At 68.2% G+C, this 55,035-nt stretch carries 53 protein-coding genes and 1 tRNA gene (1 of these 54 running past the window's edge); 33 read left to right on the top strand and 21 right to left on the bottom strand.

Going from position 1 to position 55,035, the window contains the following annotated elements; all coding sequences use genetic code 11:
• The 9 genes from TPR58_RS13450 to hemW form a co-directional block, all read left to right on the top strand.
• Positions 1-820: the 3' portion of an aminotransferase class I/II-fold pyridoxal phosphate-dependent enzyme gene (locus tag TPR58_RS13450; RefSeq protein WP_346247193.1), read on the top strand. 161 nt of this gene lie to the left of the window's left edge; only the last 820 of its 981 coding nucleotides appear in the window; the start codon falls outside the window, past its left edge; the stop codon is at positions 818-820.
• Complete coding sequence (gene cbiB, locus TPR58_RS13445; protein WP_346247192.1) at positions 813-1,748, top strand: adenosylcobinamide-phosphate synthase CbiB; 936 nt, start codon at positions 813-815, stop codon at positions 1,746-1,748. The genes TPR58_RS13450 and cbiB overlap by 8 nt, the downstream gene beginning before the upstream one ends.
• Positions 1,736-3,205 carry a cobyric acid synthase gene (locus tag TPR58_RS13440; protein WP_346247191.1) on the top strand — a complete coding sequence of 490 codons (1,470 nt, stop codon included), beginning with the start codon at positions 1,736-1,738 and terminating at the stop codon, positions 3,203-3,205. Before cbiB ends, TPR58_RS13440 begins: the two co-directional genes overlap by 13 nt.
• Entirely contained in the window at positions 3,202-3,726 is a 525-nt protein-coding gene (cobU, locus tag TPR58_RS13435) for a bifunctional adenosylcobinamide kinase/adenosylcobinamide-phosphate guanylyltransferase (RefSeq protein ID WP_346247190.1), read from the top strand. The genes TPR58_RS13440 and cobU overlap by 4 nt, the downstream gene beginning before the upstream one ends.
• A gap of 123 nt (positions 3,727-3,849) precedes the next feature.
• A complete protein-coding gene (locus TPR58_RS13430) occupies positions 3,850-5,514 on the top strand; it encodes a hypothetical protein (protein WP_346247189.1) in 1,665 nt (554 codons plus the stop codon).
• 127 nt (positions 5,515-5,641) lie between these two features.
• Positions 5,642-5,715, top strand: a tRNA-Gly gene (locus TPR58_RS13425).
• 170 nt (positions 5,716-5,885) lie between these two features.
• The gene (locus tag TPR58_RS13420) at positions 5,886-6,074 is read left to right on the top strand and encodes a type II toxin-antitoxin system HicA family toxin (RefSeq protein WP_346247188.1); all 189 of its coding nucleotides are present in this window, start codon (positions 5,886-5,888) and stop codon (positions 6,072-6,074) included.
• A 28-nt stretch (positions 6,075-6,102) separates the two neighbouring features.
• Positions 6,103-6,489 (top strand): type II toxin-antitoxin system HicB family antitoxin, encoded by a 387-nt coding sequence (locus tag TPR58_RS13415; protein WP_346247187.1) that lies wholly within the window; start codon positions 6,103-6,105, stop codon positions 6,487-6,489.
• Between the two features lie 109 nt (positions 6,490-6,598).
• The gene (gene hemW, locus TPR58_RS13410) at positions 6,599-7,744 is read left to right on the top strand and encodes a radical SAM family heme chaperone HemW (protein ID WP_346247186.1); all 1,146 of its coding nucleotides are present in this window, start codon (positions 6,599-6,601) and stop codon (positions 7,742-7,744) included.
• A 38-nt stretch (positions 7,745-7,782) separates the two neighbouring features.
• Here the strand turns inward: hemW and TPR58_RS13405 are convergent, their stop codons facing one another.
• Positions 7,783-8,976 (bottom strand): penicillin-binding protein activator, encoded by a 1,194-nt coding sequence (locus TPR58_RS13405; protein WP_346247185.1) that lies wholly within the window; start codon positions 8,974-8,976, stop codon positions 7,783-7,785.
• A gap of 11 nt (positions 8,977-8,987) precedes the next feature.
• On the opposite strand from TPR58_RS13405, the gene rsmI reads away from it, so the two are divergent.
• The 4 genes from rsmI to TPR58_RS13385 are packed head-to-tail and all read left to right on the top strand — an operon-like array spanning position 8,988 to position 11,788.
• A complete protein-coding gene (gene rsmI, locus TPR58_RS13400; RefSeq protein WP_346247184.1) occupies positions 8,988-9,821 on the top strand; it encodes a 16S rRNA (cytidine(1402)-2'-O)-methyltransferase in 834 nt (277 codons plus the stop codon).
• The gene (locus tag TPR58_RS13395) at positions 9,818-10,186 is read left to right on the top strand and encodes a YraN family protein (protein WP_346247183.1); all 369 of its coding nucleotides are present in this window, start codon (positions 9,818-9,820) and stop codon (positions 10,184-10,186) included. The genes rsmI and TPR58_RS13395 overlap by 4 nt, the downstream gene beginning before the upstream one ends.
• Before the next feature lie 43 nt (positions 10,187-10,229).
• Positions 10,230-11,189: a glutathione synthase gene (gene gshB, locus TPR58_RS13390; RefSeq protein ID WP_346247182.1), complete on the top strand. Its 960-nt coding sequence runs from the start codon at positions 10,230-10,232 to the stop codon at positions 11,187-11,189.
• A gap of 8 nt (positions 11,190-11,197) precedes the next feature.
• Positions 11,198-11,788 carry a DedA family protein gene (locus tag TPR58_RS13385; RefSeq protein ID WP_346247181.1) on the top strand — a complete coding sequence of 197 codons (591 nt, stop codon included), beginning with the start codon at positions 11,198-11,200 and terminating at the stop codon, positions 11,786-11,788.
• On the opposite strand, the gene TPR58_RS13380 is transcribed toward TPR58_RS13385, so the two are convergent.
• From TPR58_RS13380 to fsa, 4 genes are read right to left on the bottom strand one after another with little or no spacing between them, the layout of a single operon-like run.
• Positions 11,785-12,252, bottom strand: a complete 468-nt coding sequence (locus TPR58_RS13380) for a GAF domain-containing protein (RefSeq protein ID WP_346247180.1) — start codon at positions 12,250-12,252, stop codon at positions 11,785-11,787. The two genes, TPR58_RS13385 and TPR58_RS13380, sit on opposite strands and share 4 nt — an antisense overlap.
• A 43-nt stretch (positions 12,253-12,295) precedes the next feature.
• Entirely contained in the window at positions 12,296-13,186 is an 891-nt protein-coding gene (locus tag TPR58_RS13375) for a tyrosine recombinase XerC (RefSeq protein ID WP_346247179.1), read from the bottom strand.
• Entirely contained in the window at positions 13,183-13,500 is a 318-nt protein-coding gene (locus TPR58_RS13370; RefSeq protein ID WP_346247178.1) for a hypothetical protein, read from the bottom strand. Before TPR58_RS13370 ends, TPR58_RS13375 begins: the two co-directional genes overlap by 4 nt.
• A gap of 4 nt (positions 13,501-13,504) precedes the next feature.
• Positions 13,505-14,158 (bottom strand): fructose-6-phosphate aldolase, encoded by a 654-nt coding sequence (fsa, locus tag TPR58_RS13365; RefSeq protein WP_346247177.1) that lies wholly within the window; start codon positions 14,156-14,158, stop codon positions 13,505-13,507.
• Between the two features lie 109 nt (positions 14,159-14,267).
• On the opposite strand from fsa, the gene TPR58_RS13360 reads away from it, so the two are divergent.
• Positions 14,268-14,924: a DUF2490 domain-containing protein gene (locus TPR58_RS13360; RefSeq protein WP_346247176.1), complete on the top strand. Its 657-nt coding sequence runs from the start codon at positions 14,268-14,270 to the stop codon at positions 14,922-14,924.
• A gap of 167 nt (positions 14,925-15,091) precedes the next feature.
• On the opposite strand, the gene TPR58_RS13355 is transcribed toward TPR58_RS13360, so the two are convergent.
• Positions 15,092-15,535, bottom strand: coding sequence for a hypothetical protein (locus tag TPR58_RS13355; protein ID WP_346247175.1), 444 nt, complete (start codon positions 15,533-15,535; stop codon positions 15,092-15,094).
• A gap of 75 nt (positions 15,536-15,610) precedes the next feature.
• Between TPR58_RS13355 and TPR58_RS13350 the strand changes: the two genes are divergently transcribed.
• The 5 genes from TPR58_RS13350 (at position 15,611) to TPR58_RS13330 (ending at position 24,273) form a co-directional block, all read left to right on the top strand.
• Positions 15,611-17,782, top strand: a complete 2,172-nt coding sequence (locus TPR58_RS13350) for a primosomal protein N' (RefSeq protein ID WP_346247174.1) — start codon at positions 15,611-15,613, stop codon at positions 17,780-17,782.
• A gap of 40 nt (positions 17,783-17,822) precedes the next feature.
• Positions 17,823-19,340: a tetratricopeptide repeat protein gene (locus TPR58_RS13345; protein ID WP_346247173.1), complete on the top strand. Its 1,518-nt coding sequence runs from the start codon at positions 17,823-17,825 to the stop codon at positions 19,338-19,340.
• A 99-nt stretch (positions 19,341-19,439) separates the two neighbouring features.
• Positions 19,440-20,981 (top strand): hypothetical protein, encoded by a 1,542-nt coding sequence (locus TPR58_RS13340; RefSeq protein ID WP_346247172.1) that lies wholly within the window; start codon positions 19,440-19,442, stop codon positions 20,979-20,981.
• Between the two features lie 59 nt (positions 20,982-21,040).
• Positions 21,041-22,603 (top strand): tetratricopeptide repeat protein, encoded by a 1,563-nt coding sequence (locus TPR58_RS13335; protein WP_346247171.1) that lies wholly within the window; start codon positions 21,041-21,043, stop codon positions 22,601-22,603.
• 107 nt (positions 22,604-22,710) lie between these two features.
• Entirely contained in the window at positions 22,711-24,273 is a 1,563-nt protein-coding gene (locus TPR58_RS13330) for a S1C family serine protease (protein WP_346247170.1), read from the top strand.
• Positions 24,274-24,291: 18 nt separating this feature from the next.
• Here TPR58_RS13330 and TPR58_RS13325 read toward each other — a convergent pair whose 3' ends face one another.
• From TPR58_RS13325 to TPR58_RS13315, 3 genes are all read right to left on the bottom strand, one after another.
• Positions 24,292-24,888, bottom strand: a complete 597-nt coding sequence (locus TPR58_RS13325; RefSeq protein ID WP_346247169.1) for an alpha/beta hydrolase — start codon at positions 24,886-24,888, stop codon at positions 24,292-24,294.
• A 105-nt stretch (positions 24,889-24,993) separates the two neighbouring features.
• Positions 24,994-26,121 (bottom strand): acyl-CoA dehydrogenase family protein, encoded by a 1,128-nt coding sequence (locus TPR58_RS13320; protein WP_346247168.1) that lies wholly within the window; start codon positions 26,119-26,121, stop codon positions 24,994-24,996.
• Positions 26,122-26,174: 53 nt separating this feature from the next.
• Entirely contained in the window at positions 26,175-27,554 is a 1,380-nt protein-coding gene (locus TPR58_RS13315) for a helix-turn-helix domain-containing protein (protein ID WP_346247167.1), read from the bottom strand.
• Between the two features lie 168 nt (positions 27,555-27,722).
• Between TPR58_RS13315 and aceA the strand changes: the two genes are divergently transcribed.
• Both aceA and TPR58_RS13305 read left to right on the top strand, forming a co-directional pair.
• Positions 27,723-29,006, top strand: a complete 1,284-nt coding sequence (gene aceA / locus TPR58_RS13310) for an isocitrate lyase (RefSeq protein ID WP_346247166.1) — start codon at positions 27,723-27,725, stop codon at positions 29,004-29,006.
• A 14-nt stretch (positions 29,007-29,020) separates the two neighbouring features.
• The gene (locus TPR58_RS13305) at positions 29,021-29,179 is read left to right on the top strand and encodes a hypothetical protein (protein WP_346247165.1); all 159 of its coding nucleotides are present in this window, start codon (positions 29,021-29,023) and stop codon (positions 29,177-29,179) included.
• Between the two features lie 62 nt (positions 29,180-29,241).
• Here TPR58_RS13305 and TPR58_RS13300 read toward each other — a convergent pair whose 3' ends face one another.
• A complete protein-coding gene (locus TPR58_RS13300) occupies positions 29,242-30,678 on the bottom strand; it encodes an MFS transporter (RefSeq protein ID WP_346247164.1) in 1,437 nt (478 codons plus the stop codon).
• 142 nt (positions 30,679-30,820) lie between these two features.
• Between TPR58_RS13300 and TPR58_RS13295 the strand changes: the two genes are divergently transcribed.
• From TPR58_RS13295 to TPR58_RS13285, 3 genes are all read left to right on the top strand, one after another.
• Positions 30,821-31,966 (top strand): acyl-CoA dehydrogenase family protein, encoded by a 1,146-nt coding sequence (locus TPR58_RS13295; protein WP_346247163.1) that lies wholly within the window; start codon positions 30,821-30,823, stop codon positions 31,964-31,966.
• 109 nt (positions 31,967-32,075) lie between these two features.
• Entirely contained in the window at positions 32,076-32,864 is a 789-nt protein-coding gene (locus TPR58_RS13290; RefSeq protein ID WP_346247162.1) for an SDR family oxidoreductase, read from the top strand.
• A 135-nt stretch (positions 32,865-32,999) separates the two neighbouring features.
• Positions 33,000-34,019, top strand: coding sequence for a hypothetical protein (locus TPR58_RS13285; RefSeq protein ID WP_346247161.1), 1,020 nt, complete (start codon positions 33,000-33,002; stop codon positions 34,017-34,019).
• A 6-nt stretch (positions 34,020-34,025) separates the two neighbouring features.
• On the opposite strand, the gene TPR58_RS13280 is transcribed toward TPR58_RS13285, so the two are convergent.
• Complete coding sequence (locus tag TPR58_RS13280) at positions 34,026-36,284, bottom strand: NADP-dependent malic enzyme (RefSeq protein ID WP_346247160.1); 2,259 nt, start codon at positions 36,282-36,284, stop codon at positions 34,026-34,028.
• Between the two features lie 246 nt (positions 36,285-36,530).
• Here TPR58_RS13280 and mutS point away from each other — a divergent pair, with 246 nt between their 5' ends.
• Both mutS and TPR58_RS13270 read left to right on the top strand, forming a co-directional pair.
• Complete coding sequence (gene mutS / locus TPR58_RS13275) at positions 36,531-39,110, top strand: DNA mismatch repair protein MutS (protein ID WP_346247244.1); 2,580 nt, start codon at positions 36,531-36,533, stop codon at positions 39,108-39,110.
• Positions 39,111-39,129: 19 nt separating this feature from the next.
• Entirely contained in the window at positions 39,130-40,017 is an 888-nt protein-coding gene (locus TPR58_RS13270; protein WP_346247159.1) for a Stf0 family sulfotransferase, read from the top strand.
• Here TPR58_RS13270 and TPR58_RS13265 read toward each other — a convergent pair.
• The 5 genes from TPR58_RS13265 to uvrB form a co-directional block, all read right to left on the bottom strand.
• Positions 40,014-40,391: a hypothetical protein gene (locus tag TPR58_RS13265; protein WP_346247158.1), complete on the bottom strand. Its 378-nt coding sequence runs from the start codon at positions 40,389-40,391 to the stop codon at positions 40,014-40,016. The two genes, TPR58_RS13270 and TPR58_RS13265, sit on opposite strands and share 4 nt — an antisense overlap.
• A gap of 480 nt (positions 40,392-40,871) precedes the next feature.
• On the bottom strand, positions 40,872-41,423 hold the full coding sequence (locus TPR58_RS13260) for a hypothetical protein (protein WP_346247157.1): 552 nt from the start codon (positions 41,421-41,423) through the stop codon (positions 40,872-40,874).
• Between the two features lie 78 nt (positions 41,424-41,501).
• Complete coding sequence (locus TPR58_RS13255; protein WP_346247156.1) at positions 41,502-41,927, bottom strand: hemerythrin domain-containing protein; 426 nt, start codon at positions 41,925-41,927, stop codon at positions 41,502-41,504.
• Positions 41,928-42,078: 151 nt separating this feature from the next.
• The gene (locus TPR58_RS13250; RefSeq protein WP_346247155.1) at positions 42,079-43,206 is read right to left on the bottom strand and encodes a glycoside hydrolase family 5 protein; all 1,128 of its coding nucleotides are present in this window, start codon (positions 43,204-43,206) and stop codon (positions 42,079-42,081) included.
• Positions 43,207-43,298: 92 nt separating this feature from the next.
• Positions 43,299-45,482, bottom strand: coding sequence for an excinuclease ABC subunit UvrB (gene uvrB / locus TPR58_RS13245; protein WP_346247154.1), 2,184 nt, complete (start codon positions 45,480-45,482; stop codon positions 43,299-43,301).
• Between the two features lie 237 nt (positions 45,483-45,719).
• Between uvrB and TPR58_RS13240 the strand changes: the two genes are divergently transcribed.
• The 4 genes from TPR58_RS13240 (at position 45,720) to TPR58_RS13225 (ending at position 48,003) form a co-directional block, all read left to right on the top strand.
• Positions 45,720-46,253 (top strand): DUF3617 domain-containing protein, encoded by a 534-nt coding sequence (locus TPR58_RS13240; RefSeq protein ID WP_346247153.1) that lies wholly within the window; start codon positions 45,720-45,722, stop codon positions 46,251-46,253.
• 120 nt (positions 46,254-46,373) lie between these two features.
• Complete coding sequence (locus tag TPR58_RS13235; RefSeq protein ID WP_346247152.1) at positions 46,374-47,033, top strand: DUF3617 domain-containing protein; 660 nt, start codon at positions 46,374-46,376, stop codon at positions 47,031-47,033.
• Positions 46,999-47,358 (top strand): DUF3617 domain-containing protein, encoded by a 360-nt coding sequence (locus TPR58_RS13230; protein ID WP_346247151.1) that lies wholly within the window; start codon positions 46,999-47,001, stop codon positions 47,356-47,358. The genes TPR58_RS13235 and TPR58_RS13230 overlap by 35 nt, the downstream gene beginning before the upstream one ends.
• 18 nt (positions 47,359-47,376) lie before the next feature.
• On the top strand, positions 47,377-48,003 hold the full coding sequence (locus tag TPR58_RS13225; protein WP_346247150.1) for a DUF3617 domain-containing protein: 627 nt from the start codon (positions 47,377-47,379) through the stop codon (positions 48,001-48,003).
• 70 nt (positions 48,004-48,073) lie between these two features.
• On the opposite strand, the gene xth is transcribed toward TPR58_RS13225, so the two are convergent.
• The 3 genes from xth to TPR58_RS13210 all read right to left on the bottom strand — a co-directional run bounded on the left by xth (position 48,074) and on the right by TPR58_RS13210 (position 50,930).
• Positions 48,074-48,844 (bottom strand): exodeoxyribonuclease III, encoded by a 771-nt coding sequence (gene xth, locus TPR58_RS13220; protein WP_346247149.1) that lies wholly within the window; start codon positions 48,842-48,844, stop codon positions 48,074-48,076.
• Between the two features lie 25 nt (positions 48,845-48,869).
• Positions 48,870-49,574, bottom strand: a complete 705-nt coding sequence (locus tag TPR58_RS13215; RefSeq protein WP_346247148.1) for a Crp/Fnr family transcriptional regulator — start codon at positions 49,572-49,574, stop codon at positions 48,870-48,872.
• A gap of 231 nt (positions 49,575-49,805) precedes the next feature.
• The gene (locus tag TPR58_RS13210; protein WP_346247147.1) at positions 49,806-50,930 is read right to left on the bottom strand and encodes a GNAT family N-acetyltransferase; all 1,125 of its coding nucleotides are present in this window, start codon (positions 50,928-50,930) and stop codon (positions 49,806-49,808) included.
• A gap of 117 nt (positions 50,931-51,047) precedes the next feature.
• On the opposite strand from TPR58_RS13210, the gene TPR58_RS13205 reads away from it, so the two are divergent.
• Both TPR58_RS13205 and TPR58_RS13200 read left to right on the top strand, forming a co-directional pair.
• Positions 51,048-51,518, top strand: a complete 471-nt coding sequence (locus tag TPR58_RS13205) for a DUF2721 domain-containing protein (RefSeq protein ID WP_346247243.1) — start codon at positions 51,048-51,050, stop codon at positions 51,516-51,518.
• Positions 51,515-51,946, top strand: a complete 432-nt coding sequence (locus TPR58_RS13200; protein ID WP_346247146.1) for a DUF4345 domain-containing protein — start codon at positions 51,515-51,517, stop codon at positions 51,944-51,946. The genes TPR58_RS13205 and TPR58_RS13200 overlap by 4 nt, the downstream gene beginning before the upstream one ends.
• Here the strand turns inward: TPR58_RS13200 and TPR58_RS13195 are convergent.
• A complete protein-coding gene (locus TPR58_RS13195) occupies positions 51,933-53,393 on the bottom strand; it encodes a carotenoid oxygenase family protein (RefSeq protein WP_346247145.1) in 1,461 nt (486 codons plus the stop codon). The two genes, TPR58_RS13200 and TPR58_RS13195, sit on opposite strands and share 14 nt — an antisense overlap.
• A gap of 10 nt (positions 53,394-53,403) precedes the next feature.
• Positions 53,404-53,859, bottom strand: coding sequence for a DUF2141 domain-containing protein (locus TPR58_RS13190; protein WP_346247144.1), 456 nt, complete (start codon positions 53,857-53,859; stop codon positions 53,404-53,406).
• Between the two features lie 91 nt (positions 53,860-53,950).
• Between TPR58_RS13190 and TPR58_RS13185 the strand changes: the two genes are divergently transcribed.
• Entirely contained in the window at positions 53,951-54,808 is an 858-nt protein-coding gene (locus tag TPR58_RS13185) for a LytTR family DNA-binding domain-containing protein (RefSeq protein WP_346247143.1), read from the top strand.
• The last annotated feature ends 227 nt before the right edge of the window (positions 54,809-55,035 follow it).

The following is a 55,035-nucleotide window of genomic DNA, read 5'->3' as shown; positions in this document are numbered from 1 at the left end:
AGACGCCCTCGCCGATCTGGAGGCGGCGGCAGCGGCGTATTTCGGTGTGGATCCCCGCCATGTCTGCGCGGTGCCGGGGACCGAAATCGGACTGCGCCTCGCCGGCAGCCTGGTCGGCGGCTCGGCGCGCTATGTCGCCCCTACCTATCGCACCCATGGCGAGATGGTCCCCGGCGCCCGGCCGATCGCGCCCGAGGCGCTGGCGGGCGAGTGCGGTACGCTGATCCTAGCCAACCCCAATAATCCCGATGGGTATATCCGGCCGCGCGATGCGCTCACTGCGCTGCTCGACGCGCGCGCGCCCGATGGCTGGCTGATGCTGGACGAAGCCTTTGCCGATACCGATCCGGCGCTGAGCCTGACGGACCAGATCGCCGACGATCGGCGGCTGCTGATCTTCCGCTCGTTCGGCAAGTTCTTCGGCCTTGCCGGGGTGCGGCTGGGCTTCGTGCTGGGCCCGGCGGCGATCCTCGAGCGGCTGCGCGGCGCGCTCGGCGCCTGGCCGGTGTCCGCCGCGGCGATCGCGATCGGGGCCGCCGCCTATCGCGACAGCGGATGGATCCAGGCGATGCGATGCCGCCTGCCCGCCGAGGCCGCGGCGCTCGACGCCGTGCTGGCGCGGCACGGGCATGTGGCGACCGGCGGATCGCCGCTGTTCCGCCTGATCGAGGTCGACGACGGCATCGCCCTGTTCGAACGGCTGGCGCGGCACGCGATCCTGACGCGCCCCTTTGCCGAGCAGCCGCGCTGGCTGCGCATCGGCCTGCCCGCCGATGGCGCGGCGCTCGACCGGCTCGACGCGGCCCTGGCCGATGGCTGAACCGATCGCGCTTGCTGCGATGGCGATCGACGCGGCGCTGGGCTGGCCCGGCCGGCTCTATCGCCGGATCGGCCATCCGGTCGGCGGGTTCGCTTGGCTGATCGCAGCCTGCGAGACGCGCTGGAACCGGCCCGAGCGAAGTGAGGCCGCACGCAAGCGGGCCGGTATCGCGACCGTCGGGGTGTTGCTTCTCACTGCCGGCGGTGGCGGATGGCTGCTCCAGTCGATGGTGCTTGCCGGTCTGGGCCGGTTCGGCTGGATCGCGGTGGCGGTGCTTGCCTGGCCGGCGCTGGCGCAGCGCAGCCTGTTCGACCATGTCCGCCCGGTGGCGCGGGCGCTGCACAAAGGCGATCTGGACAGTGCGCGCGAGGCGGTCGGCCGGATCGTCGGCCGCGATACCGATAGGCTCGACGAAGCCGGCGTGGCGCGCGCCGCGATCGAGAGCCTTGCCGAAAGCTTCTGCGACGGGGTGGTCGCGCCGCTCTTCTGGCTGTTGCTGCTCGGGCTGCCCGGCGTGTGGGCGTACAAGGCAATCAACACCGCCGACAGCATGATCGGCCACCGCGAGCCGCGCTGGCGCAGCTTCGGCTGGACGGCGGCGCGGACCGACGATGTGCTGAACCTGATCCCCGCGCGGCTGTCGGGCGTGCTGATCTGCCTGGTCGGCGGCGGATGGCGGACGATGGTGCGCGATGCGGGCAGGCACGCCTCGCCCAATGCCGGCTGGCCCGAGGCGGCGATGGCAGGCGCACTGGGGCTGCGCCTGGCCGGACCGATCGCCTATGACGGCGTCATGAAGGACAAGCCCTGGATCGGTGCCGGCCGGATGGGCTGCGACGGGCGCGATATCGACCGGGCGCTGCACCTGTACCTGCGCGCCTGCGCATTGCTGTGGCTCATCGCAGGGGGACTCGCATGGGCGCGCTGATGCTGCAGGGCACCGGGTCGGATGTCGGCAAGTCGGTGCTGGTCGCCGGGCTGTGCCGCGCCCTCGCCAATCGCGGGCTGAGCGTGCGGCCGTTCAAGCCGCAGAACATGTCGAACAACGCCGCGGTGACCGAGGATGGCGGCGAGATCGGCCGGGCACAGGCCCTCCAGGCGATCGCGTGCCGCGTGCCGCCGCACACCGACATGAACCCGGTGCTGCTGAAACCGCAGGCGGACCGCACCTCGCAGCTGATCGTGCATGGCAAGGTCCGCGGAACGCTGGGGTCGGGCAATTTCCGCGCGGCGCGCGGCGCGTTGCTGGACGAGGTTCTGGCCAGCTATCGCCGGTTGCGATCGGCATGCGACCTGGTCGTCGTGGAGGGCGCGGGATCGCCGGCCGAGATCAACCTGCGCGCGGGCGACATCGCCAATATGGGCTTTGCCCGCGCCGCCGGGGTGCCGGTGGTGCTGGTCGGCGATATCGATCGCGGCGGGGTGATCGCGGCGATCGTCGGCACGCGCGCGGTGATCGCCCCCGACGACGCGGCGATGATCCGCGGCTTCATCATCAACAAGTTTCGCGGCGATCCGGCGCTGTTCGAGGATGGCTATCGCGCGATCCAGGACCGGGCCGGGTGGCGCGGATATGGCGTGGTCCCCTGGCTGGCGGCGACCGTCCGCCTGCCGAGTGAGGATGCGGTGGTGCTCGACCGAAGCGCCCGCCCGCGAGGGGGGCGGCACATCGTCGCCTGCCCGATCCTGCCACGCATCTCGAACTTCGACGATCTCGATCCGCTGAAGCTCGAACCCGAGGTCGAGCTGGTGATGGTGCCGCCGGGCACGCCGATCCCGGGCGATGCCGCGCTGGTCGTGCTGCCGGGATCGAAGGCGACGATCGCCGACCTCGCCTTCCTGGGCGCGCAGGGCTGGGACATCGATATCCTGGCGCATCGCCGACGCGGGGGCATGATCCTGGGCCTGTGCGGCGGCTATCAGATGCTGGGTCGAAGCGTCGCCGACCCGCTGGGCATCGAGGGGCCACCGGGCACGGTCGAGGGGCTGGGCCTGCTCGATGTCGCGACGCGGCTGTCGCCCGCCAAGATGCTGCGCACCGCCAGCGGAACTGCGCTGGGCGCACCGGTGCACGGCTATGAGATGCATATGGGCGAGACCGACGGCCCCGACGCGGCGCAGCCCTTCGCTTTGCTGGACGAAACCGGCGCCGACGGGGCGATCAGCGCCGACGGCCGGGTGATCGGCACCTATCTCCACGGACTGCTCGCCTCGCCCGACCTGCGCGGGGTGCTGTTGCAGCGGTTCGGCGCGATCGGATCGGGGCGTGATCATGCCGCGGACGTCGACGCGGCGCTGGACGAGATCGCGTTGGAGCTGGAACGCCATCTCGACATCGACGCCTTGCTGACCCTCGCCATGACCGCGGAGCCGATCGCCCCATGACCGCATCCACCCACTTCGTCCTGGGCGGCGCCCGATCGGGCAAGAGCCGTCATGCCCAGGGAATGGCCGAGGCCCTGTCCGACCGCCCCGTCTTCATCGCCACCGCCGAGGCCTGGGACGACGAGATGCGCGACCGCATCGCCCGCCACCGCGCCGACCGCGATACGCGCTGGCACAGCATCGACGCCCCCCGCGCGCTGGCCGAGGCGATCGACGCGCACAGCGGCAGCGGCGCAGTGGTGCTGGTCGACTGCCTGACCCTGTGGGCGTCGAACCTGATGCTGGACGAGGCGGACATGGACCACGCGACCGGGAAGCTGGTCGAGGCGATCCGCCGGTTCGAGGGCACGCTGATCCTGGTCGCGAACGAAGTCGGGTTCGGCATCGTCCCCGACAACGCGCTGGCACGGCGTTTCCGCGATGTCGCGGGACGGATCAACCAGGCGGTGGCGGCGGCTGCGGACCAGGTGACGCTGGTGGTTGCGGGATTACCGGTGACGATCAAATCGGGCGGCGCATGACCGAGGCCACGCAAATCGCGCGACCCGGCCCCTCCCCTTCGTCGTCACCATAAAGCCGCCCGGCGCTGGCGGACGGTGCGCCGCTGGTCCATGAAGCGGCTTCACTGGGGGAAGGAATGCGGGATGTCCGGAACGGATCATGACGTGGCGCTGGCCGGGACCGCCGCGCCGGGTTTCGCGATCGCGCCGCTGGCGACGACGCGGGTGTCGGGCAGCGCGCTGGTGCCGGCCTGTGATGACGTCGGCGACGGCAGCGACGGGCTCGAGCGTGAGCGCGAGGTCGTCTTCTCCTCGATCGACCTGACTGCATGGGCGGCGGCGGCGCTGGCGGCGATCGATTCGCTGTTCCTGCTGGACCGCGCCGCCAGGATCCGGGCGGTCGATGCCGCACGCGCGACCGCGCTCGAGGCGCATCGCAAGGCGCTGGTCGAGGCGATCGTCACCACCCTTCGTCCGGTGGCGGGCATGATCGCGACCGCAGCGGAGACGGAAGCGGCGCGGACGGCGTGGCGGGCGGCGCTGCAGCTCCGGCTGGCGGCGGTATATCCGAAAACCGCCAGTGCCGCCTGGCAGATGCCCGAAGTGCCGGCCGTCGCCGCGCTCGATGCGGTGGCGCCGGCCGAACCGGACTCGATCGCGGCGGCGGCGCGCTGGTCCTATTCGGCGATCTTCGCCCAGGTGCCGACGGCGCGGGACGAATTTCGGGTATCGATCCTGATCAACGACGCGGAGCCGGCGGGTGCCTCGCCGCCGATGCCTGCCCCTGATCCTGCGCTGTTCCGGGCGCTGGCGCGGTTGGCAAGCGCGTGGCCGCTGGTCGAGCCGAAGCTGATCGCGGCGTTGAACGAAGGACGGACCGAGGTCTCAGCCGCGGCGCTGGCGCAGGTCGACGGGCTGATCGGCGATCTGGCCGCCGCCTGGGCCGGGACGGGCGAGCGGGAGGAGGCGTCGCCGCATGAACGCCAGGCGCTGGCCGGCGACGCGCAGCAATCGCGCTGGGACTATGCCTTCGACTTCGCGGCACAGCCGGAGGTGACGGCAACCCGCTCGGCCACCACCGGCGACCTGCCGCGCTGGCCGGCGATCGACGGGTTTCGCACCCCCGCCGAGGACGGCAAGGCCGAGGGCCGATACACGGCCGTCCGGCCCGCGCCGACGCGGGGACTCGCGCTGCGCTGGGACGATCTGCCTGTCGCGGTGGTGCAGGTCGTTCGGATGGAGACGGGCCTGCGCCACGACACGACCCCGTCACAGGCGGGCAAGGTCGGGGTCGCCACGGCCGATCCCGCCTTCGTCCTGCTGAGCCCGAGCGGCCCGGCCGCCCCGCCGGTGGTTCCGGCGACCCGGATCGCGGCCAGACCGTTCCGGATCGAAACCGATGCCGCAACCCTTTCGGCCGCGCTCGACACGGTGATCGCCGCGCTGCTGATCCGCGACGCCCTGCCCGGCTATCGACGGCCCGACATCGCGATCCGGGTGGAGGCATCGCACGTCACCCGCCTGAGCGATGGCGACGAGATGGAGGTCGCCGTGCCGATCCTGCTGGCCGATCGGACCGTCTCGCAAGGGCCGTCGGCGACGCCGCCGATGGCGACCGCGCAGACGTGGCGCGAGAATCTGGTCGGCGCGCTGGTCGACTGGCATGACATGACCGCCGACCAGGAGGTCGGCCTGCTGCGGCTGGCGATCTCGCTGTCCCTGCCGGACGCCGCGCCCCGCGCACCGCTGCTGCGGATCGATGCCATCGACATTCCCGTGCCGGGCGAAAGCGGCGACTGGTGGCGATAGGCGCGATCGGAAGCCGCCGGACCATTGACCACCGCCCGCCGCCTGTGGCAGGGGCAACCGCATCTGTCCGATCCCGGCCTTACGGCCGGACGGGCGGCTGGCAAGACTGACGCAAACTCAGGCGCTTGCGGGTATAGCACAATGGTAGTGCAGCAGCCTTCCAAGCTGAATACGCGGGTTCGATTCCCGCTACCCGCTCCAGCCTCCTCTACATCCAAGCTTTTACCATCCCACCTCTGATCCACGTTCTGCCCGGCGATGACCCGGAATGGGCGAGGCACGGATGACATGGCTTGCCCTCCGACGATACGCGCAGTCTTGCGAACAGGGCATGTGTTGTGTATATATTACACATAAGTCGGAAAGCGGTGATGCGCAGCCGGGAAGTCATAAAACGCCTTCTAGCGCATGGTTGGGTCGAAGTGCGGCAGACCGGAAGTCACCGGCATTTTCGCCACCCGACTCTCCCCGGCACGGCGACTGTCCCGCATCCCAAGAGCGACCTGCCGATCGGAACGCTGAAGAGCATAAGCAAGCAGACTGGGGTTCCCCTCCCATGAGCGGGCTCGCCAGACCAAGGAAGACGTGATGGCTACCGTATATTATCCGGCGATCATCGAGCGCGGCGACGACGGTTTCGGAGTGTATTTTCCAGACCTGCCCGGCTGCGTCTCGGCGGGGCGTACCGTGCAGGAAGCCGCGATCGGCGCGGAGGAAGCGCTCCAGGGGCATCTCGCGGTGATGGCGGAATATGGCGATCCGTTCCCGGAAGCCTCGGACCTGGACGCGGTTGAAACCGCCACGGACAGCGAGGAAGTCGGCCGCATTCTGGTCCGCGGCGAGCGACCCGGCAAATCGGTGCGCGTACAGATTTCGATAGAGGAAGGGCTGCTGGCGCGCATCGATCGCGTCGCTTCGAATCGCTCACGGTTTCTCGCCGAGGCTGCTCAGGCGAAGCTGGCGACCACTGTCTGATGGAACTGATGCCCAGGAGCACTGCGGGCTGAATTCTACGCCCAAGCGGAGCGCGCATTTCACCGCGCACATGCCTATATGCGGCCCCGATGACCTGCCGCTCGACACGATGACCGACACCGCCCCTCCCCTCGCACTCTACGTGCACTGGCCGTTCTGCGTGTCGAAATGTCCCTATTGCGACTTCAACAGCCATGTCCGCGAGTCGGTCGACCAGGCGGCGTGGCGCACCGCGATGCTGGCGGACCTGGCGCATGAGGCGGACCTGCTCCCCGGTCGGCGCGTGTCGTCGATCTTCTTCGGCGGCGGCACGCCGTCGCTGATGCCGCCCGAGACGGTGGCGGCGGTGATCGCCGAGGCGGAGCGGCGCTGGGGGTTTACCGACGGCGTCGAGATCACGCTGGAGGCCAACCCGTCATCGGTCGAGGCGGCGCGGTTCGCCGATCTGGCGGCGGCGGGGGTCAATCGCGTTTCGCTGGGGCTCCAGGCGCTGGACGATGCCGCGTTGCGCTTCCTGGGACGCGCGCACGGCGTCGACGAGGGGCTGGCGGCGCTGGCGACGGCGCAATCGGTGTTCGACCGGGTGAGCTTCGACCTGATCTATGCCCGGCCGGACCAGGCGCTGGCCGAGTGGGAAGCCGAACTGGCGCGCGCGATCGGCTTCGGGACCGAGCATCTGTCGCTGTATCAGCTGACGATCGAGCCCGGCACGCGCTTCGCCACGCTGTTCGAGAAGGGCGAGCTGGCCGCCTATGACCCCGACGCGGCGGCGGACCTGTTCGAGGCGACGCGGGCGATGACCGCGGCGGCGGGGCTGCCCGCCTATGAGATTTCCAACCATGCCCGGCCGGGTGCGGAGAGCCGGCACAACCTGACCTATTGGCGCTATCTCGACTATGCCGGGATCGGGCCGGGCGCGCATGGCAGGCGCGGCGGCGCGGCGACGATCCGGCGCAGGAAGCCCGAGAACTGGATGAGCGCGGTCGAGCGCAACGCGCACGGCATCGAGCGCGAGGATGTGCTGACGCCCGCCGAGCGGGGGGTCGAGGCGCTGCTGATGGGACTGCGCTTGAACGAGGGTGTCGACCTGGCGCGGATCGCAGCGCTTGCCGGGGGCGCGGCACCGATCGACGACTCGGCGGCGGCGCTGCTGGAGCGCCAGGGGCTGATGCGGCGCGACGGTGAACGGCTGTGCGTGACCGATGCGGGAATGCCGGTGCTCGAGGCGATCCTGCGCGAGGTCGTGCGGACCTGAGGGCCCGCGCGGCGGTAAACCGCGCGGGCCCTGCGATCTCAGTCGAGCTTGGCCGGCGCGGGCGACACGGTGACCACCGTCCCGCCGCGGATTTCCTGCACCTCGAGCGCGCGGTCGGCGATGCCGTCGCGGCCGAAGCGGAACGCGCCGTCGAGTCCCGCGAAGCTGCGCGAGGTCAGGTCGCGGATCGGGAACTCGCTGCCCGGGCGCCAGTCGCGGGCCATGCGCACGGTCAGCAGCACCGCATCATAGCCGAGCGTCGACAGGCGATAGGGCGCAGCGCCGAAACGGGCGCGGTACTTGCCGGCATAGGTCAGATAGTAATTATCGGGCACGCTGGCGAACCAGGCGCCGTTGAGCGCGGCGTTGCGGCCGATCCCCGAATCGGTGTTCCACAGCTCGGTGCCCAGCACCTTGGCCGCCTTGCCATTGGGCGAGCGGCGGATGATCTGCACCGCGCTGACGCCGTTGGCGCCGGTGCCTGCGATCAGGATCGCCTGATAGGGCTGGCGGTTGATCTTCGCCAGGGCGGTGGTCATCGAGCCCGGCCGGCTGTCATAGGTTTCCATCGCGGTGACGGTGCCGCCGGCCGATTCGACCGCGCGCAGCAGCGCGGTGGACGAGCGCTCGCCGTACAGGCCGCTGGGCACCAGTCCGGCGAACTGGGTCATCCCCTTGGACTTGGCATAGGCGATGACGCGCTCGATCGACTGGGCGGGCGAATAGCCGAGCACGAAGGTGCCGCCGCCGGCAACATTGGTGTCGTTCGAGAAGCTGAGCACCGGCACGCGGGCCGAACGCGCGATCGGCGCGACTTCGCGCGCATCCTCGGCCAGCAGCGGGCCGAGAATCAGGCGGTTGCCGTCGGCGATCGCGCGCTGCGCCGCCTGGGCGGCACCGGCCGAGGTGTCGTAGCTGGTGATGCGGATATTGTCGGCATTGGTGTCGAGGATCGCGAGCTGGGTCGCATTCTCCAGCGACTTGCCGACGCCGGCGTTCGGACCGCTAAGCGGTACGAGCAGTGCGACGCGGTGGCGCTCGACATCCTGGGGCAGGCCCGGCGTGATCGGGCGATCGGCGGGACGATCGCGCGGGCGCTCTACCGGAGGACGCTCGGGCGGCGGGCCGCCGCGCGGACCGCCGACGCAGGCCGCTGCGAGAAAGCCCAGGCCGAGCACGGCCCAGCGGAGCGCTCCACGCACCCCCTGTCGATTTGCGTCGCTGTCTGCCATGACTCTCCCCGATGAACTCAACTCTTACGCCCGGCCTCTATATCGTCGCCACGCCGATCGGCAATCTCGGCGACCTGTCTCCGCGCGCATCGCACATACTCCTGAACGCCGATGTGGTTGCCGTCGAGGACAGCCGTGTGACAGCGGGGCTGTTTCGCCATCTGGGCGCGAAGGGGCGGATGACGCCCTATCACGACCATAATGCCGATGCGGTGCGCCCCGGACTGGTCGCGCGCATGGCGAGCGAGGTGGTGGCGCTGGTCAGCGATGCGGGAACGCCGCTGATCTCCGACCCCGGGTTCAAGCTGGTGCGCGACGCGCGCGCGGCTGGCCATGCGGTGACGACGATTCCTGGCCCCTGCGCGGGAATCGCCGCGCTGACGCTGGCGGGGCTGCCGACCGACCGGTTCCTGTTCATGGGGTTCCTGCCGTCGAAACAGCAGGCGCGCGGGCAGGTCATCGCCGAGATCGCCGCAGTCCGCGCGACCCTGGTGTTCTACGAATCGGGGCCGCGGCTGTCAGCCGCGCTGGCCGCGCTGGCCGAGGGGCTGGGCGACCGGGAGGCGGCGGTGGCGCGCGAGATCACCAAGAAGTTCGAGGAATGCGTGACGGGGTCGCTGAGCGAGCTGTCTGCGCGATATGCGGATGCGCCGCCCAGGGGCGAGATCGTCATCGTCGTCGCACCGCCGGGCGAAGCCGCGCCGGCCAGCGAGGCGGACGCCGATTCGGCGCTGGCCGAGGCGTTGACTCGCCTGCCCCCGGCCAAGGCGGCGGGCGAGGTCGCCAAGCGACTGGGGCTCGACCGGCGCGAACTCTATGCCCGGGCGATGGCGCTCAAGGCATGAAGCGGGCGCCGTCCGAGGCACGCCGCGCCGCCGAGACGCGCGGCCGCGACGGCGAACGCCGTGCCGCCTGGTGGCTGTGGCTGCGCGGATGGAAGATACTCGACCGGCGGGTGCGCACGCCGGCGGGCGAAGTCGACCTGGTCGCGCGCAAGGGCAGCCTGGTCGCCTTCGTCGAGGTGAAGACCCGCGCCACCGCCGCCGAACTCGACTTCGCGATCGACGAGCGGCGGCTGTCGCGGGTGGCGGCAGCGGCGGAGTATCTGATGCCGCGTTATGCAGGCCCCGGCGACGATATCCGGGTCGACGTGATCCTGATTGCCCCGCGCAGCCTACCTCGTCATATCGAGAACGCCTGGATGGGGTGACTTATCCAAGTAAGTCACCTATGCAACCCCCGGAGGTAGCCGAATGTCGCTCAACGTCGCCGTCCAGATGGACCCGCTCGATGCGATCAACATCGCCGGGGATTCGACCTTCGCGCTTATGCTGTCGGCGCAGGCGCGCGGCCACCGGCTGTTCCATTATACCGCCGAGGACCTGAACTATTCGGACGGCCGGGTCTGGGCGAAGGCGCATCCGGTGACGGTGCAGCGGGTCGAAGGCGACCATTTCCGCTTCGGCGACCCGGTGAGCCTCGACCTGGGCGACGCCGCGGATGTCGTGCTGATGCGCCAGGATCCGCCCTTCGACCTGGGCTATATCACCGCGACCCATCTGCTCGAGCGGATCGCCGACCGGACGCTGGTGGTCAACGACCCCGCATCGGTGCGCAACGCGCCCGAGAAGGTGTTCGTGCTCGACTATGCGCACTATATGCCGCCGACGCTGGTGACGCGCAGCCTGGACGAGGCGCGCGCCTTCCTGGCGAAGCATGGCGAGATCGTCGTCAAGCCGCTGCACGGCAATGGCGGCAAGGCGATCTTCAAGGTCGGCAGCGACGGGGCGAACCTGTCGTCGCTGATCGAGGTGTTCAACACCGCCTATCGCGAGCCGCACATGATCCAGGCGTTCCTCCCCTCGGTCGCGGCAGGGGACAAGCGCATCGTGCTGGTCGACGGCGAGGTGGCCGGCGCGGTCAACCGCGTGCCGGGCGAGGGCGAGATCCGGTCGAACCTGGCGGTCGGCGGCACCGCGGCCAAGACCGAGCTGACGCAGCGCGAGCAGGAAATCTGCGACGTGCTGGGCCCCGAGCTGAAGCGGCGCGGGCTGATCTTCGTCGGCATCGACGTGATCGGCGGCGAGTGGCTGACCGAGATCAACGTCACCTCGCCCACCGGCATCGTCGCGATCGACCGGTTTAACGGCACCGATACCGGCGCGATGATCTGGGACGCGATCGAGCGGCGTGTCGCCGCGATGAAGGGCTGATACCCACCATGGGCCAGTGGCTGGACTGGGGCTATTGGAGCGTCTTCCTGCTGATGCTGCTGGAGAATGTGGTCCCGCCGGTACCGTCGGAGGCGATCATGAGCGTCGCCGGCGTGGCGGTGGCGCAGGGGCGGATGCATATCGTCCCGCTGCTGGTCGCGGGCACTGCCGGCACGCTGCTGGGCAATCTGTTCTGGTGGTGGCTGTGCCGCCGGCTCGGCTATGAGCGGCTGGAGCCCTGGGTGAATCGCTGGGGCCGCTGGCTGACGCTGGAATGGGAGGATGTCCAGCGGATCAAGCGCTATTCGGACCGGTGGGGCGGGCTGACCGTCTTCGCCTTCCGCTTCATGCCGATGGGCCGCACGCTGATCTCGATTCCGGCCGGGCTGATGCGCATGCCGTTCTGGACCTTCATGTGCTTCACGACCGCCGGCAGCCTGATCTGGAATTTCCTGCTCGTGGCGCTGGGCTGGTGGCTGGGCGCCACCTTCCGCGAGATCGAGCATTGGGTCGCCCCGATCATGTTCGCGATCGTGGCGGCGATCCTGCTGGTCTATCTCTACCGCGTCCTGACCTGGAAACCGCGCGCGCAGCGTTAGGCCAGCCGGTCCAGTTCGGCGGCGATGGTCGCGGCGAACCGCTCGAACAGCGGGATCGTCAGCGCCAGGCTGGTTTCGCGGGGGGCCGGATCGATCGCGCACAGGGTGCCGAAAAAGCTGCCGTCCTTCAGGATGATCGGGATCGAGACATAGCTCTCGAACCCGTACAGCACCGGCGTATGATGCGTCCGCCATGCCGGGTTCGCGCCGACATGGTCGATGAAGACGCCGCGCCCGCTGTCCCGGATCTCGTCGCAGATCGTGGTCTGGACCTGCAATTCCTCGCCCGGCTTCAGCCCGAACTCGATCCGGTCGATCAGCTGGCACGCGATCCAGCGGTCGGACGTGACCCGGGCGACCGCCACGAAGCCCATGCCGGTCGCGCGGCAAAGCTCGGCGAGCATCGCCTCGATCTCGGGCACGCGCTGCACGGCGGCGACATCGGCTGAATACGGGTCGGTCATCTACGCCCCCAAGGCGAAACGGCGCGGTCGATCGCGCGCCGTATCACGCTCTTGGATGGGCGGAGCGGTAGACGTCAAGCAGATGCGCCGCATCGACCGCGGTATAGATCTGGGTCGAGCTGAGGCTGGCATGACCGAGCAGTTCCTGCAGGGCGCGAAGATCGGCGCCGCGACCCAGCAAGTGCGTCGCGAAGCTGTGGCGCAGCGCGTGCGGCGTGGTGCGATCGGACAGGCCGAGCGCCACCCGGGCCGATCGGATCGACTTTCGGATCGCGCCGGGCGGCAGCGGCCCGCCCTTCGCCCCGCGAAACAGCGGCGCCTCGCGCGACACGCCCCAGGGGGTCAGGTTCGCATAGGCTTGGATCGCCTCCCGCACCTCCGGCAGCAGGGGAACGATGCGGGTCTTGCCCCGCTTGCCGGTCACGCTCATCACCTCGCCCAGCGGCAGCACCGCGCCGGTCAACCCGACCGCCTCGCCGATGCGCAGCCCGGCGCCGTAGAGCAGCAGCATGACCGCCCAGTCGCGCGCGGCGATCCAGGGCTCGTCCGCTTCTTCCGACACGCTTTCGGCGAGCGCCACTGCCTCGTGCGGCGCGATCGGGCGCGGGATGCCCCTCTTCACCCGCGGGCCGCGCAGCCGCGGCAGTTCCGCGCCCTCGCCCACCGCCCATTTCAGGAAGCCGCGCACCGCCGAAAGCTCGCGCGCAGCCGAGACATTCTCCAGTCCGCCGCCGCGCCGCTCGGCCAGGAAGGCGCGCAGATCGGCCGCGGTCACCTGGCGCAGCGCCTCGCGCTCCACCGCTCCGCCCCAATGCAGCCGCAGGAAGGCGAGCAGCCGCTCGGCCGTCGCCTGATACGCGCGTACCGTATGCACCGACCGTCGCCGGTCGCGCGACAGATGCTCGGCATAGAGCAGCGGCAGCGGCCGGCTCATCCGCCCGCGCCGCCCCCGGTGGCAGGCAGCGCGTCCAGATCTACCGCCGCGCGAAACGCCTGCCAGTCTTCCCAGACATGCTCGGGGTCGAGATCGTCATAGCCGCGCGCCTCGGCCATGCGCCGCGCCACATCGGCGGGCATGGCCATGCACACCGCGCCATCGCGGATCGCCAGCACCTCGGCCTCGTCCAGCTCCGCGCCCTTGGCCGATCGCGCCGCGACCAGCAGCGCGACCAGCGCGGGGATCGGGACGATCAGCAGATCGTCCCCGGCATCGGCGACCGGAGGGGGCGCATCGCCGGGGACGGTCATCGCCTCAGCCGATCTTCTGGCCCGACTTCGACCAGTCGGCGAGGAAGCCCTCGATCCCCTTGTCGGTCAGCGGATGCTTGACCAGCTGCTTGATCACCGAGGGCGGCGCCGTCATCACGTCGGCACCGATCTTGGCGGCTTCCAGGACATGGACCGGGTGACGCACGCTGGCGACCAGGATCTCGGTGTCGAAGGCGTAGTTGTCATAGATCAGGCGGATATCGCCGATCAGCTGCATGCCGTCGAAGCCGACATCGTCGTGGCGGCCGACGAACGGCGAGACGAAGGTCGCGCCGGCCTTCGCCGCCAGCAGCGCCTGGTTGGCCGAGAAGCACAGGGTCACGTTCACCATCGTGCCGTCGTCGGTCAGCGTCTTGCACGCCTTGAGGCCGTCGATCGTCAGCGGCACTTTCACCGCGACATTGTCGGCGATCTTCCGCACGATCTCGGCCTCGCGCATCATGCCGTCATAGTCGAGCGCCACGACCTCGGCCGAGACCGGGCCGTCGACGATGCCGCAAATCTCGCGCACCACTTCGAGGAAGTCGCGGCCGGACTTGTTGATCAGCGAGGGGTTGGTCGTCACGCCATCCAGCAGGCCGGCATCGGCCAGGTCGCGGATGTCGTTGGTGTCGGCGGTATCGGCGAAGAATTTCATCTTGGGTCCTTTGCGGAACGGTGACGGTTTCGTGACAGTTTGTTGCTGGCGGTTCGAATCGAGGCCCTCTATAGCCCCCTCGACGCCGCCGCACAGCCGGAGCCTGACCTTGCGCCGCATCTTCGCCCTGCTTGCCCCGCTGACGATCGCCACCCCGGCCTGGGCTCAGCAGGTCGATACCCAGTTATGGACGCAGGCGAATGGCAGCGCGCCGATCGCCAAGGACGTGAAAATCACGCTCGAGGGGATCGCAAGGTGGAGCGACCGGGTCGGCGGATTGTTCCATACCGAATTGGGCGGACTGGTCAGCTGGAAGACGTCGGACACGGTCGAGGTCGCGATCGGCTATCGCCACACGACTGCTCATAACGACTCCGGGATCGAGCCCAACGAGGAACGGCTGCGCCAGCATGTGATCGTGAAGCTGGGCGGCGGCTTCGCCACCCGCCTGCGCTTCGAGGAGCGATTCCATTCGGACGGCGGCGAGGTCGGGTTCCGGCTGCGGCCGCAGCTGCGCTACAACCACAAGCTGGGCAAGGGGTTCGAACTCTATGCGACGCATGAGAGCTTCCTGAACTTCAACACGACCGACTGGGGCCAGCGCGGCGGATATGAGCGGATCCGCCACACGCTGGGCGTGACCGTTCCGATCACCGAGCATATCAAGAGCGATATCGGCTATCTCAACCAGTATCGCTTCGGCCGCGACGGCGCCGAGGACCAGATCGACCATGCCGTCAGCGTCACGGTGAATCTCGACCTTTGAGAGAGCGTTTGAGATGCGCCTGTCGGCGCATTGCGGCACCGGCCCGCTCCCCCACCCGACCACCCAACGGCAGTATTCTATGGGTGGTCGGGTGGGGGAGCGGGCCGGTGCCGGACTAAAAAATCGCTCTTCCGCGATTTTTCAAACAGTCCCTGAACCGCGCGCCGTTATTCCGGCGCGACCAGCATCACCCGCGCGTCGGGCTTTTTCAGGCCGGTGAGCACCAGGCGGTAGCTGCCCGGCTGAAGCTGGAAGCGGACGATCTTGCGGATCGTGCTGCACTCCGGCCCGTGACCATGCGCGACCGACTTCAGCGCGGCGCCGCCGCCCGCGCCCGGCACCACGTCGATCCAGCCGGCCTGATCCAGCGCGATCCCGTAGCTGCCGGCGGTGGCGACGCGGAATTCGGCGGTCGCGGCACCGCCCGGCTTGGCATCCTTCGGCAGGTCGGAAAGCGTTGCGGCATCGGCCGCCCTCAGCGTCACCGCCTTGCCCAGGTCGAGTGGAGCCGAGGGCGCGGGCGCGGTCCATCCGGCGAGCGGCGCCGGCAGGGTCGCATCCATCGCCGCGCAGGGGGCGGTCTGGGCCAGAAGCAGGGCAGCCAGGATCATCGTCACGAACTCCGAAAGTCAGGACACCCCAGATACGGGATTCCAACCGCGGCAGAAATCCCCATATGAGGCGGCATGCCCGGCAACCGCGCTCGCGTCATCGTGATGAACTCCGCGCTCGGCCCGCTCGACTATCGCGTGCCCCAAGGCATGGCGGTCGAGCCGGGGTCGATCGTCGTCGCGCCGCTGGGCCCGCGCCAGCTGGCCGGCGTCGTGTGGGAGGCGGACCGCCTGCCGACCGAGGAAGTCGGCGACAACCGGTTGCGCAACCTGATGGGCGTCGCCGACGCGCCGCCGATTCCCGAGGCGGTGCGCCGCCTGGTCGAATGGACCTCGGACTATTATCTGGCGCCGCTGGCCGGAGTGCTGCGCATGGCGCTGTCCTCGTCCGCCGCCTTCGAGAACGCGCCGACCATCGTCGAATATCGCGCGACCGGCCAGGTGCCCGGCCGGATGACGCCGCAACGCGAGCAGGCGCTGGAGCGGATCGGGGACCGCCAGGGGCTGGTGCGCGAGCTGGCGACGATCGCCGACGTGTCGGACGGCGTGATCCGCGGGCTGATCAAGCAGGGCGCGATCGAATCGGTCGTGATCGATACCGACAGCCCCTATCCGCGCCCCGAACCGGGATTCGCGCCGCCGCACCTGAACCCGGCCCAGGCCGATGTCGCCGGCATCCTGCGCCAGGCGGTCGGCTCCGAAAGCTTCCAGCCGTTCCTGCTCGACGGGGTCACCGGATCGGGCAAGACCGAGGTCTATTTCGAGGCGATCGCCGCCGCCATCGACGCAGGCAGGCAAAGCCTGGTGCTGTTGCCCGAGATCGCGCTGACCGAGCCGTTCCTGACGCGCTTCGCCAAAAGGTTCGGATGCGAGCCGGTCGCCTGGCATTCGGGCCTGCGCACGTCGCAGCGGCGCCGCGCCTGGCGGGCGATCTCGCGCGGCGAGGCGCTGGTGACCGTCGGGGCGCGATCGGCGCTGTTCCTGCCCTATCCGAATCTGGGCGTCATCGTCGTCGACGAGGCGCACGAGACCAGCTTCAAGCAGGAATCGGAAGTCCATTACCATGCCCGCGACGTCGCGGTGATGCGCGGCAAGTTCCAGCACTGCCCGGTGATCCTCGCCTCGGCCACGCCGGCGATCGAGACGCGCAACCAGGTCGAGCTGGGGCGGTACGAGGAGCTGAAGCTGCCGGGCCGATACGGCAAGGCCGAGCTTCCCGAGATCGAGGCGATCGACCTGATCGCCGAACCGCCGGCACGCGGGCGCTGGCTCTCGCCGCGGCTGGTGGTGGCGATCGACGCGGCCCTGGAGCGCAAGGAACAGGCGCTGCTGTTCCTCAACCGGCGCGGCTATGCCCCGCTGACGCTGTGCCGCACCTGCGGCCACCGCTTCCAATGCCCCAATTGCACCGCCTGGATGGTCGAGCACCGGCTGATCCGCCGGCTGACCTGCCATCATTGCGGCCACACCCTGCCCACCCCCGAAATCTGTCCCGAGTGCGAGGCCGAGGACAGCCTGGTCGCGTGCGGCCCCGGCGTCGAACGCATCGCCGACGAGGCCAAGGCGCTGTGGCCCAACGCCAATATCGCGATCGTCACGTCGGATACGCTGTGGTCGCCGGCCAAGGCGGCCGAGTTCGTGCGGCGGATGGAGCATGGCGAGATCGACATCGTCGTCGGCACCCAGCTGGTGACCAAGGGCTATCACTTTCCGGACCTGACCGTGGTCGGGGTGGTCGATGCCGATCTGGGCCTGGACGGCGGCGACCTGCGCGCGGCCGAGCGGACCTTCCAGCAGATCATGCAGGTATCGGGCCGAGCCGGCCGGGGCGAGAAGCCCGGAACCGTATTCATCCAGACCCATTCGCCCGACGCGCAGGTGATGCAGGCACTGGTCAGCGGCGATGCCGAGGCCTTCTACGCCGCCGAGACCGAGGCGCGGCGCGACGCCGGTGCCCCGCCCTTTGGCCGCTATGCCGCGATCATCGTCTCGTCGGAGGAGAAACAGGCGGCCGAGGATGTCGCCCAGCGGATCGGGCGGACGGCGCCGCGACTGGACGAGATGACGGTCTATGGCCCCGCCCCCGCCCCGCTGGCGATGCTGCGCGGCCGCCACCGCTACCGACTGCTGGTCCATGCCCGCCGCGCCTTCGACGTGCAGGACATGATCCGCGAATGGCTGGGCGCCCTGGAATGGTCGCCCAAGGTTCGGGTCATTGTGGATGTTGATCCCTATAGCTTCGTGTGAGGCCGGGACCTAGGCTCCTCCCATTCGGGGGGAGGATGAGATGATGCTGCGCATCCTGTTGGTGCTGGTCATGCTGCTGGCCGGGTCGTCGGCGGCCCGCGCGGAATGGCACGAGGTCGGCAGCCCGCATTTCGTGATCTATGCGAACGACCGGCCCGACCGGATCCGCAGCTTTGCCGAGATGCTTGAACGCTATGACCAGGCATTCCGCATCTATCGCAACCTGCCGAACACGCCGGTCGCGCCCGCCGGCCGGCTGACCATCTATGTCGTCGGATCGGCAGGAGAGGTATCCCGGCTGGCCGGATCGCAGAGCGTCGCAGGCTTCTACACCGGTCGCGCCACCGGCTCGCTGGCATTCGTTCCGCGGCTGACCAGCGGCGGCAGCGAGACGCTCGCCGGACAGCTCGTGCTGTTCCACGAATATGCCCATCACATGATGTTCTCGATCTTCGCCCAGTCGGCCATCCCGGCCTGGCTGGTCGAAGGCTGGGCGGAATATCACGCGACGGCGAAGGTCAATTCCGACGGTTCGGTGACGTTCGGCGGCGTGGCCAACCACCGTGCCGCGGGCATCCTCGACAATGCAACGCCTGCGGCGATGCTGCTCGACAGCAAGCGGGCGATCATGCCCGATCAGCAGATGGAGTCCTTTTACGGTCGCAGCTGGCTGCTGACGCACTATGTGACCTTCGATCCCGCGCGCCGCGAACAGTTCATCCGCTATCTCCGCGCGATCAACGAGGGGACGTCGTCGGACGAGGCGGCGAAGCTGTTCGGTGATCCCAGACAGCTCGACCGCGAGCTGGACCGCTATGCCCGTGGCAGCCTGGTTGCCCGGACGGTACCGGCAGACCAGATCAGGATCGGCACAGTGACTGCCAGGCCGCTGAGCGCCGGCGAGGCCGCAGTGATGCAGGTGCGGATCCAGTCGGACCGCGGCGTGAACGAGCAGACCGCGCCGGGCGTCTATGCGGCGGCGAAGAAGGCGGCCGCGCCCTTCCCCGACGATCCCGGCGCACAGATCGCGCTGGCCGAGGCGGCCTATGACGCCGACGACTACGAAGCGGCGCTGGCCGCCTGCGAGCGCGCATTAAAGACGGATCCGAAGGCGATGGAAGCGCTGATCTACAAGGCGATGGCGATGATGGCGGTCGCCGCCCGCGACAAGGACACCACGCCCGCCCGCTGGAGCGCGATCCGCAAGGTGATCGGCACGGCAAACCGGCTGGACCCCGACCATCCCGAACCGCTGATCCTCTATTATCGCAGCTTCGTCGACGCGCAGCAGCGCCCGAGCGACCTGGCCAAGGACGGGCTGGTGAAGGCGTTCCAGCTCGCCCCGTTCGACGAAGGCCTGCGGCTGAACGTGGCGTCGATGCTGATCGCCGACAGCAAGCCCGCGGTGGCGCGAACCATCCTGCTGCCACTGGCCAATCACCCGCACGATACCGGGGATGCGAAGGCCGCGCGCGACATGATCGCGGCCATCGACAAGGGCGAGGACGGTACGAAGACGCCGGAGGCAAAGGCGGCCGGAGCGAAACCGGTCGACTGACGTGCGGGCTCGCCTCGCATCTGTTCACCTCATAATGGATGTATTCGGCATCGCGTTGCTCCGGGCCGGCGGCTAGCGTATCCGCCGACGGGGGTGTCGATGATCCGCTTTATCCTGATGATGGCCGCGTTGACGTGCTGGCCGGCCGTGGCGCGCGCAGACTGGCACGAAGTCAGCAGTCCGCATTTCGTCATCTATGCCGACGACAAGCCGGAGCGGATCCACAGCTTTGCCGAGGCGCTGGAACGCTTCGACCAGGCGGTCCGGGTCCTGCGTCGCCTGCCCAACACGCCGGTCAACCCGGCGAGCCGTGTCACCATCTATGTCGCCGGGTCCGATGCGCGGATCGCGAAATTCGCCGGATCCCAGGGGATCGCCGGCTTCTATGCCGGCCGAGCCAGCGGGTCGGTGGCGTTCATACCGAAGCTGGAGACCGGCGATTCGTTGATGACCGGGCAGTTGGTGCTGTTCCATGAATATTCGCACCACCTGATGATGACGCACTATGCGCAGGCGGCCTTTCCCCTCTGGCTGACCGAGGGCTGGGCGGAATTTCATGCCACCGCCAAGGTCAGCCCGCGCGGCGACGTTTCCTTCGGCCACGCAGCAAACCATCGCTCCTACGGAATCCTGCGTGACAAGATCGCGCTCGAACAGGTGCTGAAGGGGTTCGACGGTATCAACCCGCTGAACATGGACTCCTTCTATGGCCGAAGCTGGCTGCTCACCCATTATCTGAGCGTCGATGCCGGACGGATCGAGCAGTTTGCCCGCTATATCGACGAGATCAACAAGGGCACGCCTGCGCTGCAGGCGGCAAAGGTGTTCGGCGACCTCAAGGCGATGGATCGCGAGCTCAACCGCTATTCACGAAAGTCCCTCCTGATCCGGACGGTGCCCGCCGAACGCATCACCATCGGCCGGATCACCTCCCGCCCCCTGACCCCCGGCGAGGCCGCGCTGATGACGGTCCGCATGGAATCGCACAGCGGCGTCACCCAGAAGACGGCGCCGCGCGTCTATGCCGCGGCGAAGAAGGCCGCCGCCCCCTATCCCGATGAACCGGCCGTCCAGATCGTGCTGGCGGAAACCGCCTTTGACGCGGGGCTCTATTCAGAGACGCTGGCTGCCTGCGAACGAGCGCTGACGCGCGACCCGAAGGCGATGGATGCGCTGATCTACAAGGCGATGGCGATGATCCAGATCGCCAAGCTGGACAAGGCACCGCCCGAACGCTGGACCGAGATCCGCCGCGTCATCGCCGCAGCGAACCAGCTCGACCGTGATCATCCCGAACCGCTGATCCTCTATTATGCCAGCTTCGAGGAAGCGGACCAGAAGCCGACCGATCTCGCCAGCCTCGGGCTGCAACGCGCGTTCGAGCTTGCCCCGTTCGATTCGGGCCTCCGCTTCAAGACCGCGTCGATGCTGATCGACCATGGCCGCGCCGACACCGCACGCAGCATCCTCGCCCCGCTTGCCTATGACCCGCACGATCTGCGCGTTGCGAAACGGGCGCAGGACATGATCGCCGGCATCGATGCGAAGCCCGGGGCAAGCGGCGCGGCACCCGATGCGAAGGGGAAATCGCTCGATCGACGCCCTCAGCCACCGGCCGCGGTGCCGTCATTGTGGAGGTGATCGGTCTGGCGCGGCGCGGGACGGATGGATAGCCTGAGCCATCGAGGGGGGACGGGGTCATGGTTCGCGCGCTGCTGCTGTTGTTCTTCGCGATCATGCCGGGCGTCGCCCGCGCGCAATGGTATGAGGCGAGCAGCCCGCACTTCATCGTCTATTCGCAGGAGCGGCCGGAAGGGCTGACGCGGTTCGCGCGGAACCTGGAAAAATACGACCAGGCCGTGCGCATCATGCGCAACCTGCCCAATGATCCGGTGCCGCCCGCGTCGCGGCTGACCGTCTATGTCCTGGGATCGGTCAACGCGGTGGGGAACCTTGCCGGCAACGACAATGTCGCGGGTTTCTACTCGGGGCGGGCCAGCGGATCGGTCGCGTTCGTGCCGCGCTATGCCGGGGCGGACAAGTTCGACCTCAGTTCGCAGCAGATCCTGTTCCACGAATATGCGCATCACCTGATGCTGAGCGCGTTCGCCAACAGCGCCTTTCCGTCCTGGCTGATCGAGGGCTGGGCCGAGTTTCACGCCACCGCGACCTTCGAGTCGACGGGATCGGTGATGTTCGGGCGGCCGCCCTATTACCGTGCCGAGGGCATCCTGCTCGACCAGCGATCGCTGCCGCTCGCGCGAATGCTGTCGGGCGACACCGACAAGATGACCGACACCCAGACCAACGTGATGTACGGCCGCGGCTGGGCATTGGTGCATTTCTTCACCTTCGAGCCGGCGCGCGGCGCGCAGTTCAGCAGCTATATCAAGGGGATCAACGAGGGAAAGGCGCCGGCTCAGGCCATGACGGCGTTCGGCGACGTGCGCACGCTCGAGCGCGAACTGGACCGCTATGTCGGCAGGCGGTTCATGACCGGGCGCGAGGTGAAGAAGGATGCGCTGAAGATTGGCGAGGTCCGCATCCGCGAGCTGACGGAGGGCGAAGCCGCGACGATGCGCTCGCGCATGCGGACGAAACGCGGCGTGAACGAGAAGACGGCGCCGGGCGTGTACGCCGCCGCGCGCAAGGCGGCTGCGCCCTATCCCAATGATCCCGGCGCACAGATCGTGCTGGCCGAAACCGCCTATGATGCGGGCGACTATGCCGAGACGCTGGCAGCGTGCGAGCGCGCGCTGGCGGTGCAGCCCAATTTGATCGACGCGCTGCTGTTCAAGGCAAAGGCGCTGATGGCGATCGCGGTGCGCGACAAGGACATGTCCAAGCCGACCTGGACCAGCATCCGCAAGAGCATCATCGCCGCGAACAGGGTCGACAACGACCATCCCGAGGCGCTGATCCTGTATTTCCAGAGCTTCGTCGATGCCGGGGTCGAGCCCAGCGAAACCGCCAAGGACGGCCTGTACCGCGCCTTCACCCTGGTGCCGCAGGACCGCGAGCTGAGGATGACCGCCGCCCAGATCTTCCACAAGGATGGCAAGCTGGACGTCGCGCGCATGCTGCTGCGCCCGCTGGCGCACGACCCGCATAATCGCGGCATGGGCGAGGCTGCGACGGCGCTGATCGCGATGATGGACGCCGAGGAGAAGCGCAAGGGTGCCGGGGATGCCAAGCCCGCTGCGCCGGGTGCGCCTGCCCCGGCCGGCGGCGCGACACCGGCGGAGCCCACGAAGACGTTGTGAGGTTGCCGCGTCGCCTTCGCGATAGCCCTACCGATTTCGTCACCCGCCACCTTGAACCCGCCCGGCTTTTCGCCGAAATGCCGGGCGACAAGTCCATGGGGTGTACGATGCGTCGATTGATTGTCCTCTTGATGCTGGTTTTCGCGTCGGCGTTCAGCCTGACGACCGCCGCCCGCGCGGACGATATCTCCGCGTCGGCGCGCGGCGTGGTCCGCATCGTCACGATCGCGGTCGTCAACGACGAGGTGGTCGGGTTCGGCCATGGCAGCGGCTTTGCCGTCGCCCCCAACCGGATCGTCACCAACGCGCATGTCGTGGAACTTGCCGCGCGCTATCCCGACAATGTCGTGATCGGCGTCGTCCCGTCGGAGGGCAATCGATCGTTCCAGGGGCGGCTGATCGCGATCGATCCCGACCGCGACCTGGCGCTGATCGAGTTCAGCGGCGCGCGGCTGCCGCCGCTGGCGGTGTTCAAGGGGCAGGTGTCGGACGGAGAATCGCTCGTCGCGCTCGGCTATCCGGGCAATGTCGACCTGGCCACCGCGCAGAGCGCACGCGACTTCATCACGCCGCTTTCCCCGGTCCGGTCGCAGGGCGGCTTTGCCGGGATGCGCAGCCTGCGCGGCACCGCGATGCTGCTCCATACCGCCAGCATCGCGCGCGGCAATTCGGGCGGGCCGCTGCTCGACCGGTGCGGCCGCGTGCTGGGCGTCAACGTCGCCATCACCAACAGCGAGGGCGGCGACGCGAACTTCGCCTTCGCCATTTCCGGCGAGGAGCTGGGCGCGTTCCTGGCCGAGGCGAAGCAGCCCTATAGCGAGGTGGCAGTGCCCTGCGTCAGCGTCGAGGAACGCATGGCGCAGGATCGCAATGCCGACGAACAGGCGCAGGCCCAGGCAGCGGAAGCCGAGCGCCAGGCCGCCGCCAAGGCATCGGCCGATCGCGAAACCGCGCTGACCCAGGCGCGCGAGAATAACGAGGCGCTGCGCGAGAACTACATGGCGGGCGCCGCGGTGCTGCTGGTGCTGGGCGCGCTGTGCCTGGGCGGCGCCGGCATGCTGCTGTCGCGCGGGCAGCAGCGCCAGGCGCTGTGGGTCGCGCTGGGCGGCGTCGTGCTGATCATCGGCGCGGGCGCGCTGTTCTTCAGCCGGCCGAGTTTCGATGCGACCAAGGTGGCCGCCGTCACCTCGGGCGGCGCGGCGAAGGGCGCGCGGGTGCCCGGGAGCACGGGTACCGGCCGGCTGGTCTGCACGCTCGATCCCCAGCGCAGCCGGGTGACCACCACGACGACCGAGCGGGTCGAGCTGACCATGGGGCCGGACGGCTGCATCAACGGCAAGACCCAATATGCCGAGGCCGGCACCCGCTGGCAGCGTATCCTGGTGCCGAACGAGGAAGCGACGGTGTCGGTGCTGGACTATGACCCGGCCAGCCGCACCTATACCAATACCCGCTATCTCCTTTCGTCCGAGCAGATGGACCGCGCCCGCCAGCTGCGCGCCAGCGTTCCGCTGAAGGCCTGCTCGCAGGACCAGGCGGCGCGCGGCCAGCTGGCCACCAGCCAGCAGGAGATCAAGGCGGCGCTGCCGCAGCTGTACAACGAGAAGCTGGTCTATCGCTGCGGCGCGGCGACCACCGGCGACGCGGCGACGGCGACCGAAGCGAACTGAGCCGCCGCGGCGGCAGCGTCAGAGGCGGATGCCGAGCGTTTCGGCGACGCGCAGCTTGCGGTCGACCATGTTGGCGGTGAGGCGCATCAGCAGCCCGTGCGCCTGCTGCCACGCCGGCTCCTGGGCGGGCTCCCGCGCGGCAATCGAGACAGGCCCCGCCTCGACGAAGCGGCTGCCCCAGCTTGCCGCCAGCGCCTGGAGATCGTCGGCGTGGCGCGGGGCATGGCCGTCGACCACCGCCGAGGGAAAGGGCAGCACCACCCGCGGCGACAGGAATTTCTGCGCGGTCTCGGCATCGCCGCGCGGCGCGAACAGCAGCGCACCGGCGACCTTCGAGACGTAGGAGGCCGGCGACAGCCGCGCCCACCAGGCGGTCGCGTGGCAGCTTTCGCCCTCGGCGACCAGCAGCACCGGCCGCGGCGACCGGGTGACCGCATCGTCGAGCCGGCTGGCCCACAGGTTGCGCTGGGCATCGGTGCGGGCATGGTGATCGAGATGCGCGTCGCCACGATCGGGCCAGCCGAGCAACGCCTTCCACGACGGCGCGCGATTCGCGGGATCGGAGAGGGTGACGACCGAGAACAGGTCGCTGATCGGCATCGTCATCGCGGTCATGGCATCTCTCCCGACGAGTCGTGTCGATGGAGAGGTTATTCCCATTGTGAAACTATGCAATCGCCGATGCGCCCGGCGGAACGCCCGCCGCGACGAACCCGCATGTTACAATGCGCGGGCGATCACCATCCGCTGGATGTCCGACGTGCCCTCATAGATCTGGCACACCCGGACATCGCGGTAAATCTTGGCCAGCCCGAATTCCTCGAGATAGCCATAGCCGCCCAGCGTCTGGATCGCGCCCGACACGACCGACTCGGCAGTTTCCGAGGCGATCAGCTTGGCCATCGACGCTTCCTTCAGGCAGGGCTGACCCGCATCCTTCACCGATGCGGCATGAAGCACCAGCTGATGCGCCGCCTCCAGCCTCGAGGCCAGGTCGGCCAGGCGAAAGCCGACCGCCTGATGCTCGATGATCGGCTTGCCCATCGACTTGCGCTCGCGGGCATAGGCAACCGCGATGTCGAGCGCGCCGCGCGCCATGCCGACCGACTGGGCGGCGATGCCGATCCGCCCCTGCTCCAGCCCCGACAGCGCGATGCGATAGCCCTCGCCCTCGCCGCCCAGCATCAGCGCATCCTCGACGAACAGGTCGTCGAACCGGATCGCACAGGTGTCGGACGCCGCCTGGCCCAGTTTATGCTCGACCTTGTCGACCGAATAGCCCTCGCGGTCGGTGGGCACCAGGAACGCGGAGATGCCCTTCTTGCCCGCCTCGGGATCGGTGACCGCGAACACGATCGCCAGCCCGCCGATCCTGCCCGACGTGATGAACTGCTTGGCGCCGTTCAGCCGCCAGCCGCCCTCGACCCGGGTCGCGCGGGTGCGGATCGCCGACGCATCGGACCCCGCATCGGTCTCGGTCAGGGCGAAGGCGCCGATCGTCTCGCCGCGGGTGACAGGGCCGAGAAAGCGCTCGCGCTGCGCATCGGTGCCCAGCCGCATCAGCGCGGAGACGATCAGGCTGTTCTGGATCGACAGGATCGTCGACAGCGCACCGTCGGCCGCGGCGATCTCGATCAGCGCGAGCACATAGCTGACATGATCGAGGCCCGCGCCGCCCTGTGTTTCGGGCGCGGTCATCGCCATCAGCCCCATCTGGCCGAGTTCCTCGAAGATCTCGGGCGGATAGCCGCCCGCCGCCTCGAACTCGGCGGTACGCGGGCGGATGCGGTCCTGCGCATAGTCGCGGATCGCGTCGCGGATGCTGGTCTGGGTCTCGTCGAGGATCATGAATTCGGGTCCTGGCTGATGTGGCGCCTCTATCCGCCGGCCAGCGCCGCGGATCAATCGCCGGCAAAGCCGAACGGCGACAGGCCGGTCTCGCGATCATTGACCAGCCGTGCCCGGCCGCCGGGGGCCGCCGATCGCTGCGGACAATCGGGCCGGGTGCACGCGCGGCACCCCAGGCCGATCGGCACGGCAACGCCGCGAAGATCGAGCCCGCGGGCCGAGGCAAGCGTCGCCGCGTCCGACGCCGACAGGCCCAGCACGACCGCGAAGCGCGCCCGCACCCCGCCGGCGCGCGCGCCCTGCGGCTGGACGACCCGGGCCAAGGTCAGCCAGCGGCTGCCATCCTCCAGCTCCGCCAGCTGGACCGCGACATCGCCCTGCCGCTCGAACGCGTCGAACGCGCCCCAGAGCGGGCACAGGCCGGGCGCGTCGGCCAGTGGCGATCCGCTGGCGCCGGCATAGCGTTTGGAGACCTGGCCGGCGCGGTCGGTGCGCAGCATGAAGAAGGGCAGGCCCCGCGCGCCGACCCGCTGCAGCGTGGTCAGCCGGTGCGCCACCTGTTCCCAAGTCGCACCGAAGCGCCGCATCAGCAATTCGACGTCATGGCCGGTCGCCTCGCACGCGCGCAGGAACCGGGCATAGGGCATCATCAGCGCCGCGGCGAAATAGCCGGTCAGGTGCCGGCGATAGAGTCGCTCACCCAGTCGATCGAGCCCGGCGCCGCGGACCAGCGCCTCGATCTCGCCCTGCGCCTCCTGCGCCAGCCGCTCGGCCAGCGCGAAGCTGCGCGAGGCGGGTTCGAGCGATTCGGACAGCTGGACCTGGCGCGCATGGAGGTCGATCCGCTTGAGCAGGTCGGGCATCACCTCGACCGGCAGGATCCGTACCGACATCTGGTGACGCACCCGCAGCCGCTCGGCCATCGCGCTGTACAGGTCGCCCGATCCCTGGCGCAGTTCGTCGGCCAGTGCCTCGGCCGCGGCGTCGAGATCGGCGAAATGATTGCGCCAGCGCTCGATCTCGCGCCGGACCGCCGATGCCGGATCGGGCGCGCCGTCGCTCGCCGCCCCGCCCTGTCCCATCCGGTCATAGGCGCGGGCGAACGCCTCCGCGCCGCCCGGCGCGCCCGCCAGCCATTCCTCGACCTGGGCCCGGTCGACCTCGAGATCGGCGAACATCGGATCGGCCAGCCGCCGGCGGATCGCGTCGCTGCCGCCGCCGGGCTCGCTGGCGCCCAAATTGCGCGGGTCGAAATCATAGGTCTCGGCCAGCCGCAGCATCAGCGTCGCAGTCAGCGGGCGCTGGTTGCGCTCGATCAGGTTGAGATAGCTGGGCGACACGTCGAGCGCCTCGGCCATCGCCGCCTGGGTCAGCGCCAGCGTGCGGCGCAGGCGGCGAACCGCGTGACCGGCGAAAAGCTTGCGTTCGACCATGTGGCGCACCTCCCGCCGCCACTCTGTCAATAATTTACAGATTTTCCAAGTGGCCGTTCGTTGACCCGACCAGATAACCACGAGAGCGGGTTGCGCACTCTGTGATTTGGAGGGCTTCCGAGCGATTACGTCCGGGCAGATCGACACGACTTGTCAAGGAACGCACAGATGACCACCAGCTTCGACGACCTCGTCCCCGCACCCGCCGGCCGGTTCGACGGGATCACCCGCCCCTATTCGGCCGAGGATGTCGCGAAGCTGCGCGGATCGTTCGCGATCGAGCATACGCTGGCGCGCCGCGGTGCGCTGAAGCTGTGGGAACTGCTGAAGACCGAGCCCTATATCAACTCGCTGGGCGCGATGAGCGGCAATCAGGCGATGCAGCAGGTCCGCGCAGGTCTCAAGGCGATCTACCTGTCCGGCTGGCAGGTCGCGGCCGACGCCAACACTGCCGGGACCATGTATCCCGACCAGTCGCTCTATCCCGCCAATGCCGGACCCGAGCTGGCGAAGCGGATCAACGCCGCGCTCCAGCGCGCGGACCAGATCGAGCATTCCGAAGGCGGCGCGACCCGCGACTGGTTCGCCCCGATCGTCGCCGATGCCGAGGCCGGCTTCGGCGGGCCGCTCAACTGCTTCGAGATCATGAAGGCCTATATCGCCGCCGGCGCTGCGGGCGTGCACTACGAGGACCAGCTGGCCAGCGAGAAGAAGTGCGGCCATCTGGGCGGCAAGGTGCTGATCCCGACCCAGGCGCATATCCGCAACCTCGACTCCGCGCGGCTGGCCGCCGACGTGTGCGGCGTGCCGACGATCATCTGCGCGCGCACCGATGCCGAGAGTGCGAAGCTGATCACCTCGGACGTCGACGAGCGCGACCATGAGTTCCTGACCGGCGAGCGCACGCCCGAAGGTTTCTTCCGCCTGAAGGACGGCACCGGCGTCGACCATTGCATCAAGCGCGGACTTGCCTTTGCCGAACATGCCGACCTGCTGTGGTGGGAGACCTCCAAGCCCAACATGGACGATGCCCGCCGCTTCGCCGAAGCGATCAAGCGGGAGTATCCGGACAAGATGCTGGCCTATAACTGCTCGCCCAGCTTCAACTGGGAGAAGAATCTGGACAAGGACGACATCGCCCGCTTCCAGCGCGAGATCGGCGCGATGGGCTACAAGTTCCAGTTTGTCACCCTGGCCGGGTTCCACCAGCTCAACTACGGCATGTTCGAGCTTGCCCGAGGCTACAAGGATCGCGGCATGGCGGCCTATTCCGAGTTGCAGCAGGCCGAATTCGCCGCCGAGACCAATGGCTACACCGCGACGCGCCACCAGCGCGAAGTGGGTACCGGCTATTTCGACCTGATCGCCCAGACCGTGACCGGCGGGAACAGCTCGACCACCGCGCTCGCCGAGAGCACCGAAACCGACCAGTTCAACAAGCAAGCTGCCTGAAAGGAGCAACGACCATGACCGGTGAACCCCAGCGCAGTCGCGCAGTCTTCTCCACCGAGGATTTCCGCCTGCTGCGCGAAGCCGTCAGCACGCACCTGCAACAGGTGAAGGACTCGCCGGAATCGGTGAAGTTCAGCAACCTCTATCACCGCCTGGGCCGCATCGCGGCCTGAGCACCGACTTTCCTGGGGAGGAAAGGAACCCGCCGGCGCGACGCGCGCCGGCGGGTTTTTCGTCATTTCACGACGGCGCCCATTGCCGCGATGCGCCGGTCATGCTCGGCCTTGCCGAAGGGGAAGCGGCGATAGAAAAAGGCGGCGGCCCCGCCGAGGACGAGGTAGCAGAGGATGAAGAGCCCGGTCATGCGGTCGATCGTCTCGACCGGCACCGTCCCGGGCGCGGCACCTTCCGGAAACCCCGCAGACCACAGGATCAGTCCCGTCGCGAAAATGCCCAGGCCGCTGCAGCATTTCTGCACGAAGAAGGATCCGGCGTAGAATACGCCCTCGGACCGGCGATGCGTTCGCGCCTCCGAATCCTCGACGACGTCCGCCATCATCGATGCGCCGAGCATCGTCGCCGACACGCCGCAACAGGTATTGAGCGTGAAGATCGCGAACAGCAGCGGCAGCATCGCCGGGCTGCCGATCGCGGGAAACAGCCCGGCCAGGCGCAAGGCATAAGGCGAGGAGAGCAACAATGCCGCAGCGATCATGAACCCCATCGCTGCGCGCGGCTTGCCGATCCGCCGCGCCACCCGCGGCCCGATGACGAACGCGCCGACGACACCGGTGAAGGTGATCAGCGCCAGCCATTGAAAGGCGGCGCCGGTGAAGCGCCAGACATGAACATAGAGATAGTTGGACAGCGCGAAGCTGATCCCCTGCGCCGAATAATAGCAAAGCCCCGCAAGCATCAGCATCGCGAAGGCGCGGTTGCGGACCGAATCCCACAGGTCGCGGAAATGCGCCGCCAGCGGCCGGGGATGAAGCTCGGGCCGCGGCAGCCGCCCGATCTCGCGGTGCGTGCCCAGCGCAGAGATCAGGATCGCCCCCGCCATGGCGATCGCGCCGACCAGCGCGAAGCCGGGATAGCTGGCGCGATTGAGCAGCCCGCTTTCCTGTCCCGGCTCGGGCGCGAGCAGCCAGGCATAGGACAGGGCCAGCATTCCCATCCCGCCCGCCCATCCGAACAGATAGCGATAGGCGGTGATCCGAGTGCGCTCGTCATAATCGGCCGAGAGTTCGGGCGTCAGCGCCTGTGACGGCACTTCATAGGCCGACACCGCGGTCCGCACGATCACTGCGCTGACGAAAACCCAGACCAGCAGCGCGTCCTGCGACAATGCGGGCGGGTTCCACAGCATCAGCCAGCCCGCGGCGATCGGCAGGGCCGATGCATACATCCACGGGTGGCGCCGGCCCCAGCGGCTGCGGGTCCGGTCGGACAGATAGCCGATCGCCGGATCGATGAACGCATCGAGGATCAGCGCGCACATGATCGCGAAGCCGACCTGCGCCGCCGGCAGCCCCAGCACCTGATTGTAGAACAGCAGCAGGAAGGTCAAGAACGAGAAGTCCTTCACCCCGTACGCGACCGCACCGAAGCCATAGGCGAGCATCGATCGCTGCCCGACCTTGCGGACGGGCGGCAGGGCGGTGCCTTGGGTCATCTCGTCCTCCGGATGCGACCGTGTCAGCATAGGAAGCGCCGAAGCAACGTCAATGATGCGAATTTGAAATTCGGGTACGGCTTGCCTGTGGCCGTCCACGCGGTATAGCCTGCACCCTTCGAACCCTAAGAACGGCAGGTCCATGGCGCTCGACCCGGAAATCTTCGACACGCTGATCGAGACGATCCGCCGCTTCGTCGCCGAGCGGCTGCGCCCGCTGGAGGCGGACGTCGAGGCGGCGGACGCCATCCCCGCCGAGGTGATCGAGGAGATGAAGGCGCTCGGCCTGTTCGGCCTGTCGATCGCCGAGGAACATGGCGGGCTGGGCCTGACGATGCTCGAGGAGTGCAAGGTCGCGGTCGAGCTTGGCCGCACCACGCCGGCCTTCCGCTCCGCCTTCGGCACCAATGTCGGCATCGGCAGCCAGGGTATCGTCCTGGCCGGCACGCCCGAGCAGAAGGCCAACTGGCTGCCGCGCATCGCCAGCGGCGAGGTCGTCTCCAGCTTCGCGCTGACCGAACCCGATGTCGGATCCGATTCGGGCGCGGTAAAGACGCGCGCGGTGCGCGACGGCGACGTCTATCGCCTGTCCGGCACCAAGCGCTACATCACCAATGCCGACCGCGCCGACGTGTTCACGGTGATGGCGCGGACCGGCGACGAGCCCGGCGGCCGCGGTGTCTCCGCCTTCCTGGTGCCGCGCGACCTGCCCGGCGTCAGCGTCGGCGAGCCGGAGAAGAAGATGGGGCAGAAGGGCGCCAAGGTCGCCGACGTGATCTTCGACAATGCGCCCGTCCCCGTCGCCAACCGGCTGGGCGCCGAGGGCGAGGGATTCCGGATCGCGATGCAGGTGCTCGACCGCGGGCGGCTGCACATCTCCGCGGTGTGCGTCGGCGTGGCCGAGCGGCTGATCGCCGACTGCGTCGCCTATGCCACCGAGCGCAAGCAGTTCGGCAAGCCGATCGCCGAGCATCAGCTGATCCAGGCGATGATCGCCGATTCCAAGACCGAAGCCCTGGCCGCCCGCGCGCTGGTGATGGAGACCGCCGCGCGCAAGGACGCCGGCGAGAACACGACGATGGAGGCCGCCGCCGCGAAATATTTCGCGTCCGAGATGGTCGGCCGCGTCGCCGATCGCGCGGTGCAGATCTTCGGCGGCGCCGGCTATATCGCCGACTATGGCATCGAGCGGCTGTACCGCGACGTGCGGCTGTTCCGGATCTACGAAGGCACCAGCCAGATCCAGCAGTTGATCATCGCCCGCGAGACGATCAAGCGCGGGGGATAGTTCCCCTCCCGCTTGCGGGAGGGGCTAGGGGAGGGCCTGTCACGCAATCCTACACGCCCTCCCCCAACCCCTCCCGCAAGCGGGAGGGGAGTTTTCAGGAGAAGATCGCATGGACACCAGCACCCTGTTTCGCCTCGACGGTCGCGTCGCCCTGGTTACCGGCGGGTCGCGCGGCATCGGCCGGATGATCGCGTCGGGCTTCATCCAGCAGGGGGCGAAGGTCTATGTCTCGTCGCGCAAGGCAGTCGCGTGCGAGGAGACCGCCGAGGCGCTGGGCCCGAACTGCATCGCACTCCCCGAGGACGTCTCGACGGTCGCCGGATGCAAGGCGCTGGCCGCGAAGCTGGCGGAGCGCGAGGAGCGGCTCGACATCCTGGTCAACAATGCCGGCGCCGCCTGGGGCGTGCCGTTCGAGGAATTCCCGGAAAGCGGCTGGGACAAGGTGATGGACCTGAACGTCAAGTCGCCCTTTTTCCTGACCCAGGCGCTGCACGCCCTGCTCAAGGCGGGCGGGTCGGCCGAGCAGCCGGCCAAGGTCATCAACATCACCTCGATCGACGGCCAGCGCCTCAACGCTTGGGAAACCTATAGCTATCACGCGTCGAAATCGGCGCTGATCTACCTGACCAAGCGCATGGCCGCGCGGCTGGTGCGCGACCATATCAACGTCACCTCCATCGCCCCCGGCGCCTTCGCCAGCGACATGAACAAGGCCGCGCGCGACCATGGCAGCGATGTCGCCAGGGCGATCCCCGCCCGCCGCATCGGCACCGACGAGGACATGGCAGGCGCCGCGATCTACCTCGCCAGCCGCGCCGGCGACTATGTGATCGGCGACACGATCACCGTCGACGGCGGCCTGGTCAACGCCTCGCTGGGCGTCAGCATCGACGCCTGACCGGAGCCATCTTCCACCTTCCCGCTATCAACGGGAAATGCATCCCGATCGGACCTATTAGGCTCGGCGCGGAATTGACGCGACCGGCGTAGAATTCAAGTATTGGGTCGGGGAAATTCGGGAGGGGGTCCACTCATGGAAAAACTGGGGGAACGCCCGCGCGCGCGCCCGACGATCAGTGATATTTTCGATCGTATCGAGGCCATTTACTTGCGGGTCCTCCGCGCGATCGTCCTGATCATCGCCACCCTCCTGCTGATCTATGTCGCCTATCTTGGCGTCACGGGCCTCTACGCCCTTTCCCGGTCACCGGATTCCGTCCAGGAAACGGCGGCCACGGTCGCGGCAAACGAGATCGTCGATGCGGAGGAAGCAGAGGTCCGGCGCGAGGCGACACGAACGCCCGTCGCGAATGCGGAACACCAGAAATTCTTCTCTGATTTCGTGTCTAGATATTATGCGCTGTTCCGCGGGAAATTCGAACCCTATCGACAGCCGACGGACAAGGTCCTGACTCGAGACGAGTTCGACGACAATTTCGTCCAGTCCGAGTTGCGCCTCGCGGCCGTTACGGACGGGTCGCGCTTATTCGATCAAGACAAGGCTGATCTGGAGGCCCTGCTTGCGACAATGACCGCCGCGGCTGCGGAGCCCAAGGCGACGGTGCGCCTGCAGAGATATAAGACAGCCAAGAAGGTCGCCGCCAAGAGAGAGGTGCGCAAGACGCGCACCGCGTATCGGAGCGGTTGGAATTCCTATTCGACGGCTTGCGAGGACTGGTACTATTCGCCGATGGGATGCGCGGAGCGTCGCGCGGTTGAGGTGCCTTACACCGACACGATCACAGTGATGGAATTCCCGAAAGGAACACAGTCACACGCGCAGATTTTCCGAGCGATGCAGGATCAGTATTTTTCGCTGCTGGAATCCCGCCGATCGGCAAACGCGACGGATGCCGAGAATCAACGCATGGAGATCCTGATCGGCAAGGACCAAGCCTGGACGGACTTCGGTCGGGCAGTCCAGATCTTCGGCGGATTCGTTATCCTGATGTTCTTCTTCCTGCTGATCGCGATCGAGCGCCATCAGCGGCACATCTCCGCCGCGCTGCCGGGAGAAACCCGGCAGCCGGCAGAAGAAGCGATCAACCCTTAGCGTTCCTCAGCGCGCGATGCCGCCTGCCGCAAGCACGGCCAGCGTCACCAGCTCGCTGGCGGTGCTGGTCATCGGGGCGATCTGGACCGGCTTTTCCATGCCGATCATCATCGGGCCGATCATCGAATCGCCGCCCAGTTCGCGCAGCAGCTTGGCCGAGATATTGGCCGATTGCAGGCCGGGCATGATCAGCACATTGGCCGGGCCCGACAGGCGCGAGAAGGGATAATTGGCCAGCTGGCGCGGGTTGAGCGCGACGTCGGGCGACATCTCGCCTTCATATTCGAAGCTGATGTCCCGTCCGTCGAGCACCTGGACGGCGCCGCGCAGATTCTCCAGCCAGCGGCCCTCGGGATTGCCGAAGTTCGAATAGCTGAGGAAGGCGACGCGCGGCTCGTGGCCCATGCGGCGGGCGACGGTGGCGGCGCCCTCGGCGATGTCGGCCAGTTCCTCGGCGGTCGGGCGTTCGTTCACCGTGGTGTCGGCGATGAACACGGTGTGGGTCTGGCCGACCAGGATGTGCATGCCGAACGGCGTGCGGCCGGGCTCGGGATCGATCACGCGACGAACCTCGCGGATCGTCTGGGCATAGGTGCGGGTGACGCCGGTGATCATCGCATCGGCCTCGCCCAGCTGGAGCAGCAGCGCGCCGAAGATGTTGCGGTCGCGGTTGACCATCCGGTCGATGTCGCGGCGCAGATAGCCGCGGCGCTGCATCCGCTGGTACAGGAAGTCGCCCATGCGCGGGACCAACGGCGAGTTGACGCTGTTGTGCAGCTCGAAATCGTCCGGATTGGCGCCCAGCGCGCGCAGTCGATCCTGTACCGTCTCGCGCCCGACCAGCACCGGAATGCCGTAGCCGCCTTCCTTGAAGGCGATCGCCGCGCGCAGCACGACTTCCTCTTCCGCCTCGGCGAAGATCACCCGCTTGGGATGCGCGCGGGCGCCTTCATAGGCCAGGCTGAGCACCGAGGTGGTGGGGTTCATCCGCCCGCGCAGCTGGTGGCGATAGGCGGTCATGTTCTCGATCGGCTTGGTCGCGACGCCCGAATCCATCGCCGCCTGGGCGACGGCCACCGGGACGACTTCCATCAGCCGCGGGTCGAACGGCGCCGGGATGATGTATTCGGGGCCGAAGCTGTGCTGGACGCCATAGGCGGCAGCGACTTCCTCGGGCACCTGCTGGCGGGCGAGCTGCGCCAGCGCGGTGGCGGCGGCGATCTTCATCTCGTCGTTGATCGTGGTCGCGCGCACGTCGAGCGCACCGCGGAAGATGAAGGGGAAGCCCAGCACGTTGTTGACCTGGTTCGGATAGTCCGAGCGGCCGGTGGCGATGATCGCGTCGGGGCGCGTCGCCTTGGCCAGCGGCGGGCTGATCTCGGGATCCGGGTTCGACATCGCGAAGATGATCGGCTTGGGCGCCATCTTCACCAGCAGCTCGGGCGGCAGCGCGTTGGCCGAGGCCAGGCCGAAGAACACGTCGGCGCCGTCCAGCGCCTCGGCGAGCGTGCGCTTGTCGGTGGCGACGGCGTGCGCCGACTTCCACTGGTTCATGCTCTCTTCGCGGCCCTGATAGATCACGCCGGCGAGGTCGAGCATCAGCAGATTGTCGTGCGGCAGGCCCATCGCCTTGATCAGTTCGGCGCAGGCGATCGCGGCAGCGCCGGCACCCAGCATCACGCACCGGGTCTGCTTGATGTCGCGGCCGGTCAGGTACAGCGCGTTGATCAGGCCGGCGGCGGCGATGATCGCGGTGCCGTGCTGGTCGTCATGGAACACCGGGATGTTCATCCGCTCGCGCAGCGTCTGCTCGATGACGAAGCATTCGGGGGACTTGATGTCCTCCAGGTTGATGCCGCCGAAGCTCGGCTCCATCAGCTCGACCGCGTCGATGAAGCGGTTCACGTCCTCGGTCTTCAGCTCGATGTCGATCGAATCGACATCGGCGAACCGCTTGAACAGCACCGCCTTGCCTTCCATCACCGGCTTCGACGCCAGCGCGCCGAGATTGCCCAGGCCCAGGATCGCGGTGCCGTTGGAGATGACCGCGACCAGATTGCCCTTGGCGGTATAGTCATAGGCGAGCGCCGGGTTCTCGGCGATCGCCCGCACGGGGACCGCAACGCCGGGCGAATAGGCCAGCGCCAGGTCGCGCTGCGTCGCCATCGGCTTGGACGCGATGATCTCGATCTTGCCCGGACGCCCCTCCGAATGGAACAACAGCGCTTCACGCTCGGAAAACTGGACGTTGGGGTTCTCTGACATTCTTCTCTCCCGGGGGGCTGCGATCCCTTTACGGTCCCCTCCCCCGCGCCGCAACGTTCCGTTTGACTGAGTTATGCTGCGCGATGCTGCAATGCCGGGTTCGCCGGTCCCTTGCCCTCCGCCCACAGGATTATTTGCCGATCCTGCCCGATCCGCGGCCTGGGGCGGTTCCGCCACCGGCATCGAGTCACTATCGAAGCGGGGATGGCCGTGAAGGAATCCCAAAGCGCGAACGCGCCCACCCCGATGATGGCGCAGTATCTGGCGCTGAAGGCGGAGGCGCAGGATTGCCTGTTGTTCTACAGGATGGGCGACTTCTTCGAACTCTTCTTCGAGGATGCGAAGATCGCTTCGGCGACGCTCGACATCGCGCTGACCGCGCGCGGCGAGCATGACGGCGAGCGCATCCCGATGTGCGGCGTGCCGGTCCATGCGATGGACGGCTATCTCGCCCGGCTGATCAAGGCGGGCCACCGCGTCGCCATCGCCAACCAGACCGAGACGCCCGAAGAGGCGAAGAAGCGCGGCGGATCGAAGGCATTGGTTGCACGTGCAATCATTCGCGTGGTCACCGCAGGCACGCTGACCGAGGAATCGCTGCTCGACAGCCGCACCGCCAACTGGTGCGCCGCGATCGGTGAAGTCGGCGGCATGGCGGCGATTGCCTGCGCCGATATCTCGACCGGCCGGTTCGAGGTGATCGAGACCGACCCCGCCCGGATCGCCGCCGAGATCGCACGTCTGTCGCCCGCCGAAACGATCGCGGCCGAGAGCTCCGAAGTCGCCGAGCTGGCGACCGCGCTGCGCCCGCGCGGCGAGTTCGACAGCGCGCGGGGCGAGGCGCGGCTGAAGCAGCTGTTCGGCGTGGCCACGCTGGATGCGTTTGGCCAGTTCTCGCGCGCGGCGCTGGCGGCGGCAGGCGGACTGGTCGCCTATCTCGATCATACCGCCAAGGGATCGCTGCCGTTCCTGCGGCCGCCGCGGGTCAGCCGGACCGAAGCGAGCATGGCGATCGATGCGGCGACGCGCGAGAGCCTGGAGCTGACGGTCAGCGCGGCGGGGACGCGGCGCGGGAGCCTGCTCGACAGCGTCGACCGCACCGTTACCGGCGCCGGCGCGCGGCTGCTGGGCAGCGACATCGCCGCGCCGCTGATGGATCGGAACATGGTCGAGGCGCGGCTCGACCTGGTCCAGCGCTTTCACGACGATGCGGGGCTGCGCGACATGGTGCGCGGGCAGTTGCGCGCCTTGCCCGATATCGGCCGGGCGATCGGGCGGATCGCCGCGGGCCGCGGGTCGCCGCGCGACCTGGGCCAGCTGCGCGACGGGCTGGACGGCGCCTGGCGGCTGGGCGAGCGGCTGATGAAACTGGAGGCGAGCCCGCCGCTGCTGTCCGAGCTTGCGCCGCAGCTCCAGGGGCATGGCGCGCTGGTCGACCTGTTGTCGCGGGCGCTGGTCCCCGAGCCGCCGGTCGATGCCGACAAGGGCGGCTATATCGCCGAAGCCTATGACGCCGCGCTCGACGACCTGCGCGATGCGGGCGCGGGCGGGCGGCGGGTGATTGCGGCACTCGAGGCCGAGTATCGCCAGCGCACCGGCATCGCGGCGCTGAAGATCCGCCACAATGGCGTGCTGGGCTATCATATCGAAGTGCCGGCCAAGGCAGCGGACGCGCTGATGCAGCGTGACAGCGGCTTCACCCATCGCCAGACGCTGGCCGGTGGCGTCCGTTTCAACGCACCGGAGTTGCACGACGCCGCGGTCAAGGTGACGCAGGCCGGGGCGCATGCGCTGGCCGCCGAAGCCGCGCATCTCGAGGAACTGACCACCGCGGCGCTCGACACGCGCGAGGCGATCGCACGGACCGCCGATGCGCTGGCGCGGATCGACGTTGCCGCAGGGCTTGCCGAGCGTGCCGCCGAGGGCGGCTGGGCGCGACCGACTCTGGTCGATCATAGCTGTTTCGAGATCGAGGGCGGGCGCCATCCGGTGGTCGAGGACGCCGTCGCGAAATCGGGCGGTCGCTTCGTCGCGAACGACTGCATGCTGTCCGAGACCAGCCGGTTGTGGCTGGTGACCGGCCCGAACATGGGCGGCAAGTCGACCTTCCTGCGCCAGAATGCGCTGATCGCGGTGCTGGCGCAGGCGGGCAGCTATGTCCCAGCCGCCCGCGCGACGCTGGGGATGATCGACCGGCTGTTCAGCCGGGTCGGCGCGTCGGACAATCTGGCGCGCGGCCGATCGACCTTCATGGTCGAGATGGTCGAGACCGCGGCGATCCTGGCGCAGGCGACGCCGCGCAGCTTCGTGATCCTCGACGAGGTCGGGCGCGGCACCTCGACCTATGACGGGCTGGCGATCGCCTGGGCGGTGGTGGAGGCGATCCATGAGGATAATCGCTGCCGCTGCCTGTTCGCGACCCATTATCACGAGCTGACCCGACTGGCCGAACGATGCGACGCGCTGACGCTGCACCATGTCCGCGCGCGCGAATGGAAGGGCGAGCTGGTCCTGCTGCACGAAGTCGCCGAGGGACCGGCCGACCGCAGCTATGGCCTGGCCGTCGCGCGGCTGGCAGGGCTGCCGCCGATCACGATCAAGCGCGCCAAGGCGGTGCTCGACAAGCTGGAGGCCGGGCGGCAGAAGACCGGAGGGATCGCCGCCGGGCTGGACGACCTGCCGCTGTTCGCCGCGGCGGCGGAAGCCGAGGAGGAAGCGATCGATACGCTGCGCGCGGAACTCGATATGCTGGACATCGACAGCCTGAGCCCGCGCGACGCGCTGGACGCGCTGTATCGGCTGAAGGGGCTGGCGCGCGAGGGTTAGGCGCGTCAGGAAGGGGGCAATGGTGGACAAGCAGCAGCCTCAGGGTCCGGCCCTGCCCCAGGCGGGCGGAGTATACGACCTGGTCGACGACGCCGATTACCCGGCGTGGAACGATCGGCCCCGGCGCACCATCCTGCTGTGCGCGCATCAGCGCACCGGCAGTTCGCTGCTGGGCGAGGCGATGTATTTCGCGGGCGGGATGGGCTGTCCGGTGGAATATTTCCATGGCGGCTTTCGCCCGCGGTTCGAGGCGCGGTGGCACACCAGCGGCGCGGCCGGATTGCTGGAGGCGGCATTTCACCACCGCACCGATCCGGGCGGCACCTTTGCGACGAAATTGTTCTGGAAGGACCTGGTCGGGCTTGCCGGCGAGTTCGAGGGCGGCGACTGGTCGGGCGTGTCCGCCTTGCGCGACGGATCTCCGGACACGGCGCGGCTGGGCGACCTGGGGCACATGCTGCGGATCCGCTTTCCGCAGCCACGCTTCGTCCACCTGTTCCGGCGCGACACGATCCGCCAGGGCCTGTCGCATCATGCAGCGATGGAGACCGGGCGGTGGCGCTGGTGGGGCATGAAGGAGCAGCCGCCGGTCGCCTATGATTTCGACCGGATCCTGAAGTGCGTGATGATCGCGCGGCGGACGCGGACGATGTGGAACGCGCTGTTCGCCGCCAGCGACATCCGGCCGATCGAGATCGCCTATGAGGACCTGCTGGACAATTATGACGCCACGCTGCGCCGCCTGTTCGCCGCGCTGGGGCAGCCCGATGCGGTGCCTCCCCCGCCCCGGCTGAAGCGCCAGACCCGGCCGGAGACCGAAGCCATGCTCCAGCGCTTTCACCGCGACCTGGCGAGCCGGGCCGTGGGCGGCCGGCCGGACAAGGGCGACCGCGCCGACGAGACCTAGGTGCAGAAGCGGTAGATGGTCGAGGTCGTCGTGACGATCCGGCCGCTCGATGCCTGCCAGCGGATCTCGGCGAAGGTCCGGCAGGGATAGGCGCTGCGCTGCAGCACCGCCTGGCTTCCCGACAGCGAGAAGCCCTGGTCGAGCAGCACGCGGCGCGCCTCGGCCTCACTCGATCCCGGGGGGAAGCGGGCGGCGACGCGCCGGGCCAGTTCGGCGCGCTTGGCATCGCCATCTTCGGGCAGGTTGCGGATCAGTTCGGGCTCGCCCAGCGTCAGCAGCCAGCCGGCCGCCAGACCGATCGCGCCCAACCCTACACCGGCGACGATCGATCGCCGCCACCGGAACGGGCGAGGTTCGGCCTGTCGCGGTTCCATGGCGGGTCCTTGTCTGCAGGTGGGCGGACCCGAACGTCCGCCGGAAATGAAAGAGGCCGCCGGATGCCTAGCCAGGCACCCGGCGACCTCCGACATGGTCAGCGGCCGGAAGCTCCAGCCCGGGAGACCATGCGGGCCGCTTGCTGTCGGCTGGCGGGCGTTGACTGGAGGAGGATACCTCCCGCCTGCCGCGGGGACGGAGGGCTTCCGTCCCGTGCCGTCAGCTCAGCGGCGCGTCTCCCGAACGAACTGAACCGACCCCATTGCTGAACCATGAGACATCGGATCACCTCCTTTCGCATGTTGAAGACTGATGTGCACTGCGGCACGTCAACGGTTTGAATCAATGCGCGTTGCAGAACAAGTCTTGTATTTGCACGCGAGTTGAACGATTCTCTTCCGCCTGCCCGAACCGGCAAATCCCGGCCGGGACTCCCCCCCTTCAGCAACGACCGTATGAAAGCCCGCTCGAGACGCGGGTCAGCGGCAATCCTCGGCAACGCGCAGGATCTCGGCATGCGCCGGCAGGACCAGCGGCTGGGTGCCGCCGCCCTCGACCACGAACTTGCCGCGGCTGTAGCCGATCGCATCGATCAGCGAATCCCGAGCGCCGAGGTCGGCGACGCTTTGCGCCGGGGTGCCACCGGCGGGGCGGAAGGCGACCGAGCGCAGCGTGCTGGTGGTGCGGATGGTGAGCGGGCCGGCGACAGTACCCGAGCGCGACAGGGACAGACGCTGCCGTTCGCGGTCGCAGCGGATCGAGAAATCGGCATCGCCATTGGCGCGGCCATAGAGCGCGGTGCCGCCGCGGCTGTCCGCCCGGTAGGTCCAGGCCCCTGGGGTCAGCGGCCAGTCGCGCCATTCGGCCGAGCGCGGCGGCGCAGGCGCCGGGGTCGGCACGGGTGCCGGGGCAGGCGCGGGCGCGGGCCGGGGCGGTTCGGGCGCGACCTTGCCGGGGCCGACACAGCCCGCAAGCACCAGCATCGAGGCCAGGGTGAGCGGGACGACGAGAGACGGGGGGCGACGCGACATCCGACCCTTATGGGGAATGCACCCGCCCCGCTCAACCGGGCATCGGGCCGGACGCGGCAGGAAAGCCGACAGGCCGTGTCATGCGGCGCGCATCAGCACCATGCGTTCGAGCAGCGGATAGAGCGACGTTTCCTCCACGGCGATGCGATCGGCCACGCGACGGGCCATCGCCCGCGTCTCGGCCCCGAAAGTCTCCCAGTCGCGGCTGATCCGCTCGATCGGCCAATCGGCAATGTAGCGCCCGAAACGCTCGCCCATCGCACCATGTTCGCGACGATAGTCCCTGCACGCGGCAATGGCAGTCGCATCGCCCGATTGCGCCAGCCGGTCGTGGATCGCACGGTCCTCCTGCGCGCAATGGTCGAACAAGGCCTGTGCCAGTCGCCAGCGGATCGCCGCAATCGACGCCGCATCGGGCGCAGGATTGGCGACGATCTCCAGCATCCTGTTGATGTCGGTTTCGAGCACGCGGTGCTCATCTCGAAGCTTTGCAAGAATCGGCATCGACGCAGCACCCTGTTGAGCACCTGTCATAGGCGGCGATAGCCCAGTCGTCTTTTACGTAAATGCCCGACGAACATCAGGAATTGTACGGAACGACGATATTGTCGATCGAATTACTTCGAAGATCTGCCGATGTCGGAACGCCGATCCCTCAGCGCGGCGGCAGCGTCGTGGTCGTCACGATCGCGTCGGCGACTCCGGGGACCCAGCCGCCGTCACGGTAGAGGTGCATCGTGTTGGTATAGCCCCAGGCGCAGCTCTGGACCCCTGCCGAGGCGAAGGCGGCGCTGACCATGCCGTAATAGGTCGCGCGCGCGGCATCGGGCCGGCCCTCATAGGCGCCATATTCGCCGGCGAACGGCACCCGACCGGTGGAGGCAATGAAGCCGCGCAGCTTGCCCACCACCCTGTTGAGATCGGCAATATCCTGCGCCGTGCCGAAGTCGTTGCGGACCGAGGGCGTCATCCAGGGCGCGACGTCGAAGCCGAAATTCTGCGGATCGTAATAATGGAAGGTCGGGACGATATTCGGATCCGCCGGGAAGGTCGTGGTCAGCATCACGTCGAGATTGGCCCAGCCGGGCCCGTCGATCACCACCAGCCGGGTCGGGTTGGTCGCGCGCACCGCCGCAAGCGCGGGCGCCTGGATCGCGAGCAGGTTCGACCCGTCCAGCTTGTTCTGCGGTTCGTTGATCAGCTCGAAATAGACGGTCGAGGGATAGTCCTTGAACGTCGCCCCGATCTGCCGCCACATTTCGGCGAAGCGGTCCGCATGGCCGGAGGGATCGGTGAACAGTTCCTCATAATGATGCATGTCGATGATGATCGACAGGTCGGCGGCGACGGCCAGGTCGACGACATGCCTGACCCGTGCCATGAAGGCGGGATCGATCGTGTAAGGCGAGGCCGCCAGCGCATGGGCGGAGAAGCGCGCAGGCAGACGGATGCCGGTAAATCCCTTTGCCTTGATATTGGCGATATCGGCGTCGGCGAAGGCCCGGCCCCAGTCACCCTCGCGCGGTGCCTCGAGCATGTTCGACAGGTTGACGCACTTGCCCAGGCGCAGCGTCCCGCCGGTGGTCGCGACCGCCGCAGGCGCAGGGGTGAAGGCCGAGGCGGCGGGCGTCGGCGTCGGACTGGGGGTCGGGGTTGGCGTGGGCACCGGGGTCGGTGCAGGCGTGGTCGTCCCGCCCCCATCGCCGCTCCCCGAAGCGCCGCCGCTACAGGCGACCAGCCCCAGGATCATCACCGATGTGATCGCCAGTCGCGTCTTTCGCATCATCCGCTCCCCGGCCCGCGCGGATCAGCCCGGCGATGCCCGCCCCGAGGTTAGGGAGTGAACCGCCAGGCGCAAGCGAAACGCGACACCTGCTAGCGCTTCGGGAATTTGCGCTGGGTCTTGCCGAACCGGGTCTTGCGCGTGCCGGGCTTGCCCTCGTTGCTGCGGCCCATGACCGGTGCCTTGCGCTCATCGGCCGGCAGGCCGAGCTCCTCCGCCTCCAGCGAGCGGATCTCGTCGCGCAGCTTGCCCGCCTCCTCGAATTCGAGGTTCGCGGCGGCATTGCGCATCTTCTTTTCCAGTTCCTCGATATAGGCGCGCAGATTGTGGCCGACCATGTGCGGCCGGTCCTCGTCGATCTCGACGGTGACCTGATCCTTCGACGACACATGGGCGATGATGTCGCCGATGTTCTTCTTGATCGTCTCCGGCGTGATGCCGTGTTCGAGATTATAGGCCTGCTGCTTCTCGCGGCGGCGGCCGGTCTCGGCCAGCGCGCGCTCCATGCTACCCGTGACGCGATCGGCGTACAGGATCACCCGCCCCTCGACGTTGCGCGCGGCGCGGCCGATCGTCTGGATCAGCGACGTCTCCGACCGCAGGAATCCCTCCTTGTCGGCATCGAGGATCGCGACCAGCCCGCATTCGGGAATGTCGAGCCCCTCGCGCAGCAGGTTGATGCCGACCAGCACGTCATAGACCCCCAGCCGCAGGTCGCGGATCAGCTCGATCCGCTCCAGCGTCTCGGTATCCGAATGCATGTAGCGGACCTTCACCCCCGCCTCGTGCATATATTCGGTCAGATCCTCGGCCATGCGCTTGGTCAGCGTGGTGACCAGGGTGCGATAGCCCTTGGCGGTGGTCGCCTTGCATTCCTGGATCAGGTCCTGGACCTGTTCCTCGACCGGCTTGATCTCGACCGGCGGATCGATCAGCCCGGTCGGGCGGATGACCTGTTCGACGAAGACGCCGCCGGTCTGCTCCATCTCCCACCCGCCCGGCGTGGCCGAGACATAGGTGGTCTGGGGGCGCATCGCGTCCCATTCGTTGAACCGCAACGGGCGGTTGTCGATCGCCGAGGGCAGGCGGAATCCGAACTCGGCCAGCGTCACCTTGCGGCGGTGATCGCCGCGCGACATGCCGTTGATCTGCCCGATCGTCTGGTGACTCTCGTCGACGAACAGCAGTGCATTCTCGGGCAGATATTCGAACAAGGTGGGCGGCGGTTCGCCGGGCAGGCGGCCGGTTAGGAAGCGCGAGTAATTCTCGATGCCGGCACAGCTGCCGGTCGCGGCGATCATCTCGAGGTCGAAATTGGTGCGCTGCTCCAGCCGCTGATGCTCCAGCAGCTTGCCCTCCGCCTCCAGCTCCTTCAGCCGCTCGGTCAGTTCGTGGCGGATGCCCTCCATCGCCTGCTTCATCGTCGGCCCGGGCGTAACATAATGCGAGTTGGCGAAGACGCGGACATAGTCGAGGCTGGCGACCTTCTTGCCGGTCAGCGGATCGAACTCGGTAATCTCCTCGATATCGTCGCCGAAGAACGAGATCCGCCAGGCGGAATCCTCATAATGCGACGGGAAGATCTCGAGGCTGTCGCCGCGGACGCGGAAATTGCCGCGGGCGAAGGCGGCGTCGTTACGCTTGTACTGGAGCGCGACCAGCTTGCGGATCACCTCGCGCTGGTCGGCGACCTGGCCCTTCTTCAGGTCGAAGATCATCGCCGAATAGGTCTCGACCGAGCCGATGCCGTACAGGCACGACACCGAGGCGACGATGATCACGTCGTCGCGTTCCAGCAGCGAGCGGGTCGCCGAATGGCGCATCCGGTCGATCGATTCGTTCACCGAGCTTTCCTTCTCGATGTACGTGTCCGACCGCGGCACATAGGCCTCGGGCTGGTAATAGTCGTAATAGCTGACGAAATATTCGACCGCGTTTTCGGGAAAGAAGCTCTTGAACTCGCCATAGAGCTGGGCGGCGAGGATCTTGTTCGGCGCCAGGATCAGCGCCGGACGCTGCAGCTCGTGGATCACGCTGGCCATCGTGAACGTCTTGCCCGACCCGGTGACGCCCAGGAGCACCTGATCGCGTTCGCCGGCAAGCGCCTGTTCGACGAGTTCGGGGATCGCCTGGCGCTGGTCGCCCGACGGCTGATAGTCGCTGACCAGCTTGAACGGGCGCCCGCCCTCCAGCTTGTCCGGGCGGCTCGGCCGGTGCGGGACGAAACTCTGCCCGGTTTCCGGCTCGTCGAGGCTGGTGCGAATCTGGATTGCCATAGCCGGCGAATATGGGACGCCGGCGCACGATCGAAAAGAGAGGAACAAAAAATGAACCGGGTCGACATCGCAAAAACATTGCGAGCGAATCGCAAATAAAAAATCGCGTGGCGCCCGGCAGTTGAACGAAACCCGCGGCAGAAATGGTTTCGCAGCCGAACCCAATCCTCACTCGCGCGTTACGCCTTGCGCTGGCGGGCCCCCATTCCGGTGGCTGTCACGAAGAGGGAAAAAAACATGTATCGTTTCGTTCTTGCTCCCGTCGCTCTGGCCCTGGCGCTGAGCGCCTGCAACAAGGAGCCGGAAGTGTCGATGACCAACGCATCGGCCGAAGACGTCGCCAAGGCGGCAAAGGCTGCTGCCCCGAAGATGAAGGGCGGTCAGTGGGAGCTGAAGACCGAGATCGTGTCCGTCGAGATGCCGGGCGCGCCGGCCGGCGTTGCCGATTCGATGAAGAAGCAGGGTGCGAACACCGTGTCGCAGTGCTTCACCGACGAGCAGCTGAACTCGCAGGGCGGCGCGATGGGCAAGATGGGCGACAGCTGCAAGTTCGCCGACTTCAAGATGGGTGATGGCTCGATGAGCGGCACCACGACCTGCAAGCTGCCGCAGGGCGAGGCCACGTCGAAGGTCAAGGGCACCTATGCCGACGACAAGTTCGACTATGAGACCGAGACGAGCTCGTCCATGCCCGGTGGCCAGTCGATGAAGATGACCATGAAGATCGCGGGCCGTCGCACCGGCGACTGCACGCCCCCCAAGACCAACTAAGTTCAATCGAAGATTTGGCTGAGCCTTGCCGAGAAAATCGGCTAGGCTCAGCCAATGACGCGATTTGCACTCGTTCCGATCGGCCTCGCCCTTGCACTCGTCGCCGGGCCGGGCGCTTCGATGTCGAAAGTCGAGGCCGGCTTGCCGTCGGACGGGTGCAATATCGCGACTCCTGAAAGGCTCGGGTCCGGGACGGGATCGACGACGATCTGTCACAGAGTGATGGCCGAATACCAGGCGGCATCGACCCTGCGCCATGGTCCAGGCGAGTTTCCTGCCATGGCCCAATCGGACCCCACGCAGGACGCAGCGGACGCGGGACCGGAAATCTCGATGACCGATGCATCGGCCGAGGAGGTCGCCAAGGCAGCACAGGCTGCAGGTCCCAAGTCACGTGGCGGACAGTGGGAGCTGACGACCGAAATCGTGTCCGCGGAAATTCCGGGCGCCACCCCGGACATCATCGCCAAGATGAAAGAGAAGGGCGCAATCAGCATTTCACAATGCTTTACCGACGGCGAGTTGAGCGCGCCGATCGGCAAGGTGGACCCAAGCTGCAAGTTCGCCGAGTTCAAGATGGGCAGGGGCTGGGTGAACGCCACCACCCTCTGCAAGATGCCGCAGGGCGAGGCCATCGCGAAGATGAAGGGCACCTTTGCCGACGACAGGTTCGATTACGAGGTTCAGACGACCGCGTCGATGGGCGAACAGTCGACGAAGATGACCATGAAGATCGCAGGCCATCGTGCGGGCGACTGCACCCCCGCCAAGAAGAAGTAGGCTCTTCTGCGAACTGGCTGAGCCTGTTTGGACATGCACCGTCTCGCCATTCTCCGCCGACGGACCGCTGATCGGACATGCCGGTCCGCTGCGTCCCCTTGGGCGACGGCGGCTCGTTCGCCGACGTGAAGATGGCAACGGCCCGATCAGCGTCACCATCCTCTGCAAGATGCCCGAGAGCGACGCCACCTCGACGGTCAAGGGCAGCTATTCGGCGGACAGGTTCGACTATGAGACCGAGAATAGCTCGGCTATGGACGGCCGGTCGATGAAGATGACGATCAAGATCGCAGGGCGTCGGACCGGCGACTGCATCCCTGACTAGAAAGGCTAAAGTGCCCAAATGACGCGATTTGCACTCGTTCCGATCAGCCTCGTGCTGGCGCTCAGCGCCTGCGGGCCCAGCGTCTCGATGTCCAACGCCTCGGTCGACGACGTCACCAAGGCGGTGGAGAAATCGGGTATCAAGCAGCCGATGAAGCCGGGCAACTGGGAGATCAAGCTGGAGATGCTCGACGTCGACGGTCCGGGCCTGACCCCGGACAAGAAGGCGGCGATGAAGTCGATGGGCAACCGCACCACCGAACAATGCCTCAACCAGTCGGACGTCGAACGTCCGATGTCCGAGGTGCTGGTCGGCGCGCCGTCGAACGACTGCAAGTTCGCGAAATATGAGATGACCGGGACCAAGGTCGAGTCGGAAATGACCTGTCCGGGCATGACCGGCGAGATCCGGGTCAAGTCGACCGCAACCTATGGCGCGGAGACGTTCAGCGCGGAGGCGGAGACCGAACTGCCGATGCCACAGGGCAAGGCGCACAGCAAGATGCGGATCACCGGCAAGCGCACCGGCGACTGCAAGGCGACGGGCCGCAGCCCGGCACCGGCCGCACCCGCCCCGGGCGCCGCGCCGGCACCCCAGTCGCTCGATGCGCCGACCCCGGCCCCGTCGGGCGCACCGGCCAAGTAACGAAGCGGCGACCCCGGCCCTCCCCTTGCGCGCTCAGCCGCGCGGGAGGGCCGGACCCGCCTGCACCGGTTCAGTCCAGCGTGATCCACACCGGCGCGTGGTCGCTGGTCTTTTCCCAGGCGCGCGCGAACCGATCCACCCCTGCCCCGGCCAGCCGCTTTGCCGCGACCGGGTTCAGCAGGTGATGATCGATGCGCAGCCCGGCATCGCGTTCGAACGCGCCGCGGAAATAATGCCAGAAGGTGTAGATCCGCTCGTCCGGATGAAGCGTGCGCAGCGCGTCGATCCATCCCTGATCGAGCAGCCGCGCATAGGCGGCGCGAACCTCCGGCGCGAACAGCGCGTCGTCGACCCAGCGCTCGGGCTTGTGGACGTCGAGTTCGTTCGGCATCACATTATAGTCGCCGGCAATCACGACCGGGGCATCCATGCCGATCAGCTCGGCCATCCGCGCCTCCAACCGGTCGAACCAGCGCAGCTTGTAGTCGAAGCGCGGGCCCGGCCGGGGATTGCCGTTGGGCAGATACAGCCCGCCGACCAGCACGCCGTCCACCGCCGCCTCGAGATAGCGGCTCTGCTCGTCGGTCGGATCGCCAGGCAGGCCGCGACGGGTTTCCAGCGGATCGCAGCCGCGCGCCAGGATCGCGACGCCGTTCCACCGCGACTGTCCGTGCCAGATCGCGCCATAGCCGGCGGCTTCGATCGCCGCCTGCGGGAACCGGTCCTGCGGCGCCTTGAGTTCCTGGAGGCAGACGATGTCGGGCGCCGCCTCGTCCAGCCAGCGCAGCAGGACCGGCAGCCTGCCGTTGATGCCGTTCACATTATAGGTCGCGATCTTCATGCCCGCACGATGCGCGGGCGGACGATCAGTTCCCTGCCGCCGCCTCCAGCGCGGCGCGGTCGCGGATCGTGACGCCGCGCGCCCCGGGCAAGGCGATCGTTCCCGCCGCCTTCAGCCGGCCCAACTGGCGGCTGACCGTCTCGATCGTCAGTCCCAGGATTTCGGCCATTTCGCCGCGGGTCAACGGCAGGTCGAAGGTCACCGGGCCGAAGCCGGTCGCGCGGCATCCGCTGCCGCGATCCGCCATCGCCAGCAGGAAGGCGGCGACCTTCTCGCCCGCGCTCAGCCGGCCAAGCGCCAGCATCCGGTTCCGGGCCTCGTCCAGCGCAGCGAAGGTCCGCTGGAGCAGCAGCCGCTCCATCCGGACATGATCCTCCAGCACCGCCTCGAACGCGGCGCGGGGGAAGGTGCACAGTTCGACATCGCTCAGCGCGGTCACGGTAACCCCGGCCTCGCCCGGCCAGGGGCGCCCGACGAAATCGGCGGGATAGACCAGGCCGACGATCTGTTCGCGGCCGTCGGCGGTGCCGGCGGTCAGCTTCATCACGCCGGACAGGAGGTTGGCGCAGACCGCATTGTCCTCGCCCGCCCAGATCAGCGTCTCGCCCCGGCGCAGGTGCCGACGGCGGCCGATCCGGTTGAGCGCGGCAAGCTCGCCGTCGCTCAGCGCACCGCACAGCGCCTTGTCGCGCACGGCGCAATCGGCACAGACCAGCATCGCGTTCATCATGCCCGGATAGCGGCCGGTGCCGCGATTGTCGCCCCGTCGGCCCCGGCTTTTTGATCGCGGTCAAGGCGCGAAGGCATCGTCGGACCGATCAGGGTGGTCACAAGGAGACCTGCCATGACCGTCGCCAACGCCCTTTTCGCCCTGATCCTCGCCGCCCCCTGCGCCTTTGCCGCCGTGCTCATGACGCTCAGCATCGAGGATGCCCGGCTCCGGCTGAAGCAGGGCTGATCGCTATTCCGCGTCCGGTTCGGCGGCGGCAGCCGGCGCTTCGGGATTGCCGCTGCGCCGCCACAGCCCGCGCAGCAGACGCGCCGCCAGCCCGCTTGCGCCGGGCCGGATGAACAACCAGTCGCGGATCGCCGGGCCCGCCGCCGCCCCGATCACCTTCTTGTAGCCGCTGTCGCCCGCACCCCAATCGACCCGGGCGGTGCCGTCGGCGACGGCGCGGATCAGGTTGCGATAATAGAGCAGCTTTCCCGGGGAATGCCGGGCGAATTCGGGATCGAAGCTGTTCGCGATCGCATATTTCAGCGTGCCGGCGTTCAGGTCGAACGAGAAGGCCGACGGCTTTCCGTCGACCCGCAGCAGCGCCGCCCACATCATCGCCGAGATCACCGGATCCTGCGCCGCGGCGCGCCAGAAGGCGCCGTGGCCGGCGGGGGTGAATTTCGCGTCGCGGCCGTCGGTGCGGGCGGCGATCCAGCTCTGCTCCTCGATCTCGGCGAGTGCGGCAAAGGCAGCGTCGGTCCAGGCCGCGCCGGTGACGAAGCCCCAGTCGAGCGCGCCATGGCCGGCGAGGTGCTTTTCGTGGAAGCGGTTCTTCTTCAGCGTCGAGGTGCGCGGCCAGGGGCTGTCGGCCCGGGCGGCGTCGATGTCGAGCAGATAGGAGGTGGCGATGAAACGGTCGATCACCGTCCAGCCATTGGCAAGCGCCGCCGCCTTGAGCAGCTCGAACCCGGGATCGCCGTCATGGACCGGCCCCAGCCGAAGCGCGACCACTTCTCGCGCCAAGCGCGGGAGCAGCGCCTCGGCTGCCTCGATCCCGGCATCCTCGCCGACCGGGAAGCTGCGGAACGGCCAGTAGCAGCCGGGCACCGAGGCAAGGCGGAACCGGGCCGGACCATGGCCGACCAGCGGCAGCGCCAGCACCGGCCTGTCCTGACGGCGGACGATCAGCGTGCGCGCGGTCCCGCCATAGGCGGCGAGCGCCGCCGCGAACCAGCCATGACGCAGGAACCGGTGGCTGGGCGCCGCGCGTTCGGCGACCGCATCGATGGCAGGCGACAGGCCGGCGAGGCAGTCGACGGCGTGCACGGGCGCCACATGCTTGAACTGGTCGGGCGGCACCGGCTTCATGCCGGTGCTTTAGCCCCGACCGGTTACCAAGGTGTTTTGAACGGTATCCGGTCTTCCCGCCGCCCTGCGCCATCATGCCGGTCGACTTCGCGCCCGAGCCTTGCCAAGATGGCAGCGATGGAAGGTCCCTATCTCTCCACGGTTTCCGCGACGATCCAGGCCGCGATCGCCCCGGTTTTCCTGCTGGCCGGTATCGGCGCGTTCCTGAACGTGATGGTCGGCCGGCTGGCGCGCATCGTCGACCGGGCGCGCGATATCGAGAAATTGCATCCGCGCTCGACCGGGCCCGAGCATGAACGCCATGTCTGGGAATTGCGGATCATCGACCAGCGCATCTCGGTCATCAACAACGCCATCTTCCTGTGCGTCGCCAGCGGCCTGGCGATCTGCCTGGTCGTCGCCGCGCTGTTCGTCGCGCGGATCGCCGGATGGCATCTGGGCGGCTGGGTCGCGGCCTTCTTCATCATGTCGATGCTGCTGCTGATGGGCGGGCTGATCTATTTCCTGATCGAGGTGCGCATGTCGCTGAAGGCGATCCATGTGCGCGAGGAATTGCTGGAACTCGACCGCAAGCCGCGCCGGCGATGAGCCCGCAGGGCGAGCGCCGGCTGTTGCAGACGGCGGTCGCGATCGTCACGCTGGTGCCGCTGAGCGTGGCGAGCCTGAGCATCCTGCGCGGCGCGGGCTGGCTGGCAGAATCGCCGGTTCCGCGCGATCTCGACAGCCATTTCCGCTACCTGTCGGGCATCTTCCTGGCGCTGGGCATCGCCTATGCCAGTTGCATCCCGCGGATCGAGGCGACGACGGCGCGGTTCCGGCTGCTCGGGCTGATGGTGATCGCCGGCGGGCTCGCCCGCGCGCTGTCGCTGGTCGAGGCCGGGCCGCCCTCGACCGGTCATCTGGTCGGCCTGGGCATCGAGCTGGGCATCGTGCCGCTGATGATCGCGTGGCAGGCGCGGGTCGCCCGCCGCTGGCACGAGCGCGGCGGGCCCGGCGGAGCGATCAGCCCCGCCTGAACGTCCCGTGGAAGCCGACCGGGAGCGCGAGATCGGCGCGCCAGCTGGCGATCGGTCCGGCCTCGACATGCGATGCGTCGAACAGATGCAGCTCGGTCGCGCGCGCGTCGAGATTGACCGTCGTGCCGATCAGCCAGCCGCCTTCGTCGCTGGCCTTGCGCGGCACGAACAGGAATTCCTCGACCAGCTGGCTGGCGCCGAAATCATGGGTCGCGGTGCGCCCGGTCTGCCAGTCATGGACGCCGACGCCGCGTGCGAGCGGCCGGTCGGCCTGATAGAGGCCGGTGAACGCAGTGTAGCGGCGGGGAAGACCGGCGCGGCGCTTGTCGTTCTGGGGGAATTCGGCCTTCACCCCGGTGGGAATCAACTCCGCGCGGCCACCGGCATGAAGCGCGATCATCGTCAGCATCGGCGACGGCGTCGGCTCGTGGCGGCCGACCAGCAGGTCCGACGCCTCGCGCACCACGAACTCCGGGCTGCTGGTCAGGCAGCCGTCGAAGCGGATCGTCCCGTCGCGCTCCTCCCAGGCATCGGCGAGGTGGAAGAAGGAGAAGGCAGGCAGGTCGAAGACGCGCTGGCGGGTGGGATCGTCCTTGTCGATCACCACCACCTGGCTGCCGAGATCGGGCTGCCATTCCATGCCGGCGGTCACGGGCGTGCTGGTGCGCACATGCACCCAGGGCTGGAGCACCACCACCAGATGCCGGGCCGTCGCGGTGAAGTCATGGACATAGCTGGCGCGCGGCAGGCGGATCATGTGGGTGTCGACCAGCGTGCCGTCGGGGCGCAGCTTCCACAGGATGGCGTTGGCGCCCGCCATGCCGAGATTCCACACCGTGCCGTCGGGCTCGACCCGCGGATGGGCGAGGAACGGCATCTGGGCGAGGTCGGGGCGGAAGGTCTTGGGACCGAGCGATTCCAGCGTCGTGGGGTCGAGCCGCCAGGCCGAGCCGCCCTCCCACAGCGCCCAGAGTTCGCCGCCGGCCAGCATCACGCTGGTATTGGCGGCATTGACCGCGTCGGGCCCCGACACGACTGCGCCGGGGCGGGCCGGCGTGCCGAAGCCGGGCAGCAGCATCTCGCCGGCCTTCGCCTCCTGCCGGCGCTTGGGCGTGTCGACGAACCGCGCCGCCAGCCGCGCCTCGCCGTCCGCGATGGCGAAGCGGCGGACCAGCCCGTCGCCGTCGAACCAGTGCGTCGCGGCGGTCGCGCCGCGGCGGAACTTGGCCGGGCCGTTGCGATAGAGCAGGCCGCGAAACTCGGCGGGCGCGCGGCCATGGATCCGGCGCAACGTGCGCGGGGCGACGTCGCCCTCGACATCGGCGACGCCCAGCGTCCAGTCGACCGGCAGCGTCGCGGCAAAGGCGCGCTCGGGCGGCAGCAGCATCGCCGCGCCGGCAAACAGGCCGGCACCAAGCATTTCGCGACGGGCAATAATCGGGGTCATTCGCAAAGCCTCAGCGCAGCGTGATCGTCTGGACGGCGTCGGCGGCGCCGAAATCGAAGCTGGCCGCATCCCAGTCGGGCGACTTGCCGGCACCCATCGCATCGCGCGAAAAGCCATAGGGCTCGATCGGGATGCCGAAGGGGTTGGTGGTCAGCTTCATGTCGCCGTCGAGATCCTGGAAGACCTTGATGCCGTAGTGGCCGGATGCGAGGCCGGGCACCTTGACCTCGTGCGACTGGCCGACGGGCAGCATCGCCACCCGTGCCGGGGCGCCGCCTGCCCAGCTGGCGGCATCGGCATAGACCGCGATCAGGATCGTGCCGCGTTCCTGCTTCACGCCCTCGAACTTCAGGGTCAGCGTCGAACCGGCGGCGGATGAGGGCGCGGCCGCCGGAGCCGTCTGGGCGGAGGCGGCGATCGGGGCCGTAGCGAGCATCAGGGCGGCGATCAGCGGGCGGGCGAACATGGCGTGCCTTTCAAAAACTTGGGTTCGACATCGTCCCGATGCCGCAGCTAGGGTCGCGCGTCATCCGAATTTGCGTGACCCGGGGGATAGGATGCGTGAGCTGCAGGACGTCGCCACTGGCGCTTCGCGAACGGGGGGTGTCCCCTATGGCAACCACCGGCGCAGCTTCCTGATCGCGACGATCGCGGCGGTGCTGATGACCGCCGTCGGTGCGTTCGGAACCAGCCAGGCGCCGCTGCTGCCGCGACTGGCCTATTGGCTGATCATCATGGAATGCGGCGCGATGATCGGACTGGGCGCGTCGACCGGGATCGCCGCCTGGGGGCGGCTGCGCCAGCGGCCCTGGCTGGAGGGACTGGCGATCAGCGTGGCGATCGCGGCGCCGCTGACGCTGGTTGTGATTGGTGCGACACTCGCCTTTTTCGGCGGCGCCGCGCCGCGGCCGGAGGCGGTGCTGCGCTTCTTCGGCTTCGTGTGGATGATCGGCGCCGCGATCACCGCGATCACCATCGCGACCAACCGCAGCGCGCTGCCGATGCCGATGCCGGGGACGCTGCCCGGCGCGGACTCTGCGCCGCTGCCCGCACCGGCGGAACCGGCACCCGCCCCGCCAGTCCCGGACGAAACGATCCGGCCGAGGCTCAGCGACCGCCTGCCCCCGCATCTGCGCAGCGCGTCGATCCATGCGCTGCAGGCGGAGGACCATTATCTGCGGATCCACACCGACGCGGGGACCGAGCTGATCCTGATGCGCCTGGGCGACGCGGTGCCCGAGCTCGAAGGCGTGGAGGGCGCGCGCACGCATCGCAGCTGGTGGGTGGCGCGCGCCGCGATCCGCGAGGTGACCCGGTTGGACGGCCGCGCCGAACTGACGCTGCCGGGCGGCGTCGTCGCGCCGGTCAGCCGGTCGGCCTATCCGGCGCTGCGCGACGCGGGCTGGTTCGCCTAGGCGGGCGAATAGATCGTCCCATATCTCCGAATCGGAGGTTTCGCCTCCGATGCGCTGGATCCGCGTTTCGGCACCGCGAAATGTGACGATCGCAATCGCCGGGCCGGTCGGCGGCGGAGTTGCCCACAGAAAAGATTTTTTCGTGGATCGGGGGCTTTCAGGCCTTGCGTTTCCGCAACCCCGTGGAAGTCCGTGCGTCGCTGCGTCGCACCGTTTGGAACCGTCTG

Source organism: Sphingomonas rustica (assembly GCF_039652585.1).
Classification (GTDB): Bacteria; Pseudomonadota; Alphaproteobacteria; order Sphingomonadales; family Sphingomonadaceae; genus Sphingomonas; species Sphingomonas rustica.
Note: the sequence above shows the minus strand (reverse complement) of the source record. Positions and strands in the feature narration are given on the sequence as shown.

Excerpts from the sequence above, each read along its gene's own strand:
- cbiB (WP_346247192.1), top strand. The coding sequence starts at position 813 with ATGGCTGAACCGATCGCGCTTGCTGCGATGGCGATCGACGCGGCGCTG.
- TPR58_RS13440 (WP_346247191.1), top strand. The coding sequence starts at position 1,736 with ATGGGCGCGCTGATGCTGCAGGGCACCGGGTCGGATGTCGGCAAGTCG.
- cobU (WP_346247190.1), top strand. The coding sequence starts at position 3,202 with ATGACCGCATCCACCCACTTCGTCCTGGGCGGCGCCCGATCGGGCAAG.
- TPR58_RS13430 (WP_346247189.1), top strand. The coding sequence starts at position 3,850 with ATGTCCGGAACGGATCATGACGTGGCGCTGGCCGGGACCGCCGCGCCG.
- TPR58_RS13420 (WP_346247188.1), top strand. The coding sequence starts at position 5,886 with ATGCGCAGCCGGGAAGTCATAAAACGCCTTCTAGCGCATGGTTGGGTC.
- TPR58_RS13415 (WP_346247187.1), top strand. The coding sequence starts at position 6,103 with ATGGCTACCGTATATTATCCGGCGATCATCGAGCGCGGCGACGACGGT.
- hemW (WP_346247186.1), top strand. The coding sequence starts at position 6,599 with ATGACCGACACCGCCCCTCCCCTCGCACTCTACGTGCACTGGCCGTTC.
- TPR58_RS13405 (WP_346247185.1), bottom strand. The coding sequence starts at position 8,976 with ATGGCAGACAGCGACGCAAATCGACAGGGGGTGCGTGGAGCGCTCCGC.
- rsmI (WP_346247184.1), top strand. The coding sequence starts at position 8,988 with ATGAACTCAACTCTTACGCCCGGCCTCTATATCGTCGCCACGCCGATC.
- TPR58_RS13395 (WP_346247183.1), top strand. The coding sequence starts at position 9,818 with ATGAAGCGGGCGCCGTCCGAGGCACGCCGCGCCGCCGAGACGCGCGGC.
- gshB (WP_346247182.1), top strand. The coding sequence starts at position 10,230 with ATGTCGCTCAACGTCGCCGTCCAGATGGACCCGCTCGATGCGATCAAC.
- TPR58_RS13385 (WP_346247181.1), top strand. The coding sequence starts at position 11,198 with ATGGGCCAGTGGCTGGACTGGGGCTATTGGAGCGTCTTCCTGCTGATG.
- TPR58_RS13380 (WP_346247180.1), bottom strand. The coding sequence starts at position 12,252 with ATGACCGACCCGTATTCAGCCGATGTCGCCGCCGTGCAGCGCGTGCCC.
- TPR58_RS13375 (WP_346247179.1), bottom strand. The coding sequence starts at position 13,186 with ATGAGCCGGCCGCTGCCGCTGCTCTATGCCGAGCATCTGTCGCGCGAC.
- TPR58_RS13370 (WP_346247178.1), bottom strand. The coding sequence starts at position 13,500 with ATGACCGTCCCCGGCGATGCGCCCCCTCCGGTCGCCGATGCCGGGGAC.
- fsa (WP_346247177.1), bottom strand. The coding sequence starts at position 14,158 with ATGAAATTCTTCGCCGATACCGCCGACACCAACGACATCCGCGACCTG.
- TPR58_RS13355 (WP_346247175.1), bottom strand. The coding sequence starts at position 15,535 with ATGATCCTGGCTGCCCTGCTTCTGGCCCAGACCGCCCCCTGCGCGGCG.
- TPR58_RS13350 (WP_346247174.1), top strand. The coding sequence starts at position 15,611 with ATGCCCGGCAACCGCGCTCGCGTCATCGTGATGAACTCCGCGCTCGGC.
- TPR58_RS13345 (WP_346247173.1), top strand. The coding sequence starts at position 17,823 with ATGATGCTGCGCATCCTGTTGGTGCTGGTCATGCTGCTGGCCGGGTCG.
- TPR58_RS13340 (WP_346247172.1), top strand. The coding sequence starts at position 19,440 with ATGATCCGCTTTATCCTGATGATGGCCGCGTTGACGTGCTGGCCGGCC.
- TPR58_RS13335 (WP_346247171.1), top strand. The coding sequence starts at position 21,041 with ATGGTTCGCGCGCTGCTGCTGTTGTTCTTCGCGATCATGCCGGGCGTC.
- TPR58_RS13330 (WP_346247170.1), top strand. The coding sequence starts at position 22,711 with ATGCGTCGATTGATTGTCCTCTTGATGCTGGTTTTCGCGTCGGCGTTC.
- TPR58_RS13325 (WP_346247169.1), bottom strand. The coding sequence starts at position 24,888 with ATGACCGCGATGACGATGCCGATCAGCGACCTGTTCTCGGTCGTCACC.
- TPR58_RS13320 (WP_346247168.1), bottom strand. The coding sequence starts at position 26,121 with ATGATCCTCGACGAGACCCAGACCAGCATCCGCGACGCGATCCGCGAC.
- TPR58_RS13315 (WP_346247167.1), bottom strand. The coding sequence starts at position 27,554 with ATGGTCGAACGCAAGCTTTTCGCCGGTCACGCGGTTCGCCGCCTGCGC.
- aceA (WP_346247166.1), top strand. The coding sequence starts at position 27,723 with ATGACCACCAGCTTCGACGACCTCGTCCCCGCACCCGCCGGCCGGTTC.
- TPR58_RS13305 (WP_346247165.1), top strand. The coding sequence starts at position 29,021 with ATGACCGGTGAACCCCAGCGCAGTCGCGCAGTCTTCTCCACCGAGGAT.
- TPR58_RS13300 (WP_346247164.1), bottom strand. The coding sequence starts at position 30,678 with ATGACCCAAGGCACCGCCCTGCCGCCCGTCCGCAAGGTCGGGCAGCGA.
- TPR58_RS13295 (WP_346247163.1), top strand. The coding sequence starts at position 30,821 with ATGGCGCTCGACCCGGAAATCTTCGACACGCTGATCGAGACGATCCGC.
- TPR58_RS13290 (WP_346247162.1), top strand. The coding sequence starts at position 32,076 with ATGGACACCAGCACCCTGTTTCGCCTCGACGGTCGCGTCGCCCTGGTT.
- TPR58_RS13285 (WP_346247161.1), top strand. The coding sequence starts at position 33,000 with ATGGAAAAACTGGGGGAACGCCCGCGCGCGCGCCCGACGATCAGTGAT.
- TPR58_RS13280 (WP_346247160.1), bottom strand. The coding sequence starts at position 36,284 with ATGTCAGAGAACCCCAACGTCCAGTTTTCCGAGCGTGAAGCGCTGTTG.
- mutS (WP_346247244.1), top strand. The coding sequence starts at position 36,531 with ATGATGGCGCAGTATCTGGCGCTGAAGGCGGAGGCGCAGGATTGCCTG.
- TPR58_RS13270 (WP_346247159.1), top strand. The coding sequence starts at position 39,130 with ATGGTGGACAAGCAGCAGCCTCAGGGTCCGGCCCTGCCCCAGGCGGGC.
- TPR58_RS13265 (WP_346247158.1), bottom strand. The coding sequence starts at position 40,391 with ATGGAACCGCGACAGGCCGAACCTCGCCCGTTCCGGTGGCGGCGATCG.
- TPR58_RS13260 (WP_346247157.1), bottom strand. The coding sequence starts at position 41,423 with ATGTCGCGTCGCCCCCCGTCTCTCGTCGTCCCGCTCACCCTGGCCTCG.
- TPR58_RS13255 (WP_346247156.1), bottom strand. The coding sequence starts at position 41,927 with ATGCCGATTCTTGCAAAGCTTCGAGATGAGCACCGCGTGCTCGAAACC.
- TPR58_RS13250 (WP_346247155.1), bottom strand. The coding sequence starts at position 43,206 with ATGCGAAAGACGCGACTGGCGATCACATCGGTGATGATCCTGGGGCTG.
- uvrB (WP_346247154.1), bottom strand. The coding sequence starts at position 45,482 with ATGGCAATCCAGATTCGCACCAGCCTCGACGAGCCGGAAACCGGGCAG.
- TPR58_RS13240 (WP_346247153.1), top strand. The coding sequence starts at position 45,720 with ATGTATCGTTTCGTTCTTGCTCCCGTCGCTCTGGCCCTGGCGCTGAGC.
- TPR58_RS13235 (WP_346247152.1), top strand. The coding sequence starts at position 46,374 with ATGTCGAAAGTCGAGGCCGGCTTGCCGTCGGACGGGTGCAATATCGCG.
- TPR58_RS13225 (WP_346247150.1), top strand. The coding sequence starts at position 47,377 with ATGACGCGATTTGCACTCGTTCCGATCAGCCTCGTGCTGGCGCTCAGC.
- xth (WP_346247149.1), bottom strand. The coding sequence starts at position 48,844 with ATGAAGATCGCGACCTATAATGTGAACGGCATCAACGGCAGGCTGCCG.
- TPR58_RS13215 (WP_346247148.1), bottom strand. The coding sequence starts at position 49,574 with ATGATGAACGCGATGCTGGTCTGTGCCGATTGCGCCGTGCGCGACAAG.
- TPR58_RS13210 (WP_346247147.1), bottom strand. The coding sequence starts at position 50,930 with ATGAAGCCGGTGCCGCCCGACCAGTTCAAGCATGTGGCGCCCGTGCAC.
- TPR58_RS13205 (WP_346247243.1), top strand. The coding sequence starts at position 51,048 with ATGGAAGGTCCCTATCTCTCCACGGTTTCCGCGACGATCCAGGCCGCG.
- TPR58_RS13200 (WP_346247146.1), top strand. The coding sequence starts at position 51,515 with ATGAGCCCGCAGGGCGAGCGCCGGCTGTTGCAGACGGCGGTCGCGATC.
- TPR58_RS13195 (WP_346247145.1), bottom strand. The coding sequence starts at position 53,393 with ATGACCCCGATTATTGCCCGTCGCGAAATGCTTGGTGCCGGCCTGTTT.
- TPR58_RS13190 (WP_346247144.1), bottom strand. The coding sequence starts at position 53,859 with ATGTTCGCCCGCCCGCTGATCGCCGCCCTGATGCTCGCTACGGCCCCG.
- TPR58_RS13185 (WP_346247143.1), top strand. The coding sequence starts at position 53,951 with ATGCGTGAGCTGCAGGACGTCGCCACTGGCGCTTCGCGAACGGGGGGT.